Raw genomic sequence first — 57671 nt, 5'->3', positions numbered from 1 at the left:
TATCCCGGCGCGCAATATCGGCTCGAAGCACGCTCGACCAAAGGTCCCTGTAAACCCGTCGCCATTCTCGGAGAGAAACAGTGAGCGCCCCCCATTCTCCATCGGTCACCCTCAGCGCGGCGCCGCCGACGATCGAGGACATCGCAGCAATTGCCCGTCGTCACGCCAGGATCGAAATCTCCGCCGAGGTTGAGGCCCGGATTGCGGCGGCGCGCGCCGTCGTCGATCGCTATACGGAAAAGGATCTGCCGGTCTATGGCCTGACGACGGGACTGGGAGCGGGGGTCGATACACGACTTGCAACGGAGGATCTGGTGGCCTTCCAGATGCGTGTGCCGCAAGCCCGCGCGGTCGGCGTCGGACAACCGCTAGCACAGGAATCCGTGCGGGCGATGATGGCCGTCAGGGCCGCCGGCATGGCGGCAGGCGGTTCCGGCGTTTCGCTGAAAGTCTTCCAAGGTCTGATCGCCGCCATCAATGCAGGTCTTCATCCCGTCGTCCCGTCATTGGGCTCGATCGGTGCGGCGGATCTGGCTCCGCTTGCCCATATGAGCCGGGCACTGCTTGGCTTCGGCGAGATCGAGCTTGGCGGCGACGTGCTGCCGGCCGCCGCCGCTCTTGAACGGGCCGGCCTGAAGCCTCTCGAATTGGCGCCGAAGGACGGGCATGCGCTTGTCGTGGCCAACAGCCTCTCCATCGGCCTTGCCTGCTTGGCGCTTGAGGATATCGAACGGCTCTTCGATTGGTCCCTGAAGGCGATTGCCGTTAATTTCGAAGCCTTCCGGGCCAATGTCAGCGTCTTCGACGATCGCGCCCTGGCTGCGAGACCAGCCTTCGGGCAGCGCCGCGTCGCGGCTCAACTGATGGAGCTGCTTTCGGGAAGCTCCTTGCTTGCCGCCGATGCCGCAAGACGTCTCCAGGATCCTTTGAGCTACCGCTGCACGCCGCAGGTCTGGGGCGCGTTGAGGCATGCGATCGACGAGGCAAGGCAGGCGACGGAGATAGATCTCGTCAGCTCCAGCGACAATCCGGTCGTGATCGCCTCCGAGGGCGTCATTCTTGCACACGGCAATTTCGACATGACCGCCTTTGTGCTTGCCTGGGAAAGGCTGGGGCAGGCGATGGCGCATTGCGCGGCAGGCACCGCCTATCGGATCATGAAAATCATGTCGCCCGGCATGTCCGACCTCCCACGCTTCCTGACCCCGATGGGCCAGAGCCGGACCGGTTTTGCGACCGTGCAAAAGACCGTCTCGGCCATGGAAGCCGAAATCCGCCATCTCGCCATGCCGGTTTCGCTCTCGCCCTTTCCTGTCGCCGATGGCATCGAAGACCAGGCGTCGATGGCGCCGAGCGTTTTGGTAAAGACCCAGGCGATCGTCGAGCGCCTGCGCTATCTTGTCGCCATCGAACTGATCGCCTCAGTACAGGCCATCGAGCTGCGCGGTGTCTCGGGCGAATTGGGCAAGGGATCGGTTGAGGCCTATGCATTCGTGCGCAGCCACGTGCCGCCGCTTGAAGAGGATCGCGCGCAAGGGCCGGATTTTGCGACGATTGCCGCATTGATCGGGCGTGGCCCGCAATAAGCCGGTTCGCCACCGCCCCGGCAAGAAGGGCAGGGCGCCGACCGGTCATGCCGACGGTTATTCCGGGGAATGCCGTCGGTTCGTTCATTGAAAAGTCAACAAGAGGGAATGGTTATGAAAAATTGGACAAAAGGCATCTTTGCAGCCGGCATCATGGCAGCCGGCATGTTCCAGTCTGCATCCGCGGAGACCATCAAGGTCGGCAGCAAGAATTTCACCGAGCAGTTCATCCTCGCCGAAATGTATGCCGCCGTTTTGGAAAATGCCGGCATCACCGTCGAGCGCAAGATCAACCTCGGCGGCACGCTGATTGCTCACCAGGCATTGGTAGCCGGCGAGATCGATCTCTATCCGGAATATACCGGCACGGCGCTCGCTTCCGTCGTCAAGGGCGAGATGTCGACCGATGCCGACAAGGTCTATACGCAGGTCAAGGACTTCTACGCCAAGCAGTTCAACCTCACATGGCTGAAGCCGAGCGGCATCAACAATGGCTATGTCATCGTGGTCCGGCAGGAAACTGCGCAGGCCAACAATCTGAAAAGCCTGTCGGATCTCGCCAAGGTTTCGAAGACCCTGGTCTTCGGCGGCGGCGCTGAATTTCCGGACCGCGCCGATGGCCTGCCCGGCCTCAAGCGTGTCTACGACGCCGAGTTCAAGGAGTTCAAGCAGTTTGCCAAGCTTGGCCTTCGTTATGACGCGCTGGAACAAAAGGACATTGACGTCGCCAATGGCGCCGCGACCGACTGGCAGATCGGCTCGAAGAACCTCGTGCCGTTGGCAGACGACAAGGGTCTGTTTCCGCCCTACTATGTGGCCCCCGTTGTCCGTCAGGACGTGCTGAAGGTCAACCCGAAGGTAGCAGACCTGCTGGAAGCGGTCGGCTCCCATCTCGACAATGAGAAGATGCGGGTCCTCAATGCCAAGGTCGAGACCGATCACGAGGAAGCCAAGGACGTGGCGGTCGATTTCCTCAAGGAAAACGGCCTGCTGCCGAAATGATTGTCATGCCCCGCGGCCGGGTATCGATCCGGCCGCGGGCTGTCGCGACGATCCCTACCGGTATTTGTTGGAAAATCCGTCCGGTGGCAGCCGGACAGGAATGTGGAGAAACGGGAAATGCAGGAAATCTGGATCGATTATCTCAACGCCCTCGATGCCAAGGCGCTGGCGCTGACCAATGACGAGATTCTCGATGCGGTGTCGATGGCGCTGGAGGCGCAGGGCAGGGGCGAAACCGTTATCGAACCGCGTGTCCATCTTGTGCCGGAGAGCTCCGACAAAGGCCATTTCAACGTACTTCGCGGCTATGTCAAAGCGCTGAACTATGCCGGCGTCAAAGTCGTTGGCGACTTCGTCGACAACTACAAGGTCGATCTGCCTTCGGAGCTTGCGGTGCTCAACCTGTTCGACCCGAACACCGGCGTGCCGAAGGCCATCATCGACGCAACCGATATCACCGACATGCGCACCGGCGCCGTGACCGCGCTTGGCGCAAAATATCTCGCCCGCAAGAGCAGCAAGGTGCTCGGCCATATCGGCGCACGCGGAACCTCTTACTGGAACGTCCGGCTTCTCGACCATCTGTTCGACTTCGAAGAAATCCGCGTGCATTCGCGCCGCCCGGAAAGCCGCAATGCCTTCGCCAAGCGTCTTGAGGCGGATATCGGCAAGAAGATCATCGTCACCGACAATTGGGAGGATTGCCTCAAGGGCGCCGACATCATGGTCGAGGCCAGCCGCCTGCCGGAACCGGCGCCGCTGTTCAAGACCGAATGGGTGAAGAAAGGGGCCTTCGTCGTGCCCTATGGCACGATGAGCGCGCTCGAATTCGATCTCACCGACATCATGGACAAGGTCGTCGTCGACGATTGGGGGCAATGCGGTCCCGGCAAACCGTTCGGAGCGCTGCGCCGTCACGTCGACGAGGGCAAGGTGACCGCCGAGAACCTGCATGCCGAAATCGGCCAGATCGTCTGCGGCCTGAAGCCCGGCCGCGAAAGCGATGAGGAAACGATCCTGTTCTGGCATCGCGGCCTCAGCACGACCGATGTGGCGCTCGGCGCCGCCATGGTCGACAAGGCCAGAGAGATGAAGATCGGCCAGCGGCTGCGGTTCGCATAATTGCCATGGTCATGTCCAAGCCGATCGCCTGTTCGAGAATGTATAATCTCAGTCCACGCATTCGCGGCCTGTGGGACGCGCTGTTTGCGCTGGTCGGCGCACGTTCCGGCGTCGAACTCGAGATCATTGCTCATGCAGCACCGGCGCCTCTGTCGGAGTTATGGGCGAGGCCGGACATGGGAGCGGTCTTCATGTGCGGCTATCCGTTTTCGCGCATGTCCGAGGGCGCCAGGCCGGCTGTGCTTGCTGCACCCGTCTCGAGCGAGGCATGGTCTTTGGATCAGCCGCTCTATGCCAGCCATATCCTTGTCGCCTCCACCGGGCCAGTGAAGGCGGTGGCGGATCTCGCTGCCGCGCGCTGGGGCTGGACCGTGCGCGATTCCCAATCGGGCTATCACGCGGCGCGTTCCTTCCTTGCCGGCCGATTTGCGGACAAGATGAAGCAAAGTGCAACGGTCGGACCGCTGCTCAACCCGTCAGGCATCGTCGCAGCCCTCAGGGACGGCAGGATCGATGTGGGCGCGATCGACGCTTACGCCTTCCAATTGTTGCAGATGCACGAACCCGACGCGATCGATGGTCTCCGCATTCTGGCGACGACCGATCCGCTTCCTGCGCCGCTATTGGTTGCCGCGCAGACATTGCCGTCGAACATCGCCGCAGCGTTGCAGCGGAACCTGGCGACATTGCATGAAACGCCCGAGGGAGCGGCGGTTTTGGACCGGCTCGGCCTCAGGCGATTTTCGGCGGTGGCTCCGTCGGCCTACGATGTTCTGCCGCTAAGAGCCGACGACGCCGATCGCAGATTGGGGATCTCATGGTAGACAGGCAAAAGAGCGCCCCGATGCGGAGGTCTCGACGATGAAATGGGTCCCCAAACATCTCGACAGGCTGTTCGACGCGCTGGTGGAGCACCTCTATCTGGTTTTTTCCTCGGTCGGCATTGCCCTGGTGATCTCGCTGATCGTCGGAATATGGGCGGCGAGGCGGCCGCGGAGTTTTACGGCGATCGTCATCTTCACCGGTATCCTGTTCGCCGTGCCGAGCCTGGCGCTGTTTGCGCTTCTGATCCCCATCATGGGCATCGGGGCGGCACCCGCGATTACCGGTCTTGCCGCCTATTCGCTGATGATCCTGATCCGCAATATCGGCATGGGGTTTCAGGCCATTCCGCGTGACATATTGGAAGCTGCCGACGGCATGGGCTATGGCCCTGCACGGCGGATCTGGGAAGTCGAGCTGCCGCTGGCGATGCCCTATATCGTCGGCGGCATCCGCATTGCCATGGTGACGGTCATCGGCATTGCCACCGTTGCCGCCTATATCAATGCCGGCGGGCTCGGCGTCATCATTTTCGAAGGCATCGACCAGCGCTTTCCCGAAAAGATCATCGCAGGCGGGCTGCTGACGTCATTTCTGGCGCTCTTTACCGACTACTGTTTTGCATCGTTCGAAAAACTGCTGCGCCGGCGCAGCGGGGGTAAGGCAGCATGATCGTCATCGATGCGTTCAGCTGGATCTTCAACAATTCCGGCACCTTCTTCAATGCGTTCAATCGCCATCTGCTGATGTGCGCCCTGTCGCTCGGCATCGCCTTCGTCATTGCCGTGCCACTCGGATTTGCCGTCGCACGGGCACCGCGCGCCGCCTTTGCAGTGGTCAATATTGCCGGCGCCTTGCGCTCTATCCCGAGCCTGGCGATCCTGTCGGCGACGATGCCTTTTCTCGGCATCGGATTGCTGCCATCGGTGATCGCCCTCATCGTCCTCGCCGTTCCGCCGCTATTGCTGAACACGATCATCGGCATTCGCGAGATCGACGCCTCGGTGATCGATGCGGCTGATGGAATGGGCATGAGCGCCGGGCAGATGCTGTGGGAGATCGAACTTCCCTTGGCCATTCCGTCTATTCTGTCGGGCGTCAGGACGAGTGCCATCCAGGTTATCGGCGGGGCGGCGCTGGCCTCCTTCATCGGCGGCGGCGGGCTTGGCGATTTCATCAATGCCGGCATTGCGATCATGAATATGCCGCGCCTTCTCGTCGGAGCGGTGCCGATCGCCCTGCTGGCAATCTTTGCGGAATTGGCGTTCGGCGCCCTGGAGCGCCTCTTCACTCAACGGCGCTGAGCGGCCGAAAGCGGATATCAGGATGATTCATCTCGATCATGTTACCAAGACGTACGACGGAAGCGGCCCGCATGCGGTCGACAATCTCGATCTCCTGATCGAGACCGGCACGACGGTTGCCCTGATCGGTCCTTCGGGTTGCGGCAAGACCACGACCATGCGGATGATCAACCAATTGGAGACCCCCACGACGGGACGCGTGCTGGTCGATGGCAGGGATATCGCGCAGGTCGATCAGAAGGAGCTGCGCCGCAGCATCGGCTATGTCATCCAGCAGGTCGGTCTGTTTCCGCATATGTCGATTGCGCGCAATGTCGCAACCGTGCCGCGGCTTCTCGGCTGGGAAAAGGCGCGCAGCGATCGCCGCGTCGACGAGCTCCTCGATCTCGTCGGGCTCGATCCGGCCATCATGCGGCAGCGCCTGCCGCATGAATTGTCGGGCGGGCAGCGTCAGCGTGTCGGTTTCGCCCGCGCTCTCGCCGCCGACCCCGCAATCATGCTGATGGACGAACCGTTCGGCGCGATCGATCCGATCACCCGCGTTCGGCTTCAGGACGAATTCCGCGATATTCTGAGGAAGGTGAAGAAGACCGTCGTCATCGTCACGCATGACCTCGACGAGGCCATCAAGATGGGCGATCGCATCGCGATCATGCGGGATGGCCGCCTCCTTCAATATGACAGCCCGCAGGAAATCCTCGCGCGTCCCGTCAATGAATTCGTCGAGAGTTTCCTCGGTCCCGACCGAGCCATAAAAAGGCTGAGCTTGATTGCCGTATCGACGATCATGACCGCGCCGGAACCGTCCAACGGCGATGCCGAGATCGCCGCCGACGCCACGGTTCACGACGCCTTGGCGCTCATCCTCTCCGGTGAGATGCCCGGCCTGCACGTCAGGGCCGCCGATGGAACGCTAGCGGGATATCTGTCTCGTGACACCTTGTTGCGCGCCAATCGGCTGTAGACTTCACCTGCCGCGCAGATGCGAGCGCCGGCGCCGAGGATTCGAGCCGTCCATATCGGGGCTCAACGCGTTGGCTCGCCGCGGCGCGCACGCCTCCGAGAAGATCAACGCACGAATAGTGACCACACACGCTGAAAGGGATTGCAGATCGCCGTCCTCAGGTTGTAGATCGGTATCGCACAAGGGGATTGTGTAAGCCGGTCGGTGACGTCACTCGCTCGCTCATCACGGCCGCTGTCTGAAGCTTTATCGGCGCGCTGCGCTGTCACACGAGGGGTCCGCGCCGTTGTCTTCGCTTGTTCTCCCTAGCCGCCCGCTTTCATTGGCGCGCGACGTCATTTCCACGCCGAACGCTTACTTCTGGGCAACGCCCGTTATCCTGGCATTGGCTGTCTTTCTCTTCATCTGGGAAGCGCCGGGCGTGATCCGCGATTTCCAGATCAGCCAGAATCCTTTGGTGCTCGAAGATGGCGACGTCCAAAACGGCCGATGCACGACACGCAAGGCGGTCTTTACCGACTGCGAGGCACGCCTTGTCTATAGCTACGGTGGACGAAACTATGACACCGAGGTCGAGATCATGTTCGTCGATTTCCACACCGGTGATTACGAAACCGGTCTTGTGATTTCGGCCGATCATCCGGAACTCGCGACGATGAGCCTGGGTCTGGATATGCTCTGGAACAGGATCATCACGCTCGCTCTGTTTGTGATCCTGCTTGGCGGCACGAGCCTGGGGACGATTTTTCTCGCTATTCGCATTTGGCGGGTCAAGGGCCAATTGCGCCGGCCTGCCAGGCTGATCCCCGTCCCGGTCGAGATTAGCGCATTCGACCGCAAACGCGGCGTCCTTTCCATCACCTACAATGACAAGATTGCCGCCGACAAAACGGGGCGATCGGCTTACACGCGCATGAAAAGCGGACAGGAGCCGCTGATCGTCGGCGAAGCCAATGGCAAGGCGATTGGACTGGCCGTCAGGCACGGCAGCACGGCCCTGCCGGTGCTTCTGGACGATCGTCTGCAGCGCGTCGAGCTGACCGATGCCGAGCGCACTGCGGCTCTTGCACCCCTGGGCTATCAGCAAGAGGGCGATCAGAGCAGGCCGGTGTTGATCGAAGAACCCGCAAGGACGGTATCGATCTGGAGGCGGCTGCAGCTTTTCTTCGGTGTGTTGCTTCTGATTTTCGTCGGTGTGGTCGGCTTCTGGCTTTGGTACGTGACGAGCTCCTCGACACAATTCCAATCGCCCGGCATGGACATCAACAATCTGATGCCCGCGCCGTTAAACGAGTGGGGATGCGAGCAGCTGAAGAAGCGGTTTGGTCAGGATCGTGCGCCGTTTGGGTGCGTGGCGGCCGATTACACCAGCTGGAAATAGAAATGACCTGCGCTGTTTGACCGGGCTTCGTCGCCGAAACGGGCAAGCAGCGCCGGCGCCGCGGCGGGTCATCCCGGTTTCCGTGCGTAAAACGCTGTTCCATGCTTCGTTGTTTGGATTATGCGGTATGCGTCCCATTTAAGCTTCAGGCCGGCCGCCTTGATGCACTGTGCGAAGTCGTCCCGGCGCCAGTAGGTCATATGGTCGGCGCCGCTCGTCTCTCAATCTCCAGCGTGCATCGTCACCAGGAAGACCCCTCCGGGGCGCAGCGCGGCGACGATCGTTTCGAGGACTCCCGATCAAATAAAGGATGCCCCAAGTGAGTGAACGCATTATCAAGTTTGACGATGTCGAGATCGCCACACAGGCATTTGGCAACCCGGCGCATGAGCCGGTCCTGTTGATCATGGGCGCGATGGCGTCGATGCTGTGGTGGCCGGAGGAGTTCTGCCAACAGCTTGTCGATCACAGGTTTTATGTCGTTCGCTACGACAATCGAGACACCGGCCGTTCAACGAACTATGCGCCGGGGGAGCCTCCCTACACGATGGACGACATGGCGAAGGACGCCATAGGGATACTCGATGGTTACGGCATCGACAGAGCCAATCTGATCGGAATGTCGCTGGGCGGCACGATCGCCCAGATCGCAGCCCTGTTGCATCCCGAGCGCGTCAAGACGCTGACGCTGATTTCCACCACACCGTTGGGCATCGATATCAGTGCTCTGCCGCAAACCACCGACGCCTACATGGAGCACGCGGCGACGGGCGAGACCGTCGACTGGACGGACTATGCCCAGATGATCGACTTTGTCGTCAGGGATACGCGGATGATCGCCGGTTCGGCGCATCCTTATGACGAGCGGCGGGCGCGCAGCTTGGTGGAACAGGACGTCCGGCGGGCGAAAAACTTCGTCAGCGCCACCAATCATTTCATGCTGAAGGGCGGCCAGACCTTGAAAGGAAAATTGGCTGAACTGGCCGTGCCGCTCCTTGTCATACACGGAACGGCCGACCCGATTTATCCGGTTGAGCACGGCGAACTGCTGGCACGAACCGTTAAGGGCGCGAAGCTCATCCGGCTTGAAGGTGGCGGCCACGAAATTCATCCCAACGATTGGGAAGAGATCATTTCTGCGATCGACACCCACTTGGGTGCGTAGCTCGGGGATCGGTCTGACCTCACATGCCGAGGCGGTTACGCCCTTCCATACATCCGGCTCGCGCGCAGCAGACGTTGCGAATAGGGATGTTCGACAGCACCTCTGCGCAATGCCTCTATATCGACCTGTTCGACGATCTCGCCGGCTTCCATGATGGCGACGCGGCTGCACATATGGGAGACGACGGCGAGATCGTGGCTGACCAGCAGATAGGTAAGGCCGCGCTCGGTGCGCAGATCCTGCAGGAGATTGAGGATTTCGGCCTGCACCGACACATCGAGCGCCGATGTCGGTTCGTCCAAAAGCAGAATGTCCGGGTTGAGCATCAAGGCTCGGGCGATCGCGACGCGCTGGCGCTGCCCGCCGGAGAGCTGATGCGGAAACCTGTAGCTCAGCGCCGGATCGAGCCCGACCGATCGCAGCACCGCGTTGATATCGACGGAGTTCGTATCCAGTCCCTGGTTGCGAAGCGGTTCCTTCAGCTGCGAACGGATGGTCTTGCGGGGGTGGAGCGATCCGTAGGGGTCCTGGAACACCATCTGCACCCGGCGGAAGAAGGGACGGCTGCGTTGCCGGTCCAGCGTCTCGCCCTGAAGTTCGATGCGGCCGTCATAATTGGCGTTGAGGCCGGAGAGAGCTCTAAGGACCGTGGATTTTCCGCAGCCGGACTCGCCGACCAGGCCGAACGCCGTTCCCTTTTCGATGGCGAGGTTTACGTCTTTGACAACAGGCCTTTGGCCGTGTGCGAAACGGATGGTGAGATTGTCGATCCTGATCATCGCGGCGGCTCCAATGCGAGGTCGTCAAGCCAGGCGGGATCCCGCTTCAGGATCGGCAGCCGGGCAGGCGGATCCTCGATCGTCGGCAGGGATGCCAACAGCCCTTGCGTATAAGGGTGTCTGGCCTTGTCGAGATTGCGCGCATCGAGCACTTCCACGACGCGGCCGGCATACATGATGAGGACGCGGTCGCAGAAATTGCGGATCAGATTGAGGTCGTGACTGATGAAGATCAGGCCGAGATTGCGGCGGGCAACAAGTTCATCGAGTAGAGCCAGAATCTCGAGCCTGACCGTGACATCGAGCGCCGAGGTCGGCTCGTCGGCGATCAGCACTTCGGGTTCGGCAATCAGCATCATGGCGATCATCACGCGCTGGCCCATGCCGCCCGATATCTCGTGCGGATAGAGGCGGGCCACGCGCTCGGGATCGCGGATCTGGACGGCTTCGAGCATGTCGAGCGCTTGGCTGTCGGTTTTTGCCTTGCTCACCTTTGGATGATGGAAGCGGTAGGTCTCAGCAATCTGTTCGCCGATCCGCATGACCGGATTGAGCGAATATTTCGGGTCCTGCAGGATCAGGCCGATCCGACGCCCCCTGATGGTCATCATCGTCTTCTCGTCTGCCTTGATGAGGTCGACGTCGCGAAAGGCCATGCGCTCGGCGCGGACGATCGCGGTCGGCGGCAGCAGTTTCATGATCGCGCGGCCGACAGTGGATTTGCCCGACCCGGATTCGCCGACGATGCCGAGTTTTTCCTGTCCGAGCGTGAAACTCACGCCGCGCACTGCGCGCATGCCGCCGCCGCCATAGGCGATTTCGAGGTTGCGGATATCGATCAGCGGCTCTGTCATTCCGAACCTCTCGGGTCGAGCACGTCGCGAAGTGCATCGCCGACGAGGTTGAAGGCGAGGCTGACCAGCGCGATGGCGATGCCGGGAGCGGCGATCACCCACGGACTGTCGAGCATGAACTCGCGGCCGCTGGCGGCCATCGAACCCCATTCCGGCCAGGGCGGCTGTGCGCCGAGGCCGAGAAAGCCGAGGCCGGCGGCAGTGATGATGATGCCGGCCATGTTCAGGGTGACACGGACGATCACCGAGGGAATGCACATCGGCAGGATGTGGCGGGTGATGATCGCAATCGATGTCGCGCCCTGCAGGCGCACAGCGGCAATATAGTCCGCCTTCCGCAGGCTGAGCGTCTCGGCGCGTGCCAGGCGGGCGATCGGCGGCCAGGCTGTCAGCGAGATCGCGATGATTGCGTTGGTGATGCCGGGGCCGAGGGCTGCGGCAAAACCCAGCGCCAGCACCAGCCCGGGGAAGGAGAGGAAGATATCGGTGATGCGCATGAGGATTTCATCGACGATGCCGCCGAAATAGCCGGAGAACGTGCCGATCAGCAGGCCGAGCGGCGCGACGATGATCGTGACGAGCATGATGATGTAGAGCGTCGTGCGTGCGCCGTAGATCACCCGTGCAAAGACGTCGCGGCCGAAATTGTCGGTGCCGAGAAGATGGGCTGCCGAGGGGGGCGCAAGCCGCCCGGCCATGTCTTGCACGATCGGATCGTAGCCGGTGAGCAGAGGGGCGGCCAGCGCCACGACGATCAGGAGCACGATGATGACGAGGCCGGCCAGGCCAAGCGGGTGCAGGCTGAATTTCAGCCAGCCCTGATGGATCTGCTGCGTCGACGACTGAACCCAGCCCTGAGGCTCCGGTGCCAGCAGCCATTTGCGAAAACCGCCGGCGTCGGCGCGGTCTGCGTCTTCGGTGGAGATCGTCATGGCGTCACCGTGTTCTCGGGTCAAGAATGCGATAGAGGAAGTCCGACAGGATGTTGATGGTCAGGAAGACGGCGCCGATCGTCAGCACCGAACCCATGACGACGTTCATGTCGTTCATCTGCAGCCCGCGGGTGAGGTATTGGCCGAGCCCGGGCCAGCCGAAGACCGTCTCGATCAGCACCGCCCCCTCGAGCAACCCGCCGAAGGTCAGCGCCAGGATCGTCAGGAGCTGGACGCGAATGTTTCTGAACGCATGGCGCCAGACGACCTTGCGGGTGCCGAGCCCTTTTGCCCGCGCGGTGATGATGTATTCCTGGCTGAGCTGTTCCAGCATGAAGCTGCGCGACATGCGGCTGATATAGGCGACGGAGTAATAGCCGAGGATCGCCGCCGGCAGGATGATGTGGCCGAGCGCGTTGTGAAACACCTCCCATTGCTGCTGCAGCGCCGCGTCGATCAGAAGAAAGCCGGTCATCGGCGTGACGAGGCCCTCGTAGAAGACGTCGATCCGGCCGGATGCGCCGACCAGCTTCAGCTTCGCATAGAAGATGAAGAGCGCCATCAGCCCGGTCCAGAAGATCGGAATGGAATGGCCGGCAAGCGCAACGATCCGGGCGACGTGGTCGATGATCGTCCCGCGCCTGACCGCAGCCGTGATGCCAAGGGGGATGCCGACGATCGCCCCGATGATCATGGCGATGATGGCAAGCTCGATGGTCGCGGGAAAGATCGTCATCAGATCGGTGAGGATCGGCTGGCCTGTTGTCGCCGACATGCCGAGATCGCCGGTGGCGATCTTGCCGACATAGGCGAGGAACTGCATCCAGATCGGTTCTCCGAGCCCCAGCTCGTGATAGACGCGGTCGTAAACCTCCTTGCTGACCTCCGCCCCGGTGATGGCAAGCACCGGGTCGGCAGGCAGCAGGCGGCCCATCGAAAAGGTCAGGAAGAGCAGGCCGAGCAGCGTGGTCACGACAGCCACCACGCGCGCCGCCAGGCGCCGCAGCAAGCCCATCAACGGATGCGGGGCCGCTTCAGCGAACCCGCCCGCCTGAGAATGACGGCTGCTCTCCTGCTTCGATGTCAGCTCGGCGCTCGCCACGCGCTCTACTCCTTCGTCACGTCATGCCAGCGCGTCGACCAGGTCGTATGCCCGTGATAGTTCTTGACGTTGGCGCGCATGACATAGGGGTCGGTTCGCTGGAAGAAGATGACGAGCGGGGCGGCCATGCCGGCGTAGATCCCGTCCATTTTCTTGAAAATGTCCGTGCGCTTTTCCGTATCGCGCTCCTTCATCGATTGATCGATGAGCGTATTGAGGTCGTCCACCTTCATGCCCGTGCGCCAGAGATAATAGCTGCCGAGGCGCGCCTCGTCGCTATTGTCGGGGTTGAAGGCATATTGCGTGGCGACGGCGAAAGGATCGGGCAGACGGGCGCCGGAATTGCCGAGCAGCACTTCGAATTTACGCTCGCGAAAAGCGGGGGTGAATTCGCCGGGCACGAGATCGAGATCGAGGCCGGCGGCCCGCGCGCTCGCCTGCAGCGCTTCGGCGAAGGGCAAGGTCGCGGCTCCCGAGGGATTGAGCACCTTCTTCAAGCCGTTGGGATATCCGGCCTCCGCCAGCAGCTGCTTGGCTTTGGCGGGATCGTAATCGTAGCGGACGTCTGCCTGCTCCGGAGCGCCGATCATGCCGCGCGGGATCATCGACTGCCAGGGAAAGCCTGTATAGCGCATGATGTTGCCGGAGATTGCCTTCCAGTCGAAGGCGTGCTGGAAGGCCTCTCGGACCTTCGGCTTCTGCAGGTCGGGGTCTTTCTGGTTCAGGGCGATATAGTAGAAGCCGAGACCCGGGACGTTCTCGATCACCATATCCTTGTTGGTGGCGAGCGCATCGAGATCGCCGCTTGCCACATACTGACCAACATCGACGTCGCCCGCTTCAAGCTGCAGCCGGAGATTGCCGGATTCCGGGATGTGGCGGGCAACGACGCGAGCCATGGCGGGTTTGCCGCCCCAATATTTCGGTTGCGCATTGAAGATCGCGACGTCGTTCGGCCGCCATTGCGCCAGGCTGAACGGGCCGCTGCCGGCGGAATTGGCGGAAAGCCAGGCGCCGCCGAAATCACCGTTCGCCTCATGCGACAGCACCGTCTTCTTGTCGACGATGCCGAGCGACGAGCCGGCCAGAGAATAGAGCACCAGGTCGGTGTTCACGGTCTGCGGCAGCTCGATCTCGAGCGTATGTTCGTCCTTTGCCCGAACGAGTTTTTCGACATTGTCCGATGTAAAGCCCCAGAGTGCGACATCGGTGGAGCCTACCTGGCCCATCTTGATGACGCGCTGGATCGACCAGGCCGCATCCTCGGCCGTCACCTTGTTGCCGCTCTGGAAGACAGCGTCGTCGCGCAAGGTCAGCGTGATGATCTTGCCATCGTCCGAGACGCTCCATTTTGTCGCCAGCATCGGTTTCAGCGTCTTCAAGTCATCCGGCGACAGCTGCACGAGGTTGTCGTAGAGGTTCGAGATCAGCTCGGACACCGTGCGGGCATTGTTCTGGGCGGGATCGAGCGTCCGGATGCCGGTGAGATTGGTGCCGATCACCAGCATATTGGGCGGCGATGCCGCCCAGGCAGGCTGCGTCGTCATCAGGGCGCCGGTAATTGCGATCGTTGTCAGTAGCTGTTTCAGCATCTCTAGACCTCCCAATCCTGTTGTTTGCGGAAATAGTGTCGAACTCAGCCGGCCGCCTTGGCAGACTGCTGCCGGTCCGGATCAGTTTGAATACTGCCATCGGCCTCCCAACCTCGAAGCAGTCGATGAAGTTCCTCGCGATCATGCTGGTCGAGCAGCGGCAATCCCGGCACGCGCACGGGACCGACATCGAGGCCGGAATAAGTGACGGCCTCCTTGACGACGGTCACGTTGGCGCCGTTGCGGAATTTGGTCCGCATCCGCTCGAATGGTTCGAGCCGGTCGACGATCGCCCGTGCCGCGGCGAAATCACCTTTTTCGAGCGCAGCGTGAACGGCGAGTGAAAGCTGAGGCGCCACATTGACGAGGCCGGATGTGAAGCCGCGCGCGCCGGCAGCGGTAAACGTCGGCGCCCAGCTCTCCGCCAGGCCGCAGACGAACAGCGCGCCGGCCGGATCGGCCGCCGGGATCGCTCGCGACAGCAGCATCAGATCTGTTGTGGCAAACTTGATGCCGGCAATATTCCTGTGGTTTGCGAGGCGGACGATTTCGGCGACGGTGAAGCCCTCGGCCCTGACATAGGCGACCAGCGGCAGGGTGGAAGCATCGGCAAGATTGCAGAAATAGTCGATCTGGGCCGAGGGTGCCGCGAAAGGATCGACAGGCTGATGCGACATGACGGCCGACGCGCCGATCGCGGCTGCATCCTTCGCCATACCGATCGCCTCGCGCAGCGAGCGGCCGATCGCTGCCGTCACCGGCGCCCTGTCGTCAACACCTGACACCGCCGCCTCGTGGACGATCCGGATCTCCTGCGGCGTCAGCGCATAGAACTCGCCGGTATTGCCGGCAGCGACAATGTTGTGAATGCCCGCCGCCGCCACCCGCGCATAGACCTTGGCGGTTATCCGTGGTTCGACTTCGCCTTTACCGTCATAGGCCGTGACGGGAACGCCCGACACGCCCGTGAGCGCCTTGCGCATGATCGCGATGCTCATTTTTCTTCCCCGTTAGCTTCCATCAAAATGATCGTCATCCGAAGCGGAAGGGCGCCAAGCCCTCCGCATCCACATCGAAGGCGATGACCGTACCTGCTTCGAAACGTCCGGTGCGGTCCGTCGACAGGCTGGTGACGAAGAGGGTCCTGAGATCCGGCCCTCCGAAACACGGCATCGTCGGTGCTGCGACTGGCAAAATGTAGATCTCGACGATTTCCCCCTCGCGCGATATGCGGTTGAGGCGACCGGCCGAAACGCCGGCGCTCCAGTAAAAGCCGTCACGATCGATGGCGGCGCCGTCCGGCCGCCCGTCATCTTCCGTGAAGCTGCGAAGCCGGCGCACGTCGCCGAGATCGCCTGTCGCCGGATCGAAGTCGAATACCTGCAGGAAACATTGCCGGCTGTCGGAGTGATACATCCGCCGGCCGTCCGGTGACCAGGCAAGGCCGTTGGAGCTCGTCAGTCCGGTTGCAACGGTCCGCGTGCCGCCGTCGGCCCCCACGCGGTAAAGTGCGGCCTCATCGATCTGCGGCTTGGCTTCGCTGATCGAGCCGACCCAGAAGTGTCCGTCGGGGCCGACCTTGCCATCGTTGAGGCGGCCGTTGAAATCGCGCCCGACCGGATCGCACAAAAATTCGAGATCACCGGAGACGGGATCGAAGAGATGGACGCCCGTCTGGAGGCCCACGACGATCCTGTGATCGCGGCAAAGCCCGAGACTGCCGATTGCGGCCGGCATGTCGAAGCGGTCGATCTTCCCTTGTGCGGAGATGCGGACAATTGCCGGCGCCAGAATATCCACCAGCCATAGGGTGCCGGTCTCATCGTCCCATACCGGCGATTCACCGACCGTCAGCGGTTGCTGGATCACGGAACGGACGTCCGGGCGGATGATCCGGGGCGCCGTCATTCGGCCGCCTCCCGGCTCTCGACCAAGCCTTCGGCGTCACGCATGCGGATGGTGCCGTCATGATTGATCTCGCAGAATCCGCCACCCTGGAACGCCAGCGCAACCGGTCCTTCGGATCCCTGTTCGATGCGGGCGTGGTCGCGCGGCCGGTCCTGCGGCCGGTAGCCGAGCCTTGTCGCCAGATCGTTGTCCCACCATTTCTCGTCGGTATCGGAAACGCCATAGACGACCGTTGCGGCAATCAACGGGTGGCTCAGCCCGATCCGCACCAGTTGCGCCAGATCCTGCGCGCTGATCCAGATCGCGATCGATCGCTCGCTGTTGGGATAGGTGCCGGCATTGCCGATGCGGATGGAAAGGGAGCGAATGCCCGCCGTGTCGTAGTAAAGCCCCGCCACCAGTTCGCCCCAGCATTTGGAAAGTCCATACGGACTGTCAGGGCGCATGGGATCGAGCGGCGATATGATTTCGCCACGCGGATAAAAGCCGGTCGTATGGTTGCTCGATGCATAGACGACCCGCTGGACCCTGTTGGTCCGGGCGGCTTCGTAGAGATTGTAGGTTCCAAGCACATTTGCGTGCAGAATGGCGTTCATATCGATGCCGCTTGCGATACCCGCGAGATGAACGACGCCGTCGATATCCTTCAGCGCAGCCGTTGCCTCGTCGAGTTTTGTAAGGTCGGCCCTGACGAACGTCTCGTTTTCGCCAAGCCCGGCAGGCTCCTGCAGATCGATCAGCCTGATGTGCTCGCCATGCGCGCGAAGGAGCGGTCGCAGCAGCGTTCCCACACGTCCGGTAGCACCCGTCACAGCGATCCGTTTCATCGTTCTTCCTCCCATTCCCGCTCAAACGCCCTGGAACATGCGGGCGCGAGCATTCAGTATGTGTTTCTTCATCGCATCGTGAGCTTCGGTTTCCCGCCGTGCAAAGATCGCCTCCACGATCACCGCGTGTTCATCCTGGACGCTGCGGATCTGCTCCAGCGTCCGTTTCAGGCTCAAGCTTCGCGTTACGGAATGCCCGATGGCGAAATGCGGTCTGAACCATTCGCGCACGGTGATGTGAAACTGATTGCCGGTCGCCATGGCGATTGCATCGTGCAGAGCCTGGTCCTCCTCGGCGCCGAGTTCTCCGTTGCGCAGACATTGCTCGATCGAAAGAAGCGCTGCCGTTATTCTCTCCCGGTCGTCCGGCTGCCAGTTTCGTGCGGCAAGCTCCGCCGCCTCCGCTTCGAGGCCGGCGCGGAATTCGAAAAACCGCTGGACATCGGCGAGCGAGCCGACCGGCACCATTTTCAGCATCGACGAATCCGGTCGTTGCCGGACATAGGAGCCGGAGCCTTTGCGCGAGACGATCAGGCCATCGGCCCTCAGGCGTTCGAGCGCTTCGCGCACGACGGGTCTCGAAGCGCCGAAATCAGCGGCGAGCTTCGTCTCCGACGGCAGCCGTTCGTTCACCGGAAAGTTGCCGTCGGCGATCATCCCCACGATTTTCTCGTAGATGATGTCACTGAAGCGCGTTGCGCCTCTGTTCGAAACGGCGTCGACCGCGAATGTCATTATCGTCCTTTTCTCTGAACGCTATGGGCTCTTGCTGTCGGCGGCCGATGATGGCAGCGTACAGATTCTGACAGATCATCGGCACTTATCTGCTGCAACCGTGGTTTCAGGCCAGAAAATCCCGGTACCGATGATGCATCGCTACGAAATTTGTAATTATCTGTCAACTCTTGTAATCATTTGGGAACGTGTCTATGGTTCGGTCGCAGCGCCGAGGAGGGCGCAAGCGGCAGGTCGGGAGCCCGCCGCATCAGCCGGTTCAAAAATTGCACCGGCGTAGAAAGGGAGGAACTCGATGCCCAATGAAATACTGTCGCGTGGCGTTACCCGCCGCACTGTGCTTGGTGGCATGGCCGGCGTCGCAGCCTTGTCCATCGCTGGTCGCGTCTCCGCCGCCGCGGGTGGTGAGGCGCCCGCACTTGCACAGCTTGTGAAAGATGCAAAACTGCCGCCGCTCGCCGAGCGCCTGCCGAAGAAGCCGATGGTCGTGACGCCGTTCGAGAAAGTCGGCACCTACGGCGGTTCGCTGCGCCGGGGCCTTCGCGGTTCATCCGACCATAACGGCATTCTGCGTATGGTCGGCAACCAGAGCCTGGTGCGCTGGAACCTCGATTTTACCGCCGTTCAGCCGAACCTTGCCGAGCGCTGGGAAGTCAGCGACGATGCAACGCAATTCACCTTCCATCTGATCGAAGGCGTACGCTGGTCCGACGGTCACCCCTTCACGGCCGACGACATCGTTTTCGCGATCGAGGACTGCGTCAAGAACACCGAGCTCTACAGCTCGACACCGGCGCAACTTGCTGTCGCCGGCAAGCCGGTCACGGTCGAGAAGATCGACGATTACACGGTGAAGTTCACCTTTGCCGCGGCTAACGCACTTTATCTGGAAAACCTCGCCACACCGCTTGGCCAGCATCCGACGCTGTTTCCGAAGCATTACTGCAGCCAATTCCTGCCGAAATATAATCCCAATATCGAGGCCGACGCGAAGAAGGCCGGCGTCACCAGCTGGACGGAGCTGTTCCGCAGCCGTTGCGGCGACATCGAGATCCCGTCGCGATGGGGCAATGTCGACAAGCCGACACTCGATCCATGGGTGATCAAGGAGCCTTATGCCGGTGGCGCGACGCGCGTCGTCATGACCCGCAATCCTTATTTCTGGCAGGTCGATACCGAGGGCAACCAGCTTCCCTACATCGATGAAATCAACTTCGGCATCTCGCAGGACGTCGAATCGCTGATGCTGAACGTCATCTCCGGAAAGATCGACATCCAGGAGCGCCATATCAGCGTGCTCGCCAACAAGCCGACGCTGTCCAAGAACATGGAAAAGGGCGATTATCGGCTGCTGACGCTCGTGCCTTCGGCCTCGCAACAGTGCCAGATCTACTTCAACATCACCCACAAAGATCCTGCCATGCGCAAGATGTTTGCGGATAAGGCGTTCCGGCAAGCGCTCTCGATCGGCATCAATCGCCCGGAGCTCATTGACATCGTCTATTTCGGACAGAGCGAGCCCTACCAGGCCGGGCCGCGTCCGACCCATCCGTGGTATCACGAGAAATACGCGCGCCAGTTCACCGAATATGACGCCGACAAGGCAGGCGCGATGCTCGATGAGGCCGGCTACAAGAAAGGCGGCGACGGTTTCCGCCTCCGACCCGACGGCCAGAAGGTATTCTTCTCGATTGACGTCATTCCAACGCTCTATCCCGACCTCGTCGATGCCCTGGAACTGGTCAAGACGCATTGGGCCCAGATCGGTATCGATATGAAGGTGAACACGATCGAGCGGGCGCTCTATTATACCCGCGGCGACGATAACGCCCATGATGCGGCGGTGTGGCCGGGCCCCGGCGGTCTCGATCCGATGCTCGATCCGCGCGATTTCTTCGCCTTCCATCCGCAGGGCTCGCGTTACGCCATTCCATGGACGCTTTGGTACACCTCCAACGGTGCGCGAGGTGAAGAGCCGCCGGAAAGCCAGAAGAAGCGCATGAAGCTCTTCGACGAAGCGCGTTCGACGGCCGATCTCGATAAGCGCGGCGCGATCATGAAGCAGATCTTCGACATCGCGGCGGAAGAGTTCGAGACCGTCGGCCTTTGCCTTGCCGTCGGCGGCTTCGGCATCATTCGCAACAACCTGCGTAATGTTCCGGAGAAGGAGCCGGATAGCTGGTCCTGGCCCAATCCGGGTCCTGCGCTGCCGCAGCAATTCACCTTCACGAGCTGATTTGGATCTTAAGCGCCGTGCCGACGGTACGGCGCTTTCTTTCAGTCCGCTCTCCGAGATGCCTTGCCGGCCCCGGCGGCCGACAAGGCTCGGAGGGCGGCGTTCAATACAAGAGGCGCCTTTATGCTGGTCTTTATCGCCAAACGCTTCCTATGGATGATCCCGTCGCTCTTTGCCGTCAGCTTCCTCGCTTTCGTGCTGATCCAGCTGCCGCCGGGCGACTATGTCACGACCTATATCGCGACGCTGGCTGCCTCCAACGAGATCGTCGATCAGAATACGGCGGCACAATTGCGCGAGCGCTTCGGCCTCGGCGATCCGATGCTCGTCCAATATTTCAAATGGATCTGGGGCATCCTGTCGCGCGGCGATTTCGGCATTTCCTTCGAATGGCAGCAGCCCGTCTCCGATCTTATCTGGGAGCGCATGGCGCTGACCCTTGTTCTGGCCCTGTCGACACTGATCGCGACTTGGGCGATCGCCCTGCCGATCGGCGTCTATTCCGCCGTGCGCAAATATTCGATCGGCGACTATTTCTTCACCGCTTTCACCTTCTTCGGCCTGGCCGTTCCGTCCTTCCTGCTGGCGTTGGTGCTGATGTATATCGCGGCGGTCGAATTCGGCCAGGATGTCGGCGGGCTGTTTTCGCCGGAATATGAGAACGCGTCCTGGAGCTTTGCCAAGATGGGCGACCTCTTTTCGCATCTCTGGCTTCCCGTCATCATCCTGGCCGTCTCCTCGACGGCGAGCCTCATCCGCGTCATGCGCGCGAACATGCTCGATGAACTGCCGAAGCCTTACGTGACCACGGCACGGGCGAAGGGCCTGTCGGAATTCCGGCTCTTGATGAAATATCCCATGATGATCGCGCTCAATCCGTTCATCTCGACGATCGCCTGGCTGCTGCCCAATCTGATCTCCGGCTCGGTCGTCGTCGCCATCGTCCTCAACCTGCCGACGGCCGCACCCTTGCTGCTGCAGGCGCTGATGGCCCAGGACATGTATCTGGCGGGCGCCTTCGTTCTGCTGATCTGCGCGCTGACGCTGATAGGCTCTCTGATCAGCGACATCCTGCTTGCGCTGGTCGATCCCCGCATCCGGTTGGAATAGGAGCCTCACGTGGCCGACATTACCGTTACGAATATTCAGCCGGATCGCGCCGCCGTCGCATCGCAATGGCAGCTGATCTGGTGGGCTTTCCGCCGGCATCGGCTGGCCACGGTGGCGCTCGTCGTCACCGTGCTGATGTACATCGTTGCTCTGGTTCCCGGCTTCTTTGCCATCAACGATCCGAACCTGCAAAATGCACGGGCGACCTTTCATCCGCCGCAGAGATTGCATCTGATCGATACTGAGAACGGCTTTTCCTTCGGTCCGCATTATTACCCGATGAAGCTGACCCGCGATCCGGAAACGCTGGCCGCCATCTTCAAGGAAGACACGACGAAGCGTGTCGACATCCAGTTCTTCGGGCGCGGCTATGAATATTCGGTGTTCGGGCTGTTCAACACCAACATCCATCTGATCGCCTCGCCGGACAAGACGACGCCGCTGCTTCTCTTCGGCGCCGACCGGCTCGGGCGCGATGTCTTCAGCCGGACGGTGCAGGGTTCGCAGGTTTCGCTGTCGATCGGCCTCGTCGGCGTCTTCCTGTCGTTGATGCTCGGCATCGTGATCGGCGGCATCTCGGGATACTACGGCGGCCGCATCGATTTCTTCATGCAGCGTGTGATCGATTTCGTGTTGTCTCTGCCGACGATCCCGATCTGGCTCGCCATGGCTGCGGCCCTGCCGCAGGATTGGCCGGCGACGCTGCAATATATGATGATCACGATCATCCTGTCGCTGACCGGCTGGGCGCAGCTCGCTCGCGTCGTTCGCGGCCGTTTCCTGTCCTTGCGCACCGAGGAATTCGTCGCCGCCGCGAGGCTCGACGGCGTTCGCGAAGGACGCATCATCTTTCGCCACATGCTGCCGAGCTTTGCCAGCCACATTATCGCGTCGATCACGCTTGCGGTGCCGGCGATGATCCTTGCCGAAACCTCTCTGTCCTTCCTGGGGCTCGGACTGCAGCCGCCGACCATCTCCTGGGGCGTGCTGCTGCGCGAGGCCCAGAACATTCGCTCGATCGCCACCGCGCCATGGCTCTTCATGCCGGGCTGCGCCGTCGTGGTCGCCGTGATGGCGCTCAACCTTCTCGGCGACGGCCTGCGCGATGCGGCTGATCCCTACAACAAATGAGGCCGGCATGACCGATTTCGTTCCCATTGCCGGCAGGCCGCTGCTCCAGGTGAAAAATCTGACGGTCGAGTTCCCTCTGCGCACCGGCGTCTTTCGCGCCGTCAGCGATCTGTCTTTCTCGATCGAACCGGGCAAGACGCTGTGTGTCGTCGGCGAAAGCGGATCCGGCAAATCGGTGACGGCGCGTTCGATCCTGCAGATCGTCGATGCGCCCGGCCGCATATCCGGCGGATCGATCGTCTTGAACGATCAGAACGGCGGCTCGACCGATCTGACCAGCCTCCACCCGCGCGGGCGCCAGATCCGAGCGATCCGCGGCCGCGACATCGCCATGATCTTCCAGGAGCCGATGTCGTCGCTGTCGCCGATCCACACGGTCGGCAACCAGATCGTCGAGGCGCTTCGCCTTCACACCAGAATGAGCAAGGCGGAGGCGCGGGCTGAAGCCATATCGCTGCTGAAGCAGGTCGAAATTCCTTCGCCTGAAAAAGCGCTGGATCGCTATGCCTTCCAATATTCCGGCGGCATGCGCCAGCGCGCGATGATCGCCATGGCGCTCGCCTGCAAACCGCAGCTCCTGATCGCCGACGAGCCGACCACGGCCCTCGACGTGACGACGCAGGCCGAAATTCTCGACCTGATCGCCCGCCTGCAGAAGGCCAACGGCATGGCCGTTCTGTTCATCACCCATGACATGGGCGTCGTGGCACAGATCGCCGACGATGTGCTCGTCATGCATAACGGCGTCGCCAAGGAATATGCACCGGTCGAGCAGATCTTTCATGCGCCGCAAGACGACTATACCCGCATGCTGATCGGCTCGGTGCTGAAGCTGGAAGCGAAGGCTGAAATCCGGCTGGCACGCGCGCCGCTCGACAGGACCGCAGCGCCGATCCTCGAACTCCGCAATGTCTCGATGGATTTCGGCGAGGTGAAAGCGCTGGACGATGTTTCCATTTCGCTTCTGCCGGGTGAGACGCTCGGCATCGTCGGCGAGAGCGGATCCGGCAAGACGACGATGGGTCGCTCGATCATGCGGCTGATCGATCCGACGGCAGGCGAAATCCTCTATCGCCGCGCCGACGGCGGCATCATCGATCTGGCAACGGCAAAAGGTCAGACGCTGGCCGCTGCACGGCGGGAATTGCGCATGGTGTTTCAGGATCCTTTCGGCTCCCTGAACCCACGCATGACCGTCTCCCAGATCATCGGCGAGCCGCTGCTCGTCAACGGCGTCGCCAAGGGGCGGGCGCTGGAGGAGCGCGTCTGCCACCTCATGGAACAGGTAGGCCTCGATCCGAGGGCGCGCGAACGCTACCCGCATGCATTCTCCGGCGGTCAGCGCCAGCGCATCGGCATTGCCCGCGCCATCACCCTCAATCCGCGTGTCATCGTCGCCGACGAAGCGACCTCGGCGCTCGACGTCTCGGTGCGCTCGCAGGTGCTCGATCTCCTGATGCGCCTGCAGGACGAACTCGGCCTCGCCTATATCTTCATCAGCCATGACATCGGCGTCATCCGCTACATGTGCGACCGTGTCGGCGTCATGTACAAAGGCCAGCTCGTCGAAATCGGCGATGCCGAGAAGGTCTGCCGCACACCCGAGCACGCCTATACGCAGGCGCTGATATCGGCGATCCCGCGTCCCGATCCGCGGGACCGCGATCATTCCAGGCGGTTCCGTTATGTTGCGCCCGACATTCTGAAGCCAGACAATCTGAAGAATGGAAGTTTTCAGCGATGAAAATCACCGGGATCCGTACCTTTCTCATGCATGTCGGTCAGCCAGACCCCTCGAACTGGGCTGCCGACCAACGTTCCGGTGATGGCGCCTCCAAGCAGTTCGGAGGCACCAGAAACTGGCTCTTTCTGAAGATCGACACCGACGAGGGCATCACCGGCATCGGTGAATGCTCGGGCTGGCCACGTGTCGTCGAGACGGCGATCCATGATCTTGCGCCCCTCCTCATCGGTGAAGATCCGGCCCATACCGAGCGGTTGTGGCAGAAGATGCATATTGCCATGATGGGCCATGGCATGCTCGGAACGGTCGGAGGCGGTGCGATGACCGGGATCGACATGGCGCTATGGGACATCAAGGGCAAGGCGCTCGGCGTGCCTGTCTGGATGCTGCTCGGCGGCAAGGTGCGCGACCGGATCCCGATCTATTCGCACGCCAATACGCCGGAGCGCGCGCTTGCCCTCAAGGAGCGCGGCATAAAGGCGATCAAGTGCGGCGGAGTCGCAGATCCCGTTCGCAAAGTCGCGGCGCTCCGCGACGCCGTCGGCGACGACATGGACATTGCCATCGATCTGCACGGGCCGCCGTGGCTGACGCCTGCGGATGCCTGCCGCCTGGTGCGAGCGCTCGAACCCTACGAACTGATGTGGGTGGAGGATCCCATCGCGCCGGAGAATGTCGATGGCTACCGGCGAATCCGCGACGCAGCGCATGTGCCGCTTGCCGCCGGTGAGCGCTCGGCGACCATTTTCGGCGAGCGCGAGCTCATAGAAAAGGAATTGGTCGACGTGATCCAGCCGGATACCGGCCGGGCAGGCGGCATCACCCAGATGAAGAAGATCGCCGCCATGGCCGAGGCCCATCATATCCAGATGGCGCCGCATTCGGGCTCGCTCGGGCCAGTGGCGGAATATGCCGCCTTGCATCTGCTGGCGGCGATCCCGAACGGCCTCATCCTCGAGCGCCTGGACGACGACTGGGACGGCCGTCGCCAGGCGATCGTGCCGCATCCGCAACAGGTCGATGGCTTGATCGCCGTTCCCGACGGCCCGGGACTTGGCTGCGATATCGACGAGGCCTTCGTCGCGCGCTTCCCCAGCGGTGGCAATGTCTCGGTGCCGCAAGCCGCCGGCGCCTATAATCCCGGAACCGACCATGAGCATGTCTACGTGCAGACGCGCGTGGCGCGCCGCAGCTATTTCAATCGCTAGAAGGACAGAATGATGAAGATCGACCGCATGCGGGTTTTCATGACCCGCGACAAGGACCGTCCGCGCGTGATCGTCGCGCTCGATACCGATGACGGGCTGACCGGCTGGGGCGAATGCTACAATCACGGCCCCGACAAGGCACTGCCGCCGCTGCTCGATTATCTCTACGGATTTATCTCTGGCCAGGACCCGACACGCGTCGAGTATCTCGTCAATCTGCTGATCCAGCAAAGCCGGTTCCCGCCGGGCGCGCTCGGCCTTGCCGCGATCTCGGCGCTCGACCACTGCCTGTGGGATCTTGCGGCCAAGGCGGCGAACGTCCCGGTTTACAAGCTGCTCGGCGGCGAGGTGCGCGACCGTATCAAGGTCTATGCCGGGGTCTACACCGCACCGGATGCGCCGGCGGCCCGCGACGAATTCGATCGCCTGAAGGAGGGGTGGGGGTTCACCGCCTTCAAACTCAGCCCCTGGCGGATCGACATGCATTCCAACCGATGGGGCAATGTCGTCAAAGCCTCGGCGGATTATTTCCGTTCGCTTCGCGAGACGGTCAACGACGAATACGAGATCGCTTTCGACGCCCACGCCAAGATTTTCGAGCCGGTCGCCGCGCGTCAGCTCGGTAATGCGCTGGCGCCGTATGATCCGCTGTTTTTCGAGGAGCCGCTGCGTCCGGAGAACATCGAGGCCTGGGGCGACCTGAAACAGGGGCTCAACTGCACGCTGGCGACCGGCGAGTCGCTCTACAACAGAAACGAGTTCCTGCGGCTGCTGCAGGTCAAGGGCGCCGACCTTATCCAGCCGGACATCTGCGTCGTCGGCGGCATCAGCGAAATGCGCCGCATTGCCACGCTCGCCGAAGCCTTTTTCGTCGGCGTCGCCCCGCATAACCCGATGGGGCCGCTTGCGACGGCCGTCAACGTTCATTTTTCGGCTGCGGCGCAGAATTTCCGCTTCCTCGAATACCGGCTGCCGAAGGGGCAGGCCTATGTCTATGGCGGTCTCGGAATCGAGAAGCGTGAAGGGGAAACCCGCTACGTCGTCGATCCCTATCTGCCGAAGGACGGCTATCTCGAACTGCGCCCCGACCGGCCCGGCTGGGGCGTCGAAATGGACGAGAAGGCGATGCAGGAGGAAGGTTACATCCATTGGCAGCGGCGCGTGCCGAAGCGGCCGGACGGCTCTTACGCCTTCGCCTGATGGCGACATCTATCGAATGACGAGCTGGCCGTTGCCGACGGCGCGGCCGCTCTTTATTGCCGATCCTGTGCGAGGTGGAGCCGGACAGGTGGGACGCTCGCCTGCCAATTCGTCGGCCACAGGGTGAAACCGAAAAAACCCCTGTGTTCATCATCCCTGTCGCGTTCGGTTAACACGGCTCACGGCCCGAACCTCCCAGAATCCGCGTACTTCGCCCAGTCATACCGCCGGACCGTGCTCGGCAAACCAAAGCCTATGTCTGCCGGCCGGTTCTTCGTAAGGACTGCAGGCATGGCATCGTGCCGTCAATGCGCATTGGCATGGGATCAGCCGGATGCCGCCTGCATGCCTACAGTCCCGATACCAAAGCTCAGGCGTTTCGATACTTCCGGATGATACCAAGCAAAATCATGGCTCGCTAAGCTTGCCCCTGATCGTCGCAGTGCCGGATTGGAAGCGATCATGAGCGGCAAGACATTGCCCGTTTTACGTCAGGTGCCCACGGTTCGGACACGTTCTACTGCCGTAGGAGGATACGATCCGAAGATGTCGGCGAGCGTATCGAGCATCATTCTGGCCGCTCTGGATTGAAGTGAATAGTAGATCGTCTGAGCAGCCCTTCGCGTCTGCACGAGTTCCTGTTCTCGAAGAATAGCCAAATGCTGGGACGTCGAAGATTGGCTCAATCCCACTTCGTCAGCCAGGACGGTCACGGACATTTCTCCTGCGGTCAACAGATGCAGAATGTGAAGCCGTTTGGCATTTCCCATCGCCGACAGGAAGTTTGCTTCGTTGCCGAAGGCGTCGGTTTCGGGGGAAGGTGCGGCTGACGATGGATTGTTCAAGGCGAGATCTCCTTTGGGGAACCAAAGCCGGGCACCAGGTCATATCCCCGAGCTTTAATTTAGAGATAACGCAAGGGTGCGGCGCCGAAACCCTTTGCCGGCGTCCCATCGTGTTTTTTGGCGCGAATCGGATACTGCGCACATGAAAATGGACAGCCGGCGTCCTTCGCCCCTTCAGGCGCGCGGCTAAAACTAACGCGACCCAGCCTGACGCATCTGCGCCGGCAATGTCTCCCAGGCCCGGATCAGCTCGCCGATCGAGGCGGCCTCCATCTTGTGCATGACATTGCTGCGATGCAGCTTGACCGTCACTTCACTGATACCGAGATCGAAGGCAATCTGCTTGTTGAGACGTCCGTGCGCCACCTCATGCAGAACCTCGCGTTCACGCTGCGTCAGCGTCTCCAAGCGGTCGATATTGCGCTTGGCGACCGCGGCTTGCGCTCTTCGTTCGGCATCCATCGCGATGGCCGCCGTGATGGCGTCGAGCAGCGTCTGGTCTCGCACCGGCTTGGTGAGAAAGTCCACGGCGCCGGCCTTCATTGCCTGGACGGTCATCGGGATGTCGCCATGGCCTGTCAGGAAGATGATCGGCTTGGGAATGCCGTTTTCGGCCAGATGACGCTGCAGATGGAGGCCGCTCGCCCCCGGCATGCGCACGTCGAGGATCAGACAGCCGGGACTATCCAGGATATCGGCGTCAAGCAGTTCGCGGGTTGAAGCATAACTGGCCGATTGGAAACCCGCCGACAGGATCAACTCCGACAGCGCCTCGCGAACCGATACGTCGTCATCGACGATAATGACGAGCGGCTCAACCTCTTCACATCTGCACTGCAATGATAACGGCGCCGATCTCCGCAGCAACGGCTGGTCAACTCTCATGTTACCCTCCATCTGTCGATTTATGCAAAGCATTGGCGATTGCCGCCAGCAGGGCCTGGGCATCGAAAGGCTTGCGGAAAAATCCGCCCGCGCCTTGAGCGCGGCCCTGATCCGCTATCTCGTGGCGCCCCGTGATCAGGAATACCGGCAGCTCCGGGCGTGACTTGCTCACAAGGTCACGCAGCTCGAAGCCGTCGATGCCGGGCATTCCGATATCGGTGATGAGCAGGTCGAGGTCCGACAGCCCGTTGACGAGCAGCGAGCCCGCCGACGAGAAGCCGCGGGCCACATAGCCCGCCGATTCCAGAAGGTCGCCCATCGATTCAAGCAACCTTGGATCGTCATCGACAATTGCCACGACGTGTCTTGTCTTGTTCATGTTCAATTCCCTCCCACCCGGCGCGAGTGGGTTATCGGTATTTCCAATCTCTCCGCGATCCGGACGAGATCGGCGAGCGATGCCGCCGCCATTTTCTGCATCACATTTCTTCTATGGATCTGCAGCGTGACTTCGCTGATCCCCAATTCGGCTGCCGCTTGCTTGTTGAGAAGGCCGCTGACGACGAGCGGCAGCACCTCGCGCTCTCGCGGCGTCAGGTCGAGGTAGTGTCGTCTGAGCATGTCGAGTTCGGCGCGTTCCGATCTCTTTTTCCGATCCTCGGCGATCGCCGCGTGGATTGCCGCCATGAGGTCCGCATCGCTGAAGGGTTTGGTCAGGAAGTCCACCGCGCCATGCTTGATCGCACGCACGGAGGAGGGGATGTCGCCATGTCCTGTGATGAAGACGATCGGCGGATGGTCCCTGTCAGCGATCTGGCTCTGCAGATCGAGGCCGTTGATGTCAGGCAGTTCGATATCGAGGATAAGGCAGGCAGCCACGTCAGGCTTGTCCGCTCTCACGTAATCGCAGGCCGATTCGAAGGCGATGGCGCGCATGCCGTGCGAGTCCAGCAGCTCGCCAAGCGCCTCGCGGATACGTTCATCGTCATCGACGATGAAGACGATATGGTCATCGGCTGTCATGACTCCGCCTTCGTTTCTATGGGCAAGGTAAAGATCAACGTCGCCCCGTGCGGATTGTTCTTCTCGGCCCACAATCGTCCACCATGCAGCTCGACGATCGAACGGCAGATCGCCAGACCCATGCCCATGCCACTTTCCTTCGTCGTGAAGAACGGCTCGAACATCTTCTCGGGAAACGCGATGCCCTGGCCGCGATCGCTGATTTCGGTCTGGACGGCGTTCCCCATGTGGCGCAAGCGCATCTCGATCACCCTGTCGCCGGCAATGGTGTCCATCGCCTCGATGCCGTTGCGGATGAGATTGATCAGAACCTGCTGGATCTGGACGCGATCGATGGCGATGAGCGGAAGGTTGGCATCGACCTCCACCTCCATCCGGGCGCGACGGCGCGCTGCTTCCTCGGCCATGAGGTTGCGCGCTTCGTTGACGACGCCCGAGAGCGCCGTATGAGCTCTCCTGTCTGCGGATTGTTTGAACAGGGCACGGATGCGGCTGACGACATCGGCGGCCGAGTTGGCGTCCCGGATGATGCGCTCGACCGTCCTTTGCGCCCGCTCCATGTTCGGCGGTTCGGCCAGGAGCCAGCGCTGGCAGGCATGTGAATTTGCGACGACAGCCGCCAGCGGCTGGTTCACCTCGTGGGCGATGGAGGCCGAAAGCTCGGCGAGGCTTGCCACCTGGCTCGCCCGCGCAAGGCCCTCTCGCGCCTGACGCAGATCCTCCTCCGCCCGAACCTCTCCGTCGATATCGAGGCAGATGACATTCCACTGGACGATGACGCCTTCGGCATTGCGCATCGGCGCAGCGCGCGTCTCGACCCAGCGATATTCGCCGTCGAAGCGCCGCAGACGATGCCGGCGCGCATAGGGCTCGCCGGTGGACAATGAATGGGCATAATTCTCTTTGACCCCCGCCACGTCGTCGGGATGAACGCCGGCATCGAGCGTGCCGTCCAGCCGGGTTTTCCCCGTTCCATCCAGCTCTTCGAGCTTGTATCCGAGGAAGTCGCGGAGCTGGGGGTTGCGGTATACCGGTTCCCCATCGGGTGCTGCGCAATCGATCATTGCCGGCAGCGTTTCGACGATCTGCCAGAGCGAGCGTTCTCGCTCGCGCAACTCCTCCTCGATGCGCAATTGATCGTCGATGTCATGGGTGAGACCGTACCACTGAATGATTTGCCCGCTCTCGTCCCTGAGCGGCTCGGCGCTGCCTTTGACCCAGCGATAGACGCCATCGGCGCGCCGCAGGCGATACTGCTTCGAGAAGCGCTCGCCGGTGGCGAAGGAATGCTTCAGCGCCGCGGCAAGGCTCTGCGCATCGTCGGGATGAATGGCGGCTTCGATGATGGCGGACAGCCGGTTCGTGCCGGGATTATCCGTGTTTGCAATGTCCCGCCCGAGAAAATTGATCAGCCGCTTGTTGAAGAAGGTCGGTTCGCCATCCGCGTTCAAGCGCCAGAGAAGGCTCGGCACGATGTCGACGAGCTGCGACAGCTCCCGTTCCCGCTCACGCAGGGCCTGTTGCGCACGCACCTCGTCGTCGATGTCGATCGCAGCCGCGTACCATTGCACGATCTCCCCATTTTGATCCCGCATCGGCTCTGCGCGACCTTCCATCCACCGATATACGCCATCGGCGCGGCGCCGGCGGTACCGTATGGTATAGGGCTCGCCGGTCGCAAGCGCGTGACCGAGAACCTCGCTCATCCGAGGTCCATCCTCGGGATGCACGGTTGCCCCGATGATGGCCGCCGACCGGCTGATATCAGGCTTGTCCCAGGCTGCGACGTCATTCAACCCAATGGATTGCAGGGTGCGCTTGCTGAAGAAGGTCGGCTCGCCGTTCGGCGCCATGCGGGCAATATGAACCGGGACCATGTCGACGAGCTGCGAGAGTTCGCGCTCGCGATCACGTAATGCCTCGAGGGCGCGGACCTCCTCGTCGATGTCGAGAGAAACACCGTACCATTGCACAACCGTTCCATCGTCATCGCGCCGGGGTTCCACCCTGCATTCCGCCCAGCGGTAGACATCGTCCTTTTCGCGCCAGCGAAACCGCATCGCGGTGCCGCCGCCGCTTTCGAAGCAATTCCGCAGCGTGCGCTGAACGTCCGGCGCGTCTTCGGGATGGATCAGCTGCTGCAGCAGCTCTTCGATGCGCGGCGCGCCGAGAGCGTCGAAATTGGCGATGACGGAGCGGAAATGATCCTGGTAGCGTTTGTTGAAATAGACCGATCCGCTTGTCGGCTCGACGCTCCAGACGCGAACCGGCACGGCGTCGATCATCTGCTGCAGCGCTCGCTCGCTTTGGCGCACCGCCTCTTCGGCGCGGACCTGATCGTCGATATCGTGGCAAAGGCCATACCACTGGACGATATTGCCGGTCTGATCCCGCATCGGCTCGGCACGGCTCGACATCCAGTGATAGATGCCGTCGGCGCGGCGCAGCCGATACCGCATGGCAAAGTTCTCACCGGTGGCGAGGCAATGGTTGAGCGACTCCCTGAAGCCGGCGGCATCATCGGGATGAATGACGGTCTCGATGAGCGCTTCCAGCCGGCTCATGTCAGGCCTGTCCGAATCCGCCACATCGAGACCGAGGAAATCGACCATCCGTCTGTTGAAGAAGGTCGGTTCGCCCTGGGGTGTCAGACGCCAGACGTGGCTCGGAACCATGTCGACGAGCTGCGAGAGCTCCTGCTCCCGCTCGCGCAACGTCTCCACGCTTTGCCGCAATGTGAGCACGGCCAGCTGGTGCTGCCTGGATATGGCGGCGACGATCAGCGCCGAAAACGCCGAGATGGCCAGAAAAAGCTGCAGCATGATCTGCTTGTGTTTCTGGGATTCGGGATCGCCGATAAATTGGCCGGCGCCTGTGATCGTGAAAACGGCAGTGATCAAGGCGAGGAGTGCGAGCGATATGGCCGCGCCCTTGAATTCGAAACGGACTGCGGCCCAAAGAAGAGGCGGCATGATGATGTAGGCGAAAGGCAGGTAGCCGCTGAGCGAAAGAGCGGCGACACCGAGAAAAATCATCCCAAGGACGCAGGCTTCCAGCCATTGCGCCGCCGTAAGCCGGGTCTTGTCGCGCCAGTTGTGGAAGACGGTGAGCGCCAGCGGCGCGACGATCAGGACACCGGTCGCGTCGCCGATCCACCAGAGAGGCCAGGCCGTCACGAAGGATTGCGATTGTATGCCGAACCACGCGAGCGTCGCACTTCCCACCGTCGCGCCCACGATTGGCGCAATTCCGGCCCCGAGCACGACGAATGCAAGAACCTCCTGCAATGTTTCCAGCTGGGCCGGGCGCTTCAAGGCCCGATTGACCAACCATGCCGCGACCACCGCTTCAAGAGCGTTGCCGACATAGATCAGAAAGGCCGCGGGCAGCGGACTGTAAAACCACAGCGCATTGCTGAACAGCTCGGCCAGGCAGCCCGCCAGTATCCACCACGGCCAGCTGCGCCTGGAGGCGAGGATGAGCGTCGCGATGAAAAGTCCGCCCGGAGGCCAGATGGAAATACCCGTTCCCGGCACGATCGCGAGCGACTGGGCGAAGCCGCAGGCGAGCACATAGGCGATGATGAAAAGCCCCAGATACAGGGCGCGGGGGCGGTGCGACCAGACGCTGATCATCAACCGCTCCTGTCGGGCAGACAAAGGCCGGGGATCGCCAGCATTTGACGTCGTACTCGTTTTCGATGTCGGGGCCGGCGCGTTCATGTTCGAACCGTAATCCCGCCGCACCACAGCCGCAACTCATGGAAATCCATACATTGCGCGGAGAGGTAGCGCTGCGTCCGCCCGCCGGATCTTCAGTGCGAGTGAGGCGGGAAGACCTGTTCGGTTCGCGGGTGAGCCATCCTAAACCTTGGGTCTGCTCGGCTATACCTACGGCTAGGGTCGCCACCCCCACGTATGATGGAAGGTTTTTGGCCTTCCGGTCATTGTCGATCCAATCGTTCGCGAGGATGCTGGCATGAAAATAACTGTGGTGGGAGCAAGCGGTCTCATCGGAACGCGGCTCAGCGAAAGCCTGCGCCGGTCAGGCCACGAGGTAATGGCGGCATCCTTGTCACTCGGCGTCGATACGGTGACCGGCAGGGGTCTCGAAGCGGCCATGGCTGGAACCGACATCGTCGTTGATGTGACCAACGCCGCATCCTTCGGCGACAGCGCTGCACTGGATTTCTTCAAGGCATCGACGAAGAATTTGCTTGCGGCTGCCGCTGCAGCCGGTGTCGGGCATTATCTCGCTCTTTCCGTCGTCGGCACGCCCCTGCTCGTGGAAAGCGACTATTTTCGCGCGAAAATGGTGCAGGAAAATCTTATCCGGGCGTCAAATCGCCCCTATACGCTCCTCCGCTCCACGCAGTTTTACGAGTTCATCAGCGGATTGATCGACATTGGTGCGCAAGGCGATGTCTTTCGATTGCCGCCAGCCTTGATGAGACCGGTCGCAGCCGGAGACGTCGCGGCCTTCCTGGCCGAATTGACCGTCTCGACGCCTTTGGGCGGCATCGTCGAGATCGGTGGCCCCGAACAGTTCGGTGTCGATGAAGTCGCACGGATCTATCTCGCCGCAAACGAAGACGAGCGGCAGGTGATAACGGATCCGTCCACGTCGTATTTCGGTGTCGAATTGACCGATGATGCACTGCTTCCGGGCACCGGCGCGCGGGTGGCGTCCGAGAAGCTCTCCGAATGGCTCTACCAATCGATGGCGGATTAGTTCGGCCGACCGGCGTTTCGCCGGGGGTTGCGTTGCCTAATCGCCTTTCAAAAAACCTTCATGAAAGCTCAGGGTTGAAATGGTTGCGCGCGGCTCCAAATCCCGTCGGCAGTTGTGGAAACAAGAGGGGAGGGGCGCATATCGATCGGATTGGCCAAGTCAAATCAGCTTTGGGTTTCGCACTCGCTCTTTTCTGCCTTCTCTCCTGCTCCCAGGCATTGGCAGCGCCCGCCGATATCGGCGGCCTGACGGTGAGCCTGCCCGAGCCTGCCTCCGGCTGGCGGAAGGCCGGCAAGGGCAATCTCTTCATGCTGCAGAAGGACTTTCCGGAAACCGAGGACGACAAGCGCGGCAGCGCCCTAATCCAGATCACAAAACCGCTCTTGGCTGCGCGCAACTCGCTTCCGGCCGGCATGAAGACCTTCGTCGCGACGCTGCCCGAGATAGCGAAGGAAGATACCCTGATCAAACATTACGGGGTCACCGTGAATGGCCACGACATCCGCGTGGAGGAACGCTGCTGCGTCCATCAGAACAATGTCGGCATCAGCCAGATTGTCGTCGGCATCGCCGGCGACAAGCAGCAGGCCTATCTGCAGCTCGTGCTCTTGAACCTAAACGGCGATAGAAGCAAAAGCGCCGAAGCCGATTTCGAGGCGCTCGTGCGATCGGTGAAGCTCGATCCTTCCGATAAGGATTTCGATCTTGTGCCGGCCGGCCGCGACGGCGGACTCGACGGCGTCTTCACCCATCTCGATACCGGCATCCGGCCGAATGTCTTCGGCGGCATGGATTTCTATTCCGACAGCCAGATCAGCATGTTCGACCCGAAGGGCCTGTTCAGCACGGAACTGCCGAAGGGCGGCCGGACGATCGCCGAACATTGCAAGGAAACCCCCACCGATTGCGGCCTCTACAAACTTGCCGGCGGCGGCCTCTTCTCATCTGCCCGGTCGATCGAAATGCGCAGCGTCACCTCTCCGTACGGCACGATCGAGATCGAGACGAAATCATTCGCGGAAAAGGGAAAAGACCTGGTGATTTCAGACGCAGACTATCGGGCCGTGCCGCCTTTTGACGAGGGCGCGACGCTTGACGGCGAATGGGTCTATAGCTTCGCCTCGAGCGGTATGACCGCGACCTCATCCGGATCGGTCGCCTCCAGCCATACGCTGACGCTGCACAAAAACGGCACTTTCGAACGGACCGGCTGGTCCGGCGCCTCGATGACGAATGATATCGACGGATCGCAATCCGGCGTCACCACGTCAGGCAGCCGGCCGGGCGCCAGCGGCCGTTACACGCTTTCCGGCTACCGTCTCGACCTGACCGATCAGAGCGGCAAGACGGAAAGCATGAGCATATTCGAACCCGACAAAAGCTCCGACGGGCTCCTGGTGATCAACGGAAACAACTACCTGAGAGATGACGGAGAATAGTCAGGTCGAGGCCTTTCCGGCCCGCCGGCGGCGTCGCAAAAAATTCAATGAATTTCATGTGCATAACGAAGGCATAGGCCTTGCTCGCCAGCGCTTCGGGCGGGCGCGAATCACCCGGCGATCGGACCTGGAAACCGCCGGCTTGCCGCGCTCGTTTCGCCTCCCTCGACCTGCCTTTTGGTTAAGCATTTGTAATTCGGTCACGAATCGCGGCATATAGTAACTGCGCAACTGAAGCGCTTTCGTTCAAAATTGCGCAGTTATTTGGGAAAAAGATCATGCAGCCGAGTCTTGCTCTTCAAGACGATCAAGAGCATCTCCCGTCGCTTCTGGCAACGGATGCGAAGGAGTTGTCCTATCAGCTTCAGCAGCATCAGGCAAAAATCTTCCCCCCGCTGTCGCAAAAGACGATCAGAACATTTTCGCCGGCGGAAGCTGCAGCCTTCATCGGCATCGGCGAAGGTTATCTCCGCCAGGTGGCCGCCGACGGCCATGGGCCCGATCCGCTGGCCAACGGACGGCGGCTTTACAGTGCCACGGATATGGACCGGATTCGCCGGGTCCTCGACGAGCGAAACGGGACGCCGAAATATGTGCCGGCCCGCAGGCCGGGGGAAAAGCTCCAGATCGTCTCCGTCATGAATTTCAAGGGCGGCTCGGGCAAGACCACCACCGCGGCCCATCTGGCGCAGTTCATGGCGCTGAGAGGCTACCGCGTGCTCGCCGTCGACCTCGATCCGCAGGCCTCCCTGTCGGCCTTGTTCGGCCATCAGCCGGAATTCGACGTTGGCGAGGGCGAGACGATCTACGGCGCGATCCGATATGAGGATCCGCGCCCCATCGCCGATATCGTGCGCGCCACCTATACACCCAATCTGCATCTCATTCCGGGCAATCTCGAGCTGATGGAGTTCGAGCACGAGACACCGAAAGCGATGGCGTCGGGCACGGCGGAGACGATGTTCTTTGCTCGCATCGGCGAGGTGCTGACGGAGATCGAAAGCCTTTACGACGTCGTCGTCATCGACTGCCCGCCGCAGCTGGGTTTCCTGACGATGTCGGCGCTCTGTGCGGCGACCTCGGTCCTGATCACGGTTCACCCGCAGATGCTTGACGTCATGTCGATGTCGCAGTTCCTGACGATGACCAGCGAGCTGATGTCGGTCGTCGAGAAGGCCGGCGGTCGCACCAGCTATGACTGGATGCGTTATCTCGTGACCCGGTTCGAGCCGAACGACGGGCCGCAGAGCCAGATGACCGGCTTCATGCGGGCGATCTTCGGCAATCGCATGCTGCACAATGCCATGGTGAAATCGACGGCGGTCGCCGACGCCGGCGTCACCAAACAGACCCTCTACGAGGTCGAGCGGTCGCAGTTCACACGCGGAACCTATGACCGGGCTCTCGAGTCCCTCAACCTGGTGAATAGCGAGATCGAAGCGCATATTCGTTCGACGTGGGGAAGGAAATAATCGATGGCGCGGAAGAACCTCATCGAAATCTCCGCTCCGAGCCCGGCAAGGGTGGAAACAGTCGCACCGCGCGACAATCGTCCGATCGCCGGATTCGTGCCGCAGGAGCGCAGTGCCGCACCGGTCGGCGGCATTACCAAGACGCTTGGCAACATTACCGAGAAAATGGAGCGGGCGAGTGAACTGGAACGGCAGCTCGCCGCCGGCCAGACCATCGTCGAGCTCGATCCGGGCCTGATCGACGCTTCCTTCGTCAGCGATCGATTGGCGATCGACGCGGCCGAACTTGCACAGCTTGTCGAGCAGATCCGCGAGCATGGGCAGCAGGTTCCGATCCTCGTCCGTCCGCATCCCGAAACCAGGGGACGCTATCAGGTTGCCTATGGTCATCGTCGCCTGGCGGCCACGAGAGAGATCGGCATCAGGGTGCGTGCGGTCGTCCGCGATCTCACCGACGGTCAGTTGGTCGTCAGCCAGGGGCAGGAAAACAGCGCCCGAACCAATCTTTCCTATATCGAGCGTGCGCTCTTCGCATCGAGGCTCGAAGAACGCAGCTTCGGCCGCGATGTCATCATGGCTGCCCTCGGCGTCGATAAGGCGGCGCTGTCGAGAATGCTGATCGTCATACGACAGGTCCCCCTTGATCTCATCAACGCCATCGGTGCGGCGCCCGATATCGGCCGCCGGCGGTGGTTGGAACTGGGCGAGCGGCTGGACGGCACCGATATCGAGAAAATCATCGCCGAGTTGTCCGCGGACGACGCGCGCAAAATATCGAGCGACGAGCGGTTTCAGCGGGCACTCGTTCTGGCAACGAAGAATACGGCGGCGCCGAAGCCGGCGATAGAGAAAACCGAGGTCAGCGGCGTGCCTGTCATGATCAAGAAGACAGCATCCGGTGCAACTTTCGTGTTCGACGGCAAGAGCGCACCCGGTTTCGATCAATTCGTCCAGGAAAGGCTGAAGGGCCTGTTCCAGGAGTTCAACAAGGACAGAGGAGCGTAGCGCGCAAAAGAAAAAGGCCCCCAACGACGCCGTCGTGGAAGCCCTTCTCAGATCTTAAGCACATCGAGAATCGCATTTCCACGAATCACAGTCAAGCGTCTTCGGCACCAAATTGGTGGATGGTTTTCTTTTGCCTGAACGAAGGTGAAGGCAAATGGAGAGTGGATATGTGACGACGCCCTTTGGGCGGCGGCCGATGTCACTTGGCATGCTGGCAAGCCAGCAACTGGCCGAGACGATCGAGCCGGGAATGAAGCGCAGCAAGTGGAAACTGTTCAGGGCGATCTGCGAAGCGCGGCCGGCGCTCGGCGTGACCGATCGGGCGCTGACGGTGCTCGACGCGCTACTGACCTTCTACCCCGATGACGAGATTTCCGAAGAGAATGGCCTCATCGTCTTCCCGTCGAACGCGCAGCTTTCGCTTCGCGCCCGCGGCATGACGCCGGCCACCCTCCGGCGGCATCTCGCCGTGCTGGTCGAAGCCGGCCTGATCCTGCGCAGGGACAGCCCGAATGGCAAGCGCTATGCCCGCCGCGACAGGGCAGGGGCCATCGGCGAGGCCTTCGGCTTCAGTATTGCGCCGCTGCTGGCGCGCGCGGTTGAAATTGAAAGCCTGGCCGCCCAGGCAGTTGCCGACCGGGAATTGCTCAGGATGACCAGGGAACGCCTGACGGTGTGCCGGCGCGATATATCCAAGCTGATCGCGGCAGCCCTCGAAGAGGAGGTGTCGGGGGATTGGGAAGCCATTTCGGCGATGTTTCGAACGCTCGTTGCCCGGATTCCGCGCGTTGCGAGCACCGAAGCGCTGACGCCGCTGCTCGACGAGATGGGACGGCTGCGCGATGAGATCGTCAACGTATTGGAAAGTCGGGTAAAATCACAAAAAATAGACGCCAATGAGTCTCAGATTGAGCGTCACAAACAGAATTCAAACCCCGACTCCACTTATGAACTTGAACCAAGCTTCGAACCGAAGCAGGGCGAAAGGGCAGCGGTCGATATTGAGCCGAACGCCGGGGCGCTGGACGAGCGAAGATTGAAACAGCCGAAGCCTTCCGGCAGGATGAGCAACAAGGCGGGGGGCGCGGCCGATCCAGGGGCCGGGAATAGCCTGAAATCCTTCCCGCTCGGCCTCGTCCTCCAGGCCTGCCCTCAAATTCTCGACTACGGCCCGGGTGGAATGATCGGCAACTGGCGAGATCTGATGTCGGCTGCCGTGATCGTGCGCTCGATGCTCGGCGTCAGTCCCTCGGCCTATGAGGAAGCCTGCTCGGGCATGGGGCCGGAAAACGCCGCGACGGTGATCGGCTGCATCCTGGAAAGGGGCGGGCATATCAATTCGCCAGGCGGCTATCTCAGAGATCTGACCCGAAGGACCGAAAGGGGCGAGTTTGCGATCGGCCCGATGCTGATGGCGCTCGTGCGGGCAAACGGACCGACAGCAAGGCATGCCGGTTGATCGTAAGGAAGCTGCGACTACGACAATGATCCGGAACGCTGACAATGTCCCGGAGCCTCATGTTTCTCATTGATTTTACTCATTCCGCTTTAGCTGTCCGTACCGAAAACATGGTTTTCGCACTTATATCGATGGCCCTCCTTTTGAATTAAGCGGCAACAGGGCAAAGAAAAACCCGCCGGTAAGGGCGGGTTTGGTTGGCACTCCCTTCGATGGAAGGACCCGGCTCTGCTGCGGCGACACTCGAAAGGACGCCGGCCGGACGATCCGCGCTTTGACTGTCGACTACAACGTGCGCGTTCGCCCGAACGAACGCAGAAGAAGATTAAGAGAGACCGCGACTTTATCGATGTCGCGAATGTCCTGCGAATATTGACCAGTGTAGAGTTTCACAATCATGCTGTCGCGAGCAGAGCCACTGAGTTCGAAATGCAGGTGAAGGTAGTAAGATTGCTTGTCACCGCCGCGACTTATGCTCCTGCGTCGTTGGGTGACCTGTCTGAGCTCTGATTTGAACGGAGCAAAGCCGGGCAGTTTAAGCACGACGGATTTGGATTGAAATAGGGACATGGTGGGGACCGCGACGACCGCCTTGTCCAGTGCCAAACTTACGATTTGGCCAGGGACATCGTCAACTACAGTGGGTTCATCTAGCTTGAACGCATGAAACAGGCGCCGGGGTTTCTCAAAGCAGATGAGTGACGCGATAAGCAGGACGACGATATTGATACCTGACCACCAGGCCGCGACCGGCGAAAACTGGCCTTGTACATGCGACGTTTCCGGTACGAGGTTGACCAGCAGACCAAGGACGGTGATCACGATCATGCCTGCGATCCAGGCGAAGCTGTAGCGGTCGAACTGGTTCGACTCGTTTCCACTGCCCTTTGGCGTCACCCTGAACGGCTTGCCAAATGGTCGCACCAGGCTGGAGACCACGGTAGGCAACATGCGAAATGTCGCAAAGGTCCCGACGGCGCTTGATATCACAGGCAGATAGCGCGTCGGGGTGATCCACAGCATAAGCAGAAAATACGCCGCCAGCAGCGGCACCTGATGAGCCACATAATCGGCTACATCAGTGAAGTAAAGCGGGATCAGGCCGAGCCAGAGATAGACGATGGGGACGAGCAATATCATGAAGCGGACCAGATACTGCACGAGCCAGGACGCTGGCAGGAACATGATCCGTTGAAACAGCGTCAATCCGGGGCCGCGCAGCGGGCCGTTATACAGGTAAAGGGTTTGAATACCTCCCTGACACCACCGTTCGCGCTGGACAAAATAACCGGTCAGGTTTTCGGCGGCCAGTCCCATCGATAGCCGCTCGTTCAAGTAGCGGGTCTTGTAGCCTTTGTTGAGCATCGAAAGAGTTGTCAGCAGGTCTTCTGTGATCGACTCTGTCGGAAACCCGCCTATTTCGTCAATGGCCTTGCGCCGGGCAATCGAGCATGACCCGCAGCAGAAACTGACGTCCCAGGCGTCTCGGCTGGGCGCGATCTCGTCGAAGAACAAGCGCTGCTCGTCCGGCCAGATATTCTCCAGGCCCAGATTTGATTGCACCGGATCGACATTGAAGAAATGTTGAGGTGTCTGGACGATGCCGATGCTTTCGTCGCTAAAGAAGGGCAGCGTTCGGCGAAGAAAATGTCGATAGGGAACAAAATCGGCGTCGAAGACCGCAATAAACTCGCCCGAGCTGACCTTCAGCCCATTGTTCATATTGCCCGCTTTGGCGTGCTTGTTGTCGCCGCGCGTCACGTGGATGGCGTTTTTCTCTTCGCAATAGGCCTTCAGCCAGTCTCGGCGTTGATCGTCAAGCACATACACATTCAATTTGTCGGAAGGATAATCCAGCGAGAGGGCGCCGATGATGGTTCGCTCGAGCACGTCGAGCGGCTCATTATAGGTGGGAATGAAAACATCGACAGTCGGAAGGTCACGCTGTTCTCGCGCAAAGAAAACGCGAGCCAGCCTGTCCGCTTCTGCGCTCCGGTCGACGTAGCGGCTCATCAATACCAAAAAAAGGATGACTTCGACGCAGGCCAGAATCTCGACGACGAAGAGGATCCAGACCCAATAGAAACTCGCACCGTCGTTGGGATAGGGAAGCACTGTCTCCGTTAAGCGCCAAAACATGTATCGCAATGCGACTGCTGCGACAAACGCGCAGGTTACCGCCCGTGCCCAGGTGTGACGGCGCGACCAATTGAACGGGCCTAGGAAAAAGAAGGCCAAAACGAGAAAGGTCGGCACCAGTGCTACAAGATACTGAACCACAGGCTTTTGACCCAATTGGACACATCGATGCCGTGCTTGGAAAACCGTACCTGCACTGTGCGCCCCACTTGGCAGGAGTTCGCAAAGTCGTCATTCATGAAGGATGGTTCAAGGCGAACCCGAATGCGGGCATTGCGCTGGGTCGACGGCGGCAAACTGGCGGCAAAGGAATCGGACTCGACCGAAGCTGAACTGCCTCTGACAGCGATAACCGTGCCCTTGAAGACATCGCTGCGGCCGAACAAGCGCACCTGCGCGACAAGTCCCGGATAGATCTCGTCATAATTGACCTCGGGAACAAGGATATCCACAAACAGCTCGCGACAGTCGAGAAGGCGCATCAGCTCGTCGTTCAGCACGACGTTGGAACCGCTGACGATACTCCTCGTCCAAACAACGCCGTCGAACGGCGCTATCGCGGTTGCGGATTCAAGGCTGCTGACACGGTTTGCCTCTTTGACCAGCTGCTTTTGAACTTCGGTGGCTCGTGTCCCATTTTCCGCTATGCGCGAGTTCAAGTCGTTGATGCGAACGACGACCTCATCCTCGCGCTGTCGCGAATAAGGCACGTCATTCTGTCCGTCGCCGAAGACAAAGATACCCTGACGGACCGCATTGAGCCTTTGTTGCAATTGATCGACAGTCAGATTGCTGATTTCGACCTCACCGCCGGTCGCAGCGCCCGCGGCACGCGCGGCCTCGACCAGCTTTTGCGTAAGAATGCCTTTTGACTCGAGCTGCATCCGGCGGCTCAAGTCGACCTGCGCGACCAGATCCTGCGCTTGCGACACCTCGACTTTCTTCCGCAGGATTTCGACTTCGCGTTCGAGATTGGCAATGGTGGTCTGCTTGTAGACTTCCAATCTGGCAGATAATTCTTCGCGAAGCGCGGAAAGCTCCTCCCGTTCCTTTTTAAGTGCCGCCACTCGGTCGAGCGCCGTGTTGCGATCTGCCTCGAGCGAAGCGAGGATTGCGCGATTGACGCGCGTATTTCTGATTTCTGCCAGCGATTGTCCCGCTTTGACCGGGCTGCCGACCTTGAGGGGTTCTTCCGCAATCGTGCCGTCGATTGGGGCATTAACGACCGCAAACCGCGCATTGACCGTGCCATCAAGGCTCGTAAAGCCGGTAATCGTCGGCAATGAGACGACAGTCACGATTGCCAGCAGCAGCAGGCCGACAACGATGCGTGTGATGCGATGGTTCCAGATCATGTTGACATCCGAAGGTGTCGCTTCCGCAGCCATCCGTCCCTGTCGAGCGGGCACAACGGGTGCAACTAATTCTTGCATAATTTAGCGCATTGAAAATTAGCAGACAAGTGATGGTCGTATGGGTTCAGCAGAAACAGGTCAGCCCTGGACGAAGCGCCGCATTGAAAGTCTACAGCGCCTGATCGATCGGGGGTTTGTTCCGGCCAACAGAGTGTATGCGCTGCAGCGGAGGCTGCTAACTCCTCGGAGCGATTGGAACCTTTTGCGGTAGAACACGCAGCATCGCCCGGCTATAAAGTTCAAGCCACGTTGGCCTTTTGGCGGTAACCGATGCCTAATCCTCCCGAATCCTCAAGCGAAAGCGTTGGCAACTCGAGTACGGGTCGCAACCAGCCAGCAGAATCGGCAACGCAAGTGACCGCCTCGGATTCGCCGGGAACCACTCAGGCCGACAGCCCGCAACTCCGCCACGGACCCTTCGTTCAAACTCGACAGGCCGCGAGCAGTCTATTACGTGCGCTGCGCCACGATTTGCAGGCAAGTTCTGTTTTGGCAAAGACCAAAACGACGGCTTCGTTTTTGAGAACGAAGCTAAGGAGGTTGATGCGGCTGGAAACCACATCAGCCCTCACCAAATGGATGAGGACTGCTCTGGTAAAAGTCGGGCGCGGCATTCGCGATTGGCGTACCAAGCCGCGCGAAAGCCGCCGGCGCCGATCAATTCCGGCGAGCCGGTGGAAATTCGCTATGGGGTCGGCCTTGCTTGTGTGCCTCCTCATATGCAGCGTGCTGGTGTGGGCACTGAAAGACGTGCCCTGGAGCGAGATCCGCGACGGAACGTTGAAGCCTATCGTAGTTCTGGAAACCGCTGACGGTGCGCCGCTGGTAAGGCAGGGACCTTATCAAGGGCCATATGCGCAATACGACCAATTCCCGCCTCGTCTGATCGATGCCGTCCTTTCGATTGAGGACCGCCGGTTCATGGATCATTTCGGCGTCGATCCAAGAGGGATCGGGAGGGCGTTTCTCCGGAATTTGGAGGCTGGCTCGGTGGTGGAAGGGGGCAGCACGATCACCCAGCAACTCATCAAGCTGCAATACCTCGACAGCGATCGAACGATAAAGCGCAAGATCCAGGAGGTTGTGATCGCAGTCTGGCTGGAGTGGAAGCTCGGCAAACGGGAAATCCTGACGCGCTATCTCAACAGCGTCTATCTTGGTGCGGGCGCTACCGGCATGCCTGCCGCCGCGCGAATCTATTTCAACAAGGATATCGGCGCCCTTAACCTGCCCGAGTCGGCGATGCTGGCGGGATTGCTGCGGGCGCCGAGTCAATGGAATCCCATCGATAATTTCGAAGGCGCCCGGCAGCGCACCACAGTCGTTCTCGACGCGATGGCGACCAATAAAAAGATCACCGGGCCAGAGGCGGCGGAGGCCAAGGCGAGCTTTGCCAAGCTGCATCCAACGACGCCGACGCCGCGCTCGGGAAGCTGGTTTGCTGACTGGATTTCGCCGCAAGCGAGCGAAATCGCCGGCTCCTCGCCAGGGTCGACGACGGTGCGAACCACGATGGTGCCGCAATTGCAGCAAATCGCCGAAAGGGTCGTGAAAGGAGCCTTGGACGGTGAAGGAAAGACAGTCGGAGCATCACAGGCCGCGTTGGTTGCGATGACGCCCGATGGCGCGGTCGTCGCGATGGTTGGCGGGCGCGACTACAAGGCAAGCCAGTTCAACCGCGCCGTCGCAGCGATGCGCCAGCCGGGTTCCACCTTCAAGCTATTCGTCTATTACGCAGCATTGAAGGCCGGGTTCACCTTGTCTGACCAGGTTCTGGACGCGCCAATTGACATCGATGGCTGGTCGCCGGAAAATTCCGGCGGCAACTATCGCGGTTGGGTAACGCTTGCCGAGGCGTTTGCGCGATCGCTCAATGCCGCGTCAGTGGCGCTTGCCCAAGAAGTCGGTCTGGACAATGTGATTGCCGCAGCGCGCGAACTCGGCATCGATGCGCCACTGGCCGACACGCCGTCTTTGGCGCTCGGCACATCTGAGGTAAATCTGCTTAATCTCACCAGCGCCTATGCGTCCGTCCAACTCGGTAGGGCACCTGTCAAGCCCTGGGGCATCATCGACTTTCAAGCGGCAGGGCAGCCCAAGACGTTTCGAGTTGGCGCACAATCAAAACCGAACGTCGATCTTTCGCCCTATCAGTCCGATCTCCTCGGCCTCCTGCAGTTGGTGGTCGAGCGCGGTACTGGACGTGGAGCGGATCCCGGCACGTTCGCGGCCGGCAAGACCGGCACCAGCCAGAACAATCGTGATGCCTGGTTCGTCGGCTTCACGGAATCGCTGGTCGTCGGTGTCTGGGTTGGCAATGATGACGACGCGCCGATGAAGGGGGTGACGGGCGGCGCCCTGCCAGCGCATATTTGGCGGGATTTCATGCGTCAGGCGACGGCCGAACCTACGTTGAATGGAGTGCGATCGACGGAAGCGGCAAGCGATGGTCAAGGCGCTCCGCAGTCCTGTAACATCACCGCCTGCTCGCGCAGTTACCGCTCCTTCCGGCCGTCCGATTGTACCTATCAGCCCTATTCCGGCGGCCGACGGCTCTGCGAAAAGTGACTCGGGGCGGACGAGGTGGTCTGCAATCATCTCTTTACAGCTAACATGTCAGTCTGCTACATCTAATTCCAACAATTGGGAGGAAGTATATTTGACCCAGAAATTCGGGCTGTCAGTCGCTCTTGCGACGCCGTTCGACAGCAACGGTGATATTGCGATCGATGCGATGATCGTGCAGGCCCGGCGAAGCCTTGCTGCCGGATGTTCCAGCGTAACCCTGTTCGGAACGACGGGTGAAGGCTCCTCCATCGGAAGCCGGGAACGTGACCGAGTCTTCGCGGCCTTCCTCGATGCCGGGATCACGGCAAAGAACATCATCGTCGGTGTGCTGGTCGATGCCGCCGAGGATGCGGCGATTCAGGCGGATTATGCTCTTTCCCAGGGCGTTCGCAATATCCTGCTTGCCCCGCCGTCCTATTTCAAGAATGTCAGCGACGACGGTGTCTTCCAGTGGTTTTCGGCCGTCTTCGCCATGTTGGGAGACAAGGCGCGTGATATCATCGTCTACAATCTTCCTTCGCTCACCATGGTGCCGCTGAGCGTTTCGCTGATCGGCCGGCTGCGGACGGCCTTCCCCAATATCGTGACAGGCGTCAAGGATTCGTCCGGCGACTGGCCGTATACCGAAAGCCTGCTCAAGGCGCATAGCGATCTCATTATCCTGGTGGGCGATGAACGCCATCTCGCCAGGGGCGTGCGGCTCGGCGGCCAGGGGGCGATCTCCGGCATGGCGAATTTTGTCCCCCGCGACGTCAAGCTGATGGCCGAAGAAGGCAAGGACGATCCCCGCATCGAGGGTTTCGTGGCCGAACTGCTGAAATATCCTGTTGTCCCGGCCGTGAAAGCCATGGTGGCGCACGTGGCGTCGGAAGAGATCTGGCTTGCGGTGCGCCCGCCGCTCGCGTCAATATCCGCCGAAGGGCAGGCGCAGCTGGCCCTTGCTTTCGATCGTCTTTTCCAGTCGAAAGCGGCATAGGTCAGGCATGTTTCGGGAAGAGGCGATGGACGAAACGGACGAGCAGCCGACACTGCGGGAAAAGGCGTATGCGAGCTTCACGCGCCATCTTCTTGCGCGTGACGTGCGTCCCGGCCAGTTCGTTTCCCAGCGCCGTCTGGTGGAACTGACGGGACTGACGCTCGGCGCCATCCGCGAACTCATCCCCAGGCTTGAAGCCGAAGGGCTGATCAAGACCGTGCCGCAGCGGGGTTTGCAGATCGCCCATATCGATCTCAACCTTATTCGTGAGGCGTTCCAGTTGCGCGTCTTCCTGGAGAAGGAGGCTGTGGCGCTCTTCACCCGGTCTGCGTCGGACGAGACGATCGCCGGGCTTTTGAAGCAGCATCGCGATATAGCCGATGCGATCCGGAGCGGCGATGCATCGCACGAATTGGAAGTGCACGCGCAGGCCGTCGACTGGGGCATGCATGACGCCTTTATCGATGCGCTTGGCAATACCATCATTTCGAACGCCTACCGCGTCAACTCAATCAAGATGCGCCTGATCAGTCAGGATCGGTTCCGCATCGAGGGTCACGTCGGGCCCGTCATGGACGAGCACCTGAAAGTGCTCGAGGCGATCGAACGACGATCGGCGGAAGACGCCGTCAACAGCCTTGTCGCACACATCAACGGTGCAAGGGATCGTGCGCTGAGGATATAATCGGGAATAATCAGCCGGAGGTGAGGAGACCGCCGGCAATAGGAGGAGGAATCACATGCCATCTATTTTGAATCCGACGCGGAGAGGCTTTCTGGCGGGGACGGCCGCGCTCGGGGCCGGCAGCATGCTCGGCATGCGCTCGGCATTTGCCGCGGTCGACTGGAAGCGCTTCGCCGGCAGCACGCTCGAAGTCAACCTGGTCAAGAGCCCGCGCAGCGAAATACTTCTGAAGTACCTGTCCGAATTCGAGGCGCTCACCGGCATCAAGGTCAATGCCGAAGCGACGCCCGAACAGCAGCAGCGCCAGAAGACGACGATCGAACTCAGCTCCGGCAAACCGAGCTTCGACGTTGTGCACATGAGCTATCATGTGCAGAAGCGGCAGTTCGAAAAGGGCGGCTGGCTTGCCGATATCAGCGGCTTCCTTAAGGACCCCTCGCTGACCGACCCATCGCTGACGGAGGGCGATTTCGCCGAAGCAGGCCTCGCCTTCGCCAAGGACGCCGGCGGCGTTCTGCGTTCTCTTCCCTTTTCGGTCGATTACTGGATCATCTACTGGAACAAGACGCTGTTCGAAAAGAAGGGGCTTGCCTATCCCTCGAGCTTCGAAGAGCTGGCAAGTGCTGCGGAAGCACTGACCGATCCCTCCACCAATACCTACGGTTTCGTTGCCCGCGGCCTGAAGAACGCCAATACGCCGGTCTGGACGTCGCTGCTGCTCGGCTATGGTTCGAGCCCGCTCGGCCCTGATGGCAAGCTGCGCACGACATCGCCGGAAGCGATCGATGCGGCCAAGCTTTACCAGAGACTGATGACCAAGACCGCCCCTCCCGGCGTCTCCGGCTTCAACTGGGCCGAGGCACAGTCGGCCTTCCTGCAGGGCAAGATCGGCATGTGGCTGGATGGCGTCGGCTTTGCGCCGCCGATCGAGAATCCGGAAAAATCGCGCGTCGTCGGCCAGGTTGGTTACGGCATCATGCCGAAAGGCCCGAAGGCACAGGCCGCCGGCACCTTCGGCGACGGTCTTGGCGTCGTCGCGGCAAGCCAGAAAAAGGAAGCCGCCTACCTCTTCTGCCAATGGGCGATTTCGCATGAGATGGGCGCACGCCTGCTGCAAGCCGGCGCCGGCGTTCCTTTCCGCCAGTCCGTGCTCGAGGATGCGAAGGTCCGGGAAGGCGTCAAGATGCCGGCCGCATGGCTGGATGCGGTCGTCGGTTCCGGCAAGATCTCGCAGCTCGCGCTGCCGGTCATCATTCCGGTCACCGAGTTCCGCGACATCTATGGCGTCGGTCTCACCAACATGATCGGCGGCGCCGATCCTGAAACCGAGCTCAAGGCCGCGACGGCGCAATTCGAACCCGTCCTGGCGAAAAGCGAGGGATAATGGCCTCGGCAAGCATCGAAACATCAACAGCGGCCAAGGCGTCGAAAGGAGGGAGCAAACCAGATCGGTTTGCTCCCAACTACTGGCCCTTCGTCATCCCGGCGCTCATCGTCATCTCAGCCGTGATCGTCTTTCCATGGGTGTTTACGATATGGATGAGCGTCAACAGCTGGACGCTCGGCCAATCGCAGGTGTTTGCGGGGCTGGACAATTACCTGCGCCTCGCCGTCGACATGCGCTTCTGGGAGTCGCTCTGGCATACGGTGCTCTATACGACGCTCTCCGTGGTGGTTCCGCTTTTCCTGGGGACGCTCGCCGCGCTGATCTTCGATGCTCAATTCCCGCTGCGCGGTCTCATTCGAGGCATATTCGTGATGCCGATGATGGCGACCCCGGTCGCCATCGCGCTCGTCTGGACGATGATGTACCATCCGCAGCTCGGCGTGCTCAACTATCTCCTCTCCTTCGTCGGCATCGGCCCGCAGGAATGGATCTACAATCAGAGCAGCGTCATCCCCTCGCTGGTTCTGGTCGAAAGCTGGCAATGGACGCCGCTCGTCATGCTGATCGTGCTCGGCGGCTTGGCGGCGGTGCCGCGCGAGCCTTATGAAAGTGCCGAGATCGACGGCGCCAATGTCTGGCAGAAATTCCGCTATCTGACGCTGCCGATGATCGCCCCGTTCTTGATGATCGCCGTGATCATCCGCAGCATCGACGCGGTGAAAAGCTTCGACATCATCTATGCCATGACCCAGGGCGGCCCCGGCACGGCGTCGGAAACGATCAACATCTATCTCTACAACACCGCTTTCGCCTATTACGATATCGGCTATGGCTCGGCCATGGCGGTGGTCTTCTTCATCCTCATCGTCCTGCTCTCCTTTGTCCTCATGATGGTCCGGCAGCGCGTGAACTGGTCCGACGGGGAGGCACGCTGATGAAGCGCAAAACGCTCGATCGCATCGGGCTGCTGTTCGTTGCAGTGGTGATGATCTCGCCGGTCGTCCTGTTCTTCCTCTGGATGATCTCGCTATCGCTGAAATATGAGATCGACAACGGCGCCTATCCGCCGATCTTCATCCCGGAGCGTTTCGCCTGGTCGAACTATCTGAAGGTCTTCGAGGAGAACAACTTCTTCCTCTATCTCTGGAATTCGGTGCTGGTGACGGGTGCGGCCACGCTTCTGGCGCTCCTGATCGGCGTGCCCGCCGGTTATGGCATCGCCCGCCTGAAGGCGGAGAAATCGGCGATGGTCATCATGATCGCGCGCATGACGCCGGGTCTTTCGTTCCTGATCCCGCTCTTCCTGCTGTTCCAGTGGCTGAACCTGCTCGGTACGCTCCTGCCGCAGATCATCATCCATCTCGTGGTCACCGTGCCGATCGTCGTCTGGATCATGATCGGTTATTTCGAGACGACGCCGATGGAGCTGGAAGAGGCTGCAAGCATCGACGGCGCCACACCTTGGCAGGTTTTCCGCCTGGTTGCCTTGCCGATCGCCAAGCCCGGCATCGTCGTCGCCTTCATCCTGTCGGTCATCTTCTCCTGGAACAATTTCGTCTTCGGCATTGTGCTCGCCAGCCGCGAGACGCGCACGCTTCCGGTCGCCGTCTACAACATGCTGTCGTTCGAACAGGTCAGCTGGGGACCGCTGGCCGCCGCCGCCTTGATCGTCACCTTGCCGGTGCTGATATTGACGGTGTTTGCGCAACGGCAGATCGTCGCCGGGCTGACGGCCGGCGCCGTCAAGTAAGCGGGTGAGACGACGGTTTTGAGGGTTTCTTCTGCTTTCGACCCGCCCGCCGGTCCGGCGCGCAGCGTTTTGTGTGTCGGCGCTGCGGTTCTGGACACGCTGTTTCGCGTGCGTTCGTTACCGACCGGCCAGGGCAAAATTCTGCCCTACGATATGCTGCAGGTCGCCGAGGGCATGGCGTCGAGCGCCGCCTTTGCCGTCGCACGGCTGGGTGGCGATGCCAGCCTCTGGGGTGCGGTCGGCGATGATGCCACCGGCGACCGGATCATTGCCGAGCTCAGCGAGAGCGGCATAGATACGAGCGGTATGGTGCGTGTGGCAGGCGCCCGTTCGGCCGTCTCGACGATCCTTGTCGATGATCAGGGCGAGCGCCTGATTGTGCCCTTCTACGATGCGGGCCTGCACGACACGGTCAAACCGGTCACGAAGCAGGAGCTTTCTGCTTTCGATGCGGTGCTGGTCGACGTCCGGTGGCCCAAGCTTGCGCTGCGGACGCTGTCGGCAGCTGTAGAGGCGGGCAAACCGGCCATTCTCGATGGCGACGTTGCGGGCGAGGGCGTGATCGAGATGCTTGCACCGGCCGCCAGCCACATCGTGTTCTCACAGCCGGCCGCCGAGCGCCTTACCGGAACGGCCGAGCCGGTCAGAGCCGTCGGCCTTCTGAAACGAAACTTCGAGCATGCCTTCATCAGCGTTACAGCAGGCGAAAACGGCTGCTTCTGGTTCGATGACGCAACCGGCGAGATCTTCCATCTTGCCGCTCCGAAGGTGAGGACCGTCGATACGCTCGCAGCAGGCGATATCTTCCATGGCGCTTTTGCGCTGGCTATCGCGGAAGGTTTGCCGATCGTAGAGACGATGCGCCTGTCATCCATGGCGGCAGCACTCAAATGCCAGGTGTTCGGTGGACGTATCGGTGCCCCCGCCAGAGCCGAGGTCTGCGATGCTCTGCGGAAATGGAACGTTGGGTGACAATCGGGGGCAGGCAGATCGGAGAAGCGATCCGGCCGGGCGATGAGTCCAGTTCCTCTCCGCTTACTCCCAAGTGGTCGAGGACGATGCCGACGTCCGCCGATGCGCGTCGCATGAATCAAGTTTGATGCCACGCGGACAGGTTGCTCAGTCAGCGCGGCGCAGTACTTTCCCGCAGGATCAGCTCGACCGGCCACAATTCGTGGATATCGTCTGCGGCGCGCCCAGCGATCAGTTGCAGTGTTAGCTCGGCGCAACGTGCGCCCGCAGCACGCATGGAGGATCGCGTGCTCGAGAGCGACGGAACCATATTCTCAGCCGTCAGATAGGGGAAGACGTCGTCATGGGCGATCACGGAAACATCTTGGCCCACCGTCATTCCAAGCGAACGGACGGCACGGTAGACACCAAGCGCTGTCATGGTGGAACCGGCAACGATGGCGGTCGGGGCATTGGCGCTCTCCAGAAATGAGCGGGCATGGCGAAAGCCGCTCTCGTCGGAGAATTTATCGCAGACCATCAGGTTGGGATCCGCCGCCAGCCCGCGCTCCTGATGGGCTATCCGAAAACCCTGTTCGCGATGGATGGAGTAGGTCTTGCCCCGCAGTCCGTTGATCATGCCAATGCGCCGGTGCCCGAGATCGAGCAGGTGTTCGGTGGATCTGCGCACGGCATTTTCATTGTCGATATCGAGCCACGCGTGAACGTGCTCCGTCTCCGAGCGGCCGTGTACCAGGAAAGGCAGGCCCAAGCTGTTCAGCATCTCGATGCGCGGGTCCCTGGGGCGAGGCGAATGGATGATCACTGCATCCACCCGGCGGCTTTCGACCAGGCGTCGGTAGGCCTGTATCTCATCGTCGTCATTGTGCGCGGTAATGGGCGTGATGAGAATGTCCGTATCGGCCGTTTCCAGGCGCTGCGCCATCCCCGCCATGAATTCAGCGAAATGGATTTCTCCTGAGCGCCCCATCATCACGCCTATCGCTCCAGCTCGCCCGGTCTTTAGCCGCACGGCATTGATATCGGGGCGATAGCCAAGCCGCATTGCTTCGCTCGCAACCCGGGCGCGCGTGGCTTCGCTCACCTCGGGATAGCCACTGAGCGCACGGCTGACTGTCGTCGGAGAGAGCCCAAGCTGCTTTGCAAATTCACGAAGTTTCATCGGATGTCTTCTTTGTCCCGGCAATCAATGGACGAAGCGTTGGCGATGCGCAACGGACAAGTGTCAATTCGATCAAAATTGAAAGCGATTTCAATTTATTGCTCTGAATGCCTGCCTGTGAAGACCGGAAAATGCGGCCTTAACTTGGTAACGTAGCTACTTTTCCACTGAAATACAACTAATAGATGCTGTCCTTGGTGGCTTGACGCCGCTGAAACCTTCTGCGATGTTCCGTTCGCCAAATCGATTTCAATTTCTGGGAGGAGATTATGAAAAAGTTTGCTCTGGCCTTGTCCGTGCTTGGCCTCGCCATCGCTGCCGGCCCAATCCATGCGGCCGAAATTTCGTTTGCCGCGAACACCACGGGGAAAAACGTCGAATTTCTTCGCAAGCAGCTTGCGATTTTTGAGAAAGACACCGGCAATCAGGTCAAGCTCGTCACCATGCCGTCATCGAGCAGCGAGCAGTTCTCGCAATATCGCTTGTGGCTTGCGGCAGGAAACAAGGACATCGACGTCTATCAGACCGACGTCATCTGGGCGCCGCAGCTTGCCGACCAGTTCATTGATCTCAAGGAAGCCACCAAAGACGTGGTCGGCCAGTTCTTCCCGTCGATCGTTGCCTCGCAGACGGTCAATGGCCGGCTCGTGGCGCTGCCGTTGTTTACCGATGCTCCGGCGCTGTTTTACCGAAAGGACCTGCTTGAGAAATACGGCAAGCAGCCGCCGAAGACCTGGGACGAGATGGCCGCAACCGCCAAGGAGATTCAGGATAAGGAACGCCAGGCCGGACAGAAGGACCTCTGGGGCTACGTCTTCCAAGGCAATTCCTATGAAGGGCTTACCTGCAATGGACTGGAATGGGTGAAGTCGTCGGGCGGCGGCCAGATCGTCGAGCCGGACGGGACGATCTCGATCAATAACGAGAAGGCGGCAGCAGCGCTTGAACGGGCCAAGGGCTGGATCGGCACGATCTCGCCGCCCGGCGTGCTCGCCTATCAGGAAGAAGAATCGCGCGGCGTCTGGCAAACCGGAAACGCCGTCTTCATGCGCAACTGGCCCTATGCCTATTCCCTCGGCAACGGTGCCGACAGCGCCGTGAAAGGCAAGTTCGACGTGATGACGCTGCCGGTTGCGGCCGTCGGCGATAAGCCGTCTTCGACACTTGGCGGCTGGAACCTGGCAGTGTCGAAATATTCCGAAAAACAGGATGCAGCCATCGCGCTCGTAAAATTCCTGGCGTCGAAAGACGTTCAAAAGGCTCGCGCCATCGAACTGTCCAATCTGCCGACACTGACCGACCTTTATGACGACAAGGATGTTGCCGCCGCGCAGCCCTTCATGCCGAACTGGAAACCCATTTTTCAGGACGCGGTGCCACGCCCTTCGGCGACGGCCAAGGTAAAGTACAATGAGGTGTCCTCGAAGTTCTGGACGGCAGTGCACAATACCTTGTCCGGCAGCGGCTCAGCTGCCGAGAACCTCGAGCTTCTCGAAGCCGACCTGACGACCCTCAAAGGCGACGCTTGGTGAGTATCCGACCGGCGGCTGTCAGGCCGCCGGTCCGGTCTTCGGACGAGCTAACGAGGGATAGACGTTTCATGAGCGAAATCGTAATTCCACAAGCAGTCAAGCCCAGGGTTTCCCATTTCAGAGCCTCCACGGAACTGCGGTCCGAGCGCATTCGATCGGCATGGATGTTTCTGGCGCCGACGCTGTTGATCCTGGCAATCGTCGCTGGCTGGCCGCTGTTCAGAACGATCTATTTCAGTTTTACGAATGCGTCGCTGAACGACCTTGGCAATGCGCGGTTCGTCGGCTTTGACAATTATTTGTCGTGGGTGACACTGAAGAGCGGAAGGACCGTCTATCGAGGGCTGCTTGCCGATCCGGTCTGGTGGAATGCCGTCTGGAACACTGCAAAGTTTACCGTCCTTTCGGTGGTGATCGAGACCGTGCTCGGGCTGATCGTCGCCTTGGTGCTGAACGCACGGTTCGTCGGGCGTGGGATCGTACGGGCCGCAATCCTCATTCCTTGGGCGATCCCAACCATCGTCTCAGCAAAGATGTGGGCCTGGATGCTCAATGATCAGTTCGGCATTCTGAACGATATTCTGCTCGGCTTTGGTCTTATCAGCGAGAAGATTGCCTGGACCGCCAATCTGGAAACGGCGATGATTGCAGTGCTGATCGTCGATGTCTGGAAGACGACGCCCTTCATGGCGCTTCTGATTCTTGCGGGACTACAGATGGTTCCGGGAGACATCTATGAGGCTGCCAAGATCGACGGCGTCAATCCGGTCAAGGTTTTCTGGCGTCTGACGCTGCCGCTGATCCGACCGGCTATCATGGTTGCCGTGATCTTCCGGATGCTGGATGCGATGCGCATCTTCGACCTGATCTATGTTCTGACGCCCAACAATGCGCAGACGAAGACCATGTCGGTCATGGCGCGCGAGAACCTGTTCGACTTCGACAAGTTCGCCTACGGCGCCACCGCGTCGACGGTGCTTTTCCTCATCATTGCCTCCGTCACCGTCCTTTATATCTGGCTCGGTCGCGTCAGGCTCGGCGGGGAGGAACGTTGATGCTGCTTTCGATCGCCAAGAATACGCTCTTCTACCTGCTCGTCACAATCATCGTCATCATTGCGGTATTTCCGTTCTACTATGCAATCCTCACGAGCCTGAAGACCGGCACGGCCCTTTTCAAAGTCGATTATTGGCCGACCTCGATTTCCTTCGGCAACTACACTTCCGTGATGGGCCAGGGCGGTTTCGTCCGCAGTCTGGCGAATTCCGCGATGATCGCCTGTGTCGTGGTTTCAGCATCGCTGCTCCTTTCGATCACCGCTTCCTTCGCTTTGGCCCGGGTGCACTTCCGCGGCCGGGCACTGTTGATGTTGACCATCCTCTCGGTGTCGATGTTTCCGCAAATTGCCGTTCTTGCCGGCCTCTTCGAACTCATCCGCTGGATCGGCATCTTCAACACGCCTTTCGCGCTGATTTTTTCCTACATGATCTTCACGCTCCCCTTCACCGTCTGGGTGCTGACGACCTTCATGCGCGAATTGCCGATCGAGATCGAGGAGGCGGCAATCGTCGATGGCGCCTCACCATGGGTCATCATCACCCAGGTGTTCATGCCGTTGATGTGGCCGGCGCTGGTGACGACCGGACTGCTCGCCTTCATCACCGCCTGGAACGAGTTTCTTTTTGCGCTGACGTTTACATCGTCGGATACGCAGCGAACCGTCCCGGTTGCGATCGCCCTGCTTTCGGGCAACAGCGAATTCGAGATCCCCTGGGGCAACATCATGGCGGCTTCGGTGATCGTCACCGTGCCGGTTGTCGTGCTTGTTTTGATATTCCAGCGCCGGATCATTTCTGGGCTGACCGCCGGCGGCGTCAAGGGTTGAGGGAGTAGGACATGGCAGAAATCCGACTGGAGAATATCCGCAAGAGCTTCGGCGCTTTCGAGGTGATCAAGGGCGTAACGATGGACATCCGCAGGGGCGAGTTCATGGTGTTCGTGGGGCCGTCGGGATGCGGCAAGTCTACGCTGCTGCGGCTCATCTCCGGTCTCGAGGACATCACCTCGGGAACCCTCTCCTTCGACAGCCAGACCGTGAACCGGTACGCGCCGTCCAAGAGAGGGATCGCCATGGTGTTCCAGTCCTACGCGCTCTACCCGCATATGACGGTCTTCGACAACATGGCTTTCGGCATGAAACTTTCCGGGAGCACCAGAGAGGAATGCCGCCGGCGCGTTGAACATGCCGCCGGCATGCTGCAGCTCTCACCCTACTTGGATCGCCTGCCTCGACAGCTTTCCGGCGGACAGCGTCAGCGCGTCGCAATCGGCCGGGCGATCGTACGCGATCCCAAGGTCTTTCTGTTCGACGAGCCGCTGTCCAACCTCGATGCGGCGCTTCGCGTCGCGACGAGGCTGGAAATCGCAAAGCTTCATCGCAGCATGCACGGCACCACGATGATTTATGTGACGCATGATCAGGTCGAGGCCATGACGCTGGCGGATCGGATCTGCGTGTTGAGGGATGGCGTCGTCGAGCAGATCGGCACGCCGCTCGAACTTTACGAAAGCCCGAATTCGGTCTTCGTCGCCGGCTTCATCGGTTCGCCAAAAATGAACTTCTTGTCGGGCGGTCTGGCACAACCCTATGACAGCCATACGATCGGTGTGCGCGCGGAGCATGTTCGCATCACGGTCGAGCCGCCGGTTTGGACCGGCACGGTCATCCATTCGGAAATCCTCGGCTCGGATAGCTTCGTCTATGTGGATATCGGGGCGGATGAGCCGCTCATCGTGCGGGAGGCGGGCGTCTCTCGTCATGAGCCGGGTCAGGTGCTGGGCCTTGCGCCGCTTGCCGGTCATGTCCACCGTTTCGACCGGTCTGGCCGGGCTCTGGAGCGGGTAATAATGCAGGCCGCCTGATCTTCCGAGGGTCGGTGTTCCCAACAAGACCCGATCCATTCAACTACCAGGAGTGAACGACGTGACTATCCGCACCATCGTCTGGGGTGAAAACATCCACGAGAATACCAATGAAATCGTCCGGGCGATCTATCCCGAAGGCATGCATGCGACGATCGCCAACGCGCTGAATACAGATCCCGCTATCTCGGCGACGACGGCGACGCTGCAGGAGCCGGAACACGGCCTCAGCGAAGCCCGCCTTGCCGAAACCGACGTCTTGACCTGGTGGGGCCACAAGGACCACGGCGCGGTCTCCGACGTCGTCGTCGAGCGTGTTGCCAAGCGCGTCTGGGAGGGCATGGGCCTGCTCGTGCTGCATTCCGGCCATTTCTCCAAGATCTTCAAGCGGCTGATGGGTACGCCCTGCGCGCTGAAATGGCGCGAGGCGGGCGAGCGCGAGCGTCTGTGGACGATCAATCAGCGCCATCCGATCGCCGCCGGCATCGGCGAGCATTTCGAGCTTGAGAACGAAGAAATGTACGGTGAGCAGTTCTCGGTGCCGGAGCCGCTCGAAACGGTGTTCATCTCCTGGTTCCAGGGCGGCGAAGTGTTCCGCTC

51 protein-coding genes and 1 pseudogene (1 of these 52 running past the window's edge) are annotated in these 57671 nt (G+C 60.7%); 34 read left to right on the top strand and 18 right to left on the bottom strand.

Translation table 11 applies throughout. The annotated features are described in order from the left end of the window. The 9 genes from hutC to CO667_RS12185 form a co-directional block, all read left to right on the top strand. A protein-coding gene (gene hutC / locus CO667_RS12225) for a histidine utilization repressor (RefSeq protein ID WP_097618622.1) crosses the window boundary here: on the top strand, window positions 1-84 show its end. 684 nt of this gene lie to the left of the window's left edge; 84 of the gene's 768 nt are visible here — the last part of the coding sequence; the start codon falls outside the window, past its left edge; its stop codon occupies window positions 82-84. Next, entirely contained in the window at window positions 81-1586 is a 1506-nt protein-coding gene (gene hutH, locus CO667_RS12220; RefSeq protein WP_097618621.1) for a histidine ammonia-lyase, read from the top strand. Before hutC ends, hutH begins: the two co-directional genes overlap by 4 nt. A gap of 69 nt (window positions 1587-1655) precedes the next feature. Beyond that, window positions 1656-2588 (top strand): glycine betaine ABC transporter substrate-binding protein, encoded by a 933-nt coding sequence (locus CO667_RS12215; protein WP_179874124.1) that lies wholly within the window; start codon window positions 1656-1658, stop codon window positions 2586-2588. A 117-nt stretch (window positions 2589-2705) separates the two neighbouring features. Further along, entirely contained in the window at window positions 2706-3710 is a 1005-nt protein-coding gene (locus CO667_RS12210) for an ornithine cyclodeaminase family protein (RefSeq protein WP_097618619.1), read from the top strand. Between the two features lie 5 nt (window positions 3711-3715). Beyond that, window positions 3716-4534, top strand: a complete 819-nt coding sequence (locus CO667_RS12205; protein ID WP_097618618.1) for a PhnD/SsuA/transferrin family substrate-binding protein — start codon at window positions 3716-3718, stop codon at window positions 4532-4534. Window positions 4535-4571: 37 nt separating this feature from the next. Then, a complete protein-coding gene (locus CO667_RS12200) occupies window positions 4572-5204 on the top strand; it encodes an ABC transporter permease (protein ID WP_097618617.1) in 633 nt (210 codons plus the stop codon). Further along, window positions 5201-5836, top strand: coding sequence for an ABC transporter permease (locus tag CO667_RS12195; RefSeq protein WP_097618616.1), 636 nt, complete (start codon window positions 5201-5203; stop codon window positions 5834-5836). Before CO667_RS12200 ends, CO667_RS12195 begins: the two co-directional genes overlap by 4 nt. Window positions 5837-5858: 22 nt before the next feature. Continuing rightward, on the top strand, window positions 5859-6800 hold the full coding sequence (locus tag CO667_RS12190) for an ABC transporter ATP-binding protein (RefSeq protein ID WP_097618615.1): 942 nt from the start codon (window positions 5859-5861) through the stop codon (window positions 6798-6800). Window positions 6801-7086: 286 nt separating this feature from the next. Continuing rightward, window positions 7087-8181 carry a hypothetical protein gene (locus tag CO667_RS12185; protein ID WP_097618614.1) on the top strand — a complete coding sequence of 365 codons (1095 nt, stop codon included), beginning with the start codon at window positions 7087-7089 and terminating at the stop codon, window positions 8179-8181. Window positions 8182-8249: 68 nt separating this feature from the next. Here CO667_RS12185 and CO667_RS35850 read toward each other — a convergent pair. Continuing rightward, window positions 8250-8474: pseudogene (locus CO667_RS35850) on the bottom strand (methyltransferase type 12); the annotation flags it as partial. A gap of 26 nt (window positions 8475-8500) precedes the next feature. Here CO667_RS35850 and CO667_RS12175 point away from each other — a divergent pair. Beyond that, window positions 8501-9346, top strand: coding sequence for an alpha/beta hydrolase (locus CO667_RS12175; protein WP_097618613.1), 846 nt, complete (start codon window positions 8501-8503; stop codon window positions 9344-9346). Window positions 9347-9381: 35 nt separating this feature from the next. Here the strand turns inward: CO667_RS12175 and CO667_RS12170 are convergent, their stop codons facing one another. From CO667_RS12170 to CO667_RS12130, 9 genes are read right to left on the bottom strand one after another with little or no spacing between them, the layout of a single operon-like run. Beyond that, window positions 9382-10125, bottom strand: a complete 744-nt coding sequence (locus CO667_RS12170; protein ID WP_097618612.1) for an ABC transporter ATP-binding protein — start codon at window positions 10123-10125, stop codon at window positions 9382-9384. Next, on the bottom strand, window positions 10122-10979 hold the full coding sequence (locus tag CO667_RS12165) for an ABC transporter ATP-binding protein (protein ID WP_097618611.1): 858 nt from the start codon (window positions 10977-10979) through the stop codon (window positions 10122-10124). The genes CO667_RS12170 and CO667_RS12165 overlap by 4 nt, the downstream gene beginning before the upstream one ends. Further along, window positions 10976-11911: an ABC transporter permease gene (locus tag CO667_RS12160; RefSeq protein ID WP_097618610.1), complete on the bottom strand. Its 936-nt coding sequence runs from the start codon at window positions 11909-11911 to the stop codon at window positions 10976-10978. The genes CO667_RS12165 and CO667_RS12160 overlap by 4 nt, the downstream gene beginning before the upstream one ends. A 4-nt stretch (window positions 11912-11915) precedes the next feature. Beyond that, window positions 11916-13013 carry an ABC transporter permease gene (locus CO667_RS12155; protein ID WP_097618609.1) on the bottom strand — a complete coding sequence of 366 codons (1098 nt, stop codon included), beginning with the start codon at window positions 13011-13013 and terminating at the stop codon, window positions 11916-11918. A 5-nt stretch (window positions 13014-13018) separates the two neighbouring features. Then, complete coding sequence (locus tag CO667_RS12150) at window positions 13019-14605, bottom strand: ABC transporter substrate-binding protein (protein ID WP_097618608.1); 1587 nt, start codon at window positions 14603-14605, stop codon at window positions 13019-13021. Window positions 14606-14649: 44 nt separating this feature from the next. Then, entirely contained in the window at window positions 14650-15603 is a 954-nt protein-coding gene (locus CO667_RS12145) for a dihydrodipicolinate synthase family protein (protein ID WP_097618607.1), read from the bottom strand. Window positions 15604-15637: 34 nt separating this feature from the next. After that, the gene (locus tag CO667_RS12140) at window positions 15638-16513 is read right to left on the bottom strand and encodes an SMP-30/gluconolactonase/LRE family protein (protein ID WP_097618606.1); all 876 of its coding nucleotides are present in this window, start codon (window positions 16511-16513) and stop codon (window positions 15638-15640) included. Beyond that, entirely contained in the window at window positions 16510-17340 is an 831-nt protein-coding gene (locus CO667_RS12135; RefSeq protein ID WP_097618605.1) for an NAD(P)-dependent oxidoreductase, read from the bottom strand. Before CO667_RS12135 ends, CO667_RS12140 begins: the two co-directional genes overlap by 4 nt. A gap of 21 nt (window positions 17341-17361) precedes the next feature. After that, complete coding sequence (locus tag CO667_RS12130; RefSeq protein WP_097618604.1) at window positions 17362-18075, bottom strand: FadR/GntR family transcriptional regulator; 714 nt, start codon at window positions 18073-18075, stop codon at window positions 17362-17364. Here CO667_RS12130 and CO667_RS35355 point away from each other — a divergent pair. From CO667_RS35355 to CO667_RS12100, 7 genes are all read left to right on the top strand, one after another. Further along, on the top strand, window positions 18017-18355 hold the full coding sequence (locus tag CO667_RS35355) for a hypothetical protein (RefSeq protein ID WP_179874122.1): 339 nt from the start codon (window positions 18017-18019) through the stop codon (window positions 18353-18355). The genes CO667_RS12130 and CO667_RS35355 overlap by 59 nt on opposite strands. 15 nt (window positions 18356-18370) lie before the next feature. Beyond that, window positions 18371-20311 (top strand): ABC transporter substrate-binding protein, encoded by a 1941-nt coding sequence (locus CO667_RS12125; RefSeq protein ID WP_097618603.1) that lies wholly within the window; start codon window positions 18371-18373, stop codon window positions 20309-20311. A 123-nt stretch (window positions 20312-20434) separates the two neighbouring features. Then, complete coding sequence (locus CO667_RS12120; RefSeq protein WP_097618602.1) at window positions 20435-21421, top strand: ABC transporter permease; 987 nt, start codon at window positions 20435-20437, stop codon at window positions 21419-21421. A gap of 9 nt (window positions 21422-21430) precedes the next feature. Next, on the top strand, window positions 21431-22552 hold the full coding sequence (locus CO667_RS12115; RefSeq protein WP_097618601.1) for an ABC transporter permease: 1122 nt from the start codon (window positions 21431-21433) through the stop codon (window positions 22550-22552). 7 nt (window positions 22553-22559) lie between these two features. Next, window positions 22560-24296 carry an ABC transporter ATP-binding protein gene (locus CO667_RS12110; RefSeq protein WP_097618600.1) on the top strand — a complete coding sequence of 579 codons (1737 nt, stop codon included), beginning with the start codon at window positions 22560-22562 and terminating at the stop codon, window positions 24294-24296. Continuing rightward, window positions 24293-25504 carry a mandelate racemase/muconate lactonizing enzyme family protein gene (locus tag CO667_RS12105; protein ID WP_097618599.1) on the top strand — a complete coding sequence of 404 codons (1212 nt, stop codon included), beginning with the start codon at window positions 24293-24295 and terminating at the stop codon, window positions 25502-25504. The genes CO667_RS12110 and CO667_RS12105 overlap by 4 nt, the downstream gene beginning before the upstream one ends. Before the next feature lie 12 nt (window positions 25505-25516). Next, window positions 25517-26704, top strand: coding sequence for a galactarate dehydratase (locus tag CO667_RS12100; RefSeq protein WP_097618781.1), 1188 nt, complete (start codon window positions 25517-25519; stop codon window positions 26702-26704). A 491-nt stretch (window positions 26705-27195) separates the two neighbouring features. On the opposite strand, the gene CO667_RS12095 is transcribed toward CO667_RS12100, so the two are convergent. From CO667_RS12095 to CO667_RS12075, 5 genes are all read right to left on the bottom strand, one after another. Next, a complete protein-coding gene (locus CO667_RS12095) occupies window positions 27196-27549 on the bottom strand; it encodes a metalloregulator ArsR/SmtB family transcription factor (protein WP_097618598.1) in 354 nt (117 codons plus the stop codon). 192 nt (window positions 27550-27741) lie between these two features. Beyond that, a complete protein-coding gene (locus CO667_RS12090) occupies window positions 27742-28434 on the bottom strand; it encodes a response regulator transcription factor (RefSeq protein WP_097618597.1) in 693 nt (230 codons plus the stop codon). A gap of 1 nt (window position 28435) precedes the next feature. Next, complete coding sequence (locus CO667_RS12085) at window positions 28436-28813, bottom strand: response regulator (RefSeq protein WP_097618596.1); 378 nt, start codon at window positions 28811-28813, stop codon at window positions 28436-28438. A gap of 2 nt (window positions 28814-28815) precedes the next feature. Beyond that, entirely contained in the window at window positions 28816-29457 is a 642-nt protein-coding gene (locus CO667_RS12080; protein ID WP_097618595.1) for a response regulator, read from the bottom strand. After that, the gene (locus tag CO667_RS12075; RefSeq protein WP_097618594.1) at window positions 29454-33092 is read right to left on the bottom strand and encodes a PAS domain-containing protein; all 3639 of its coding nucleotides are present in this window, start codon (window positions 33090-33092) and stop codon (window positions 29454-29456) included. The genes CO667_RS12080 and CO667_RS12075 overlap by 4 nt, the downstream gene beginning before the upstream one ends. A gap of 343 nt (window positions 33093-33435) precedes the next feature. Between CO667_RS12075 and CO667_RS12070 the strand changes: the two genes are divergently transcribed. The 5 genes from CO667_RS12070 to repC all read left to right on the top strand — a co-directional run bounded on the left by CO667_RS12070 (window position 33436) and on the right by repC (window position 39563). Beyond that, window positions 33436-34188, top strand: coding sequence for an NAD(P)H-binding protein (locus CO667_RS12070; RefSeq protein WP_097618593.1), 753 nt, complete (start codon window positions 33436-33438; stop codon window positions 34186-34188). Between the two features lie 170 nt (window positions 34189-34358). Then, the gene (locus CO667_RS12065) at window positions 34359-35627 is read left to right on the top strand and encodes a hypothetical protein (RefSeq protein WP_245433127.1); all 1269 of its coding nucleotides are present in this window, start codon (window positions 34359-34361) and stop codon (window positions 35625-35627) included. 278 nt (window positions 35628-35905) lie between these two features. Then, window positions 35906-37099, top strand: a complete 1194-nt coding sequence (repA, locus tag CO667_RS12060; protein WP_097618592.1) for a plasmid partitioning protein RepA — start codon at window positions 35906-35908, stop codon at window positions 37097-37099. A gap of 3 nt (window positions 37100-37102) precedes the next feature. Beyond that, the gene (gene repB, locus CO667_RS12055; protein WP_097618591.1) at window positions 37103-38104 is read left to right on the top strand and encodes a plasmid partitioning protein RepB; all 1002 of its coding nucleotides are present in this window, start codon (window positions 37103-37105) and stop codon (window positions 38102-38104) included. A gap of 154 nt (window positions 38105-38258) precedes the next feature. Next, entirely contained in the window at window positions 38259-39563 is a 1305-nt protein-coding gene (gene repC, locus CO667_RS12050; RefSeq protein WP_097618590.1) for a plasmid replication protein RepC, read from the top strand. 285 nt (window positions 39564-39848) lie between these two features. On the opposite strand, the gene CO667_RS12045 is transcribed toward repC, so the two are convergent. Then, entirely contained in the window at window positions 39849-41843 is a 1995-nt protein-coding gene (locus CO667_RS12045) for a glycosyltransferase (RefSeq protein WP_097618589.1), read from the bottom strand. Further along, window positions 41825-43057 carry an HlyD family efflux transporter periplasmic adaptor subunit gene (locus CO667_RS12040; RefSeq protein ID WP_097618588.1) on the bottom strand — a complete coding sequence of 411 codons (1233 nt, stop codon included), beginning with the start codon at window positions 43055-43057 and terminating at the stop codon, window positions 41825-41827. The genes CO667_RS12045 and CO667_RS12040 overlap by 19 nt, the downstream gene beginning before the upstream one ends. A 330-nt stretch (window positions 43058-43387) precedes the next feature. Between CO667_RS12040 and CO667_RS12035 the strand changes: the two genes are divergently transcribed. From CO667_RS12035 to CO667_RS12005, 7 genes are all read left to right on the top strand, one after another. Next, window positions 43388-45685, top strand: a complete 2298-nt coding sequence (locus tag CO667_RS12035; RefSeq protein WP_097618587.1) for a PBP1A family penicillin-binding protein — start codon at window positions 43388-43390, stop codon at window positions 45683-45685. Window positions 45686-45776: 91 nt separating this feature from the next. Then, window positions 45777-46661 carry a dihydrodipicolinate synthase family protein gene (locus CO667_RS12030; RefSeq protein ID WP_097618586.1) on the top strand — a complete coding sequence of 295 codons (885 nt, stop codon included), beginning with the start codon at window positions 45777-45779 and terminating at the stop codon, window positions 46659-46661. A gap of 7 nt (window positions 46662-46668) precedes the next feature. Then, window positions 46669-47346, top strand: coding sequence for a GntR family transcriptional regulator (locus CO667_RS12025; protein ID WP_179874123.1), 678 nt, complete (start codon window positions 46669-46671; stop codon window positions 47344-47346). A 55-nt stretch (window positions 47347-47401) separates the two neighbouring features. Next, a complete protein-coding gene (locus CO667_RS12020) occupies window positions 47402-48730 on the top strand; it encodes a sugar ABC transporter substrate-binding protein (protein WP_097618584.1) in 1329 nt (442 codons plus the stop codon). Beyond that, entirely contained in the window at window positions 48730-49668 is a 939-nt protein-coding gene (locus tag CO667_RS12015; protein WP_097618583.1) for a sugar ABC transporter permease, read from the top strand. The genes CO667_RS12020 and CO667_RS12015 overlap by 1 nt, the downstream gene beginning before the upstream one ends. Further along, a complete protein-coding gene (locus CO667_RS12010; RefSeq protein WP_097618582.1) occupies window positions 49668-50483 on the top strand; it encodes a carbohydrate ABC transporter permease in 816 nt (271 codons plus the stop codon). Before CO667_RS12015 ends, CO667_RS12010 begins: the two co-directional genes overlap by 1 nt. Before the next feature lie 18 nt (window positions 50484-50501). Next, window positions 50502-51455: a sugar kinase gene (locus CO667_RS12005; RefSeq protein WP_097618581.1), complete on the top strand. Its 954-nt coding sequence runs from the start codon at window positions 50502-50504 to the stop codon at window positions 51453-51455. 151 nt (window positions 51456-51606) lie between these two features. On the opposite strand, the gene CO667_RS12000 is transcribed toward CO667_RS12005, so the two are convergent. Then, window positions 51607-52617 (bottom strand): substrate-binding domain-containing protein, encoded by a 1011-nt coding sequence (locus CO667_RS12000; protein ID WP_097618580.1) that lies wholly within the window; start codon window positions 52615-52617, stop codon window positions 51607-51609. 269 nt (window positions 52618-52886) lie between these two features. On the opposite strand from CO667_RS12000, the gene CO667_RS11995 reads away from it, so the two are divergent. The 5 genes from CO667_RS11995 to CO667_RS11975 all read left to right on the top strand — a co-directional run. Continuing rightward, entirely contained in the window at window positions 52887-54149 is a 1263-nt protein-coding gene (locus tag CO667_RS11995) for an ABC transporter substrate-binding protein (RefSeq protein ID WP_097618579.1), read from the top strand. A gap of 68 nt (window positions 54150-54217) precedes the next feature. Further along, entirely contained in the window at window positions 54218-55204 is a 987-nt protein-coding gene (locus tag CO667_RS11990) for a sugar ABC transporter permease (RefSeq protein ID WP_097618578.1), read from the top strand. Continuing rightward, on the top strand, window positions 55204-56034 hold the full coding sequence (locus tag CO667_RS11985; RefSeq protein WP_003550173.1) for a carbohydrate ABC transporter permease: 831 nt from the start codon (window positions 55204-55206) through the stop codon (window positions 56032-56034). Before CO667_RS11990 ends, CO667_RS11985 begins: the two co-directional genes overlap by 1 nt. 11 nt (window positions 56035-56045) lie before the next feature. Beyond that, on the top strand, window positions 56046-57071 hold the full coding sequence (locus CO667_RS11980) for an ATP-binding cassette domain-containing protein (RefSeq protein ID WP_097618577.1): 1026 nt from the start codon (window positions 56046-56048) through the stop codon (window positions 57069-57071). Window positions 57072-57132: 61 nt separating this feature from the next. Further along, a partial coding sequence (locus tag CO667_RS11975) for a ThuA domain-containing protein (RefSeq protein ID WP_097618576.1) occupies window positions 57133-57671 on the top strand: 539 nt, incomplete at its 3' end.

It is taken from the genome of Rhizobium sp. L43, assembly GCF_002531725.1.
GTDB lineage: Bacteria > Pseudomonadota > Alphaproteobacteria > Rhizobiales > Rhizobiaceae > Rhizobium.
Note: the sequence above shows the minus strand (reverse complement) of the source record. Positions and strands in the feature narration are given on the sequence as shown.

Excerpts from the sequence above, each read along its gene's own strand:
- repC (WP_097618590.1), top strand. The coding sequence starts at position 38,259 with ATGGAGAGTGGATATGTGACGACGCCCTTTGGGCGGCGGCCGATGTCA.
- CO667_RS12160 (WP_097618610.1), bottom strand. The coding sequence starts at position 11,911 with ATGACGATCTCCACCGAAGACGCAGACCGCGCCGACGCCGGCGGTTTT.
- CO667_RS12210 (WP_097618619.1), top strand. The coding sequence starts at position 2,706 with ATGCAGGAAATCTGGATCGATTATCTCAACGCCCTCGATGCCAAGGCG.
- CO667_RS12090 (WP_097618597.1), bottom strand. The coding sequence starts at position 28,434 with ATGAGAGTTGACCAGCCGTTGCTGCGGAGATCGGCGCCGTTATCATTG.
- CO667_RS12035 (WP_097618587.1), top strand. The coding sequence starts at position 43,388 with ATGCCTAATCCTCCCGAATCCTCAAGCGAAAGCGTTGGCAACTCGAGT.
- CO667_RS12135 (WP_097618605.1), bottom strand. The coding sequence starts at position 17,340 with ATGAAACGGATCGCTGTGACGGGTGCTACCGGACGTGTGGGAACGCTG.
- CO667_RS12145 (WP_097618607.1), bottom strand. The coding sequence starts at position 15,603 with ATGAGCATCGCGATCATGCGCAAGGCGCTCACGGGCGTGTCGGGCGTT.
- CO667_RS12215 (WP_179874124.1), top strand. The coding sequence starts at position 1,656 with ATGCCGTCGGTTCGTTCATTGAAAAGTCAACAAGAGGGAATGGTTATG.
- CO667_RS12205 (WP_097618618.1), top strand. The coding sequence starts at position 3,716 with ATGGTCATGTCCAAGCCGATCGCCTGTTCGAGAATGTATAATCTCAGT.
- CO667_RS12075 (WP_097618594.1), bottom strand. The coding sequence starts at position 33,092 with ATGATCAGCGTCTGGTCGCACCGCCCCCGCGCCCTGTATCTGGGGCTT.
- CO667_RS12165 (WP_097618611.1), bottom strand. The coding sequence starts at position 10,979 with ATGACAGAGCCGCTGATCGATATCCGCAACCTCGAAATCGCCTATGGC.
- CO667_RS12015 (WP_097618583.1), top strand. The coding sequence starts at position 48,730 with ATGGCCTCGGCAAGCATCGAAACATCAACAGCGGCCAAGGCGTCGAAA.
- CO667_RS12195 (WP_097618616.1), top strand. The coding sequence starts at position 5,201 with ATGATCGTCATCGATGCGTTCAGCTGGATCTTCAACAATTCCGGCACC.
- CO667_RS12040 (WP_097618588.1), bottom strand. The coding sequence starts at position 43,057 with ATGATCTGGAACCATCGCATCACACGCATCGTTGTCGGCCTGCTGCTG.
- CO667_RS12070 (WP_097618593.1), top strand. The coding sequence starts at position 33,436 with ATGAAAATAACTGTGGTGGGAGCAAGCGGTCTCATCGGAACGCGGCTC.
- CO667_RS12100 (WP_097618781.1), top strand. The coding sequence starts at position 25,517 with ATGAAGATCGACCGCATGCGGGTTTTCATGACCCGCGACAAGGACCGT.
- CO667_RS12110 (WP_097618600.1), top strand. The coding sequence starts at position 22,560 with ATGACCGATTTCGTTCCCATTGCCGGCAGGCCGCTGCTCCAGGTGAAA.
- CO667_RS12105 (WP_097618599.1), top strand. The coding sequence starts at position 24,293 with ATGAAAATCACCGGGATCCGTACCTTTCTCATGCATGTCGGTCAGCCA.
- CO667_RS12000 (WP_097618580.1), bottom strand. The coding sequence starts at position 52,617 with ATGAAACTTCGTGAATTTGCAAAGCAGCTTGGGCTCTCTCCGACGACA.
- CO667_RS11990 (WP_097618578.1), top strand. The coding sequence starts at position 54,218 with ATGAGCGAAATCGTAATTCCACAAGCAGTCAAGCCCAGGGTTTCCCAT.
- CO667_RS12080 (WP_097618595.1), bottom strand. The coding sequence starts at position 29,457 with ATGACAGCCGATGACCATATCGTCTTCATCGTCGATGACGATGAACGT.
- CO667_RS12170 (WP_097618612.1), bottom strand. The coding sequence starts at position 10,125 with ATGATCAGGATCGACAATCTCACCATCCGTTTCGCACACGGCCAAAGG.
- CO667_RS12025 (WP_179874123.1), top strand. The coding sequence starts at position 46,669 with ATGTTTCGGGAAGAGGCGATGGACGAAACGGACGAGCAGCCGACACTG.
- CO667_RS11980 (WP_097618577.1), top strand. The coding sequence starts at position 56,046 with ATGGCAGAAATCCGACTGGAGAATATCCGCAAGAGCTTCGGCGCTTTC.
- CO667_RS12120 (WP_097618602.1), top strand. The coding sequence starts at position 20,435 with ATGCTGGTCTTTATCGCCAAACGCTTCCTATGGATGATCCCGTCGCTC.
- CO667_RS12010 (WP_097618582.1), top strand. The coding sequence starts at position 49,668 with ATGAAGCGCAAAACGCTCGATCGCATCGGGCTGCTGTTCGTTGCAGTG.
- CO667_RS12020 (WP_097618584.1), top strand. The coding sequence starts at position 47,402 with ATGCCATCTATTTTGAATCCGACGCGGAGAGGCTTTCTGGCGGGGACG.
- CO667_RS12190 (WP_097618615.1), top strand. The coding sequence starts at position 5,859 with ATGATTCATCTCGATCATGTTACCAAGACGTACGACGGAAGCGGCCCG.
- CO667_RS11985 (WP_003550173.1), top strand. The coding sequence starts at position 55,204 with ATGCTGCTTTCGATCGCCAAGAATACGCTCTTCTACCTGCTCGTCACA.
- repA (WP_097618592.1), top strand. The coding sequence starts at position 35,906 with ATGCAGCCGAGTCTTGCTCTTCAAGACGATCAAGAGCATCTCCCGTCG.
- CO667_RS12125 (WP_097618603.1), top strand. The coding sequence starts at position 18,371 with ATGCCCAATGAAATACTGTCGCGTGGCGTTACCCGCCGCACTGTGCTT.
- CO667_RS12085 (WP_097618596.1), bottom strand. The coding sequence starts at position 28,813 with ATGAACAAGACAAGACACGTCGTGGCAATTGTCGATGACGATCCAAGG.
- CO667_RS12130 (WP_097618604.1), bottom strand. The coding sequence starts at position 18,075 with ATGACATTCGCGGTCGACGCCGTTTCGAACAGAGGCGCAACGCGCTTC.
- CO667_RS12150 (WP_097618608.1), bottom strand. The coding sequence starts at position 14,605 with ATGCTGAAACAGCTACTGACAACGATCGCAATTACCGGCGCCCTGATG.
- CO667_RS12200 (WP_097618617.1), top strand. The coding sequence starts at position 4,572 with ATGAAATGGGTCCCCAAACATCTCGACAGGCTGTTCGACGCGCTGGTG.
- repB (WP_097618591.1), top strand. The coding sequence starts at position 37,103 with ATGGCGCGGAAGAACCTCATCGAAATCTCCGCTCCGAGCCCGGCAAGG.
- CO667_RS11995 (WP_097618579.1), top strand. The coding sequence starts at position 52,887 with ATGAAAAAGTTTGCTCTGGCCTTGTCCGTGCTTGGCCTCGCCATCGCT.
- CO667_RS35355 (WP_179874122.1), top strand. The coding sequence starts at position 18,017 with ATGATGTCACTGAAGCGCGTTGCGCCTCTGTTCGAAACGGCGTCGACC.
- CO667_RS12140 (WP_097618606.1), bottom strand. The coding sequence starts at position 16,513 with ATGACGGCGCCCCGGATCATCCGCCCGGACGTCCGTTCCGTGATCCAG.